Genomic DNA, 57671 nt, shown 5'->3' with positions numbered 1-57671 from the left:
AAATATTTTCGCCCTGCCCCGCCTGCAGGATATCCGGAAACCGCTTTTTATCCTCTTTGGCAAATCGATAGGTCGTCCCTTCGGCCGGTGTGGCTTCCAGGTTGTATAGGTTTCCGGTGCTTTCCTGGAATTCCCGCATGCGCATGCGGATGTGCTCGAGGATGTCGATGGCGAAAGCCATCCCGCTTTGTGAAACGATATCATCGCGGTCTCCCGTAAAATTCCGTATCATCTCATTCATGCCGTTGACGCCGATGGTAGAAAAATGGTTGCGGAAATGCGGCAGGTAGCGCTTGGTATAGGGATATAATCCGCGGTCATACAGCTCCTGGATGAATTTCCGCTTTTTTTCCAAGGTAGATTTGGCGAGGTAAAGCCAGTGGTCAAGCCGCTGGTACAACCCCGCCTTGTCGCCCCGGTACAGGTAGCCCAGGCGTGCCATGTTGACGGTGACCACCCCGATGCTGCCGGTCATCTCAGCGCTGCCGAACAGGCCGTTCCCGCGTTTGAGCAATTCCCGCAGGTCGAGCTGCAACCGGCAGCACATGCTCCGCACGGCATTGGGTTTATATGCTTCCGGGTTTTCCACGCGGTTGCCCGATTCGTCCAGCATATACTGGCTCCCTACAAAGTTTTGGAAGTAGGATGAGCCGATCTTGGCAGTATTCTCAAAGAGCAGGGTGGCATTTTCACTTGCCCAGTCGAAGTCCTCCGTGATATTGACCGTAGGAATGGGAAACGTGAAAGGCTGCCCGTTGGCATCACCTTCTGTCATCACCGTATAATACGCTTTGTTGATCAGGTCCATTTCTGATTGGAAATGCCGATAGCACAGGTCTTCCAGCGAGGAGGCACCGCGTTGCCGTGCCTCTTGCAGCAGTTCTTCGTCTTGCAATCCTGCAAAGAGGTGTATGTCCTTTTTGGTCGGTATCTGATCCTTCAGATCGTCCGGCACATTCCAGTCCAACGTAATATTAGTAAACGGCGATTGCCCCCAGCGCGCCGGCACGTTTACGTTGTAAACAAAACTGCGGATGGCTTTTAACACTTCGGTATAGGGCAGCCGGTCCTTGAACACATAGGGAGCCAAATAGGTGTCGAACGAACTGAACGCCTGTGCGCCCGCCCATTCACTCTGCAGGATACCCAGGAAATTGGCCATCTGTCCGAGGGCTTCGCGGAAGTGGGATGGCGGCCGGCTTTCCACCCGCCCACGTACGCCATTGAACCCCTCGTTGAGCAATACGCGCAGGCTCCATCCGGCGCAGTAGCCGGTGAGGCAGTCGAGGTCGTGGATATGGATATCTCCGTTGCGGTGCGCGTATCCCTCTTCCTTGCTGTATACCTTATCCAGCCAATAGTTAGCAATCACCTTACCTGCCGTATTGTTGATCAGCCCGGCACTGGAATAGGAAACGTTCGCGTTGGCGTTGATGCGCCAGTCTGTTTGGCTGATGTATTCTTCGATGGTTTGCGTACTGTCTACGTAAGTGGTGTCTTCGTTGAAGCCATGGATATGCTCACGCTGGAGTTTACGGGTGTGCCGGTACAGCATGAAGGAGCGCATTGCTTCAAAGTGGCGCCGTTCATAAAGTACCTTTTCGATGCAGTCCTGGATTTCCTCCACCGCCCAGGTATCCTTGGTGTCCAACGACGCCATTACGGCGTCGAACGCCGTCTTATCCGGCTGCTGGGATACACTTTCGAATCCTTTCTCGATGGCATCGTTGATCTTATAAGGCATAAAGGGTTCGTAAGCCCCGCTTCGTTTGATGACGTATTTTTCCATATCACACAAAATTACCCCACTTCCCCGGTCGCCTTTATGACTACGCGCACAATCGGGGAGAAAAGATATTCACAACAGGATGGCGTTGTGGATAACCCGTTCGGTATCCGATCAATAATCCTACTGTCAAAATAGATGCGGTTGCCAACCAGATGACACAAATTAGCGTTACTTTCGCGGGCGTAGCAGCGGCAGGCTCTACTTTCGTCGATAGATCATGGAGAAAACGTCAGAGATAACACGGTTTGGGAAAATCATACTGCTTATCGGTATTGTCTTAATAGCTTCCAACCTACGTGCCCCCATTACCAGTGTAGGGCCAGTGGTTCCACAAATCCAGGCGGCGCTGCACCTTTCCAATACGTTGACGGGACTCATCACCACGATACCGCTGCTGGCGTTTGCACTCCTCTCCCCCATTGCACCAAAATTAGCCGAAAAGTGGAGCATAGAAACGATCCTCTGGGCAGCTATCTGGGCTATTGGTTTGGGGCTATTCATCCGAACTTCATCCAACGCGGTGCTGTTATTTTCCGGAACGGCACTCATAGGTTGTGGCATCGCGTTTGGCAACGTACTCGTACCTCCGTTTATCAAACGATGGTTTCCCGGAAAAATCGGTTTGGTCACAGGTATTTACAGCGTCGCGATGAATATCACCGCATCCCTGGCCTCGGGATTCAGCATTGCCATTGGCAACTGGACCGGCAGGGGTTGGAAAGGTTCAATCGGTGTATGGTTGGTTTTTGCGGTCATCTCCATCCTCTTTTGGATTCCACAGCTATTGCGCAACGGGGGGAAAACGCCGCATGGTAATTCCGTAACCCACCCGCAAAAGGATAGGTCCATGCTCAAATCCCGACTTGCCTGGTGTATCACGATTTTTATGGGTCTCCAGTCACTGCTTTTCTATTGTTCCGTAGCGTGGCTGCCGGTCGTGCTGCAAGAATGGGGCATGGCATCTGAAAGATCGGGATGGGTGCTCTCGTTCATTCAGTTCACCCAGCTTCCCATTATGTTCGTGGGCCCCATCCTTATCGGCCGTTTAAAGGATCACACACCCCTGCTTTGGTTTATTGGTGGCACATTGGTTCTGAGCGTTATATTAATCATCGGGTGGAGGACACAGTTCATCATCCCTGCTGTGATTCTTTTTGGCCTGGGCACCGGACTTGCATTCAGTTTGGTCATGATGTGGTTCGTCCTCCGAACGGAAACCACCCGGGATGCTGCCCGGATTTCGGGGATGGCGCAATCCCTTGGATACGCCCTTTCTGCGATGGGACCGCCATTATTCGGCGCGTTGCACGACTTGACTGGAAACTGGGAAATACCTTTCTGTTTATTATTTGCTGCCAGCATCGTGCTGTACATCACCGGCATGAAAGTCGCCAAACCGGGGTTAATCAACGGCTAGTTTCTTAAGTCGACACTGCACGAAGCAAAAACTTCAACACTTAAAATTCCACCGCTACCTGCATCACTACATTCCTGCCCGGCCGGGCGATTTTCATGATATCCAAGTGGCGGTGATAATAGCGATCAAATACATTCTCAACCCGTAGCGCGGTATTCAAGCCCATTTTCCCAATGGCAAAGACTTTCCGGACACCAACGTTGAACACCGTGGAAGAAGGCGTCTCCGTCTCACCGTACCGCTCGAAAGAAACATGCCGTTGCGCCGCTGCGGTTTCCATTTCGGCATGGAAATGATACCCCCTTACGTGTGTGAATACGGTATTGATGGATTGAAAGGGGCTGACCAAGGGCAAGGCATAGCCATCAGCATCCTGGCCCCGGGTGTAGGTATTGACACTGCTGAACCTGACCTGCTCACTGAGCTGCATCCCCACCGCCAGTTCACCGCCGTAAAGCGTCGCCTTGCCGATGTTCTGGTATTGCTTCACGCCGTTGGCCCCAATGGTCATCACGTTGTAATCGGGCAAAATACGCCCGGCAATGTAATCCGAGAAGAAGTAGCCGAAACCCGTTGCCTCCACCCGGAATATTCCCCGCTGGAAGGTGAGTCCAAGGTTGGTATTGACGGCCCGTTCATCTGCCAGTTGCGCATTGCCGATGTAATCAAAACCATCCAACCTGTTGAAAATATAGAACGCATAATATTCCTGCAACGACGCCACACGCATGGTCTTGCCCACATTCACCGAAAGTTGCCAAGCCGGAGAAAATCGATAGTAGGTTTTCAGGTTGGCACTCCACAGGAAATCTTCCCGATCCGGATTGCCGGGTACGACGCCCGATAACTGGGCCTTGCCAGCCTCGCTGTAGATGATCGAACTGTTGTAGCTCAAGGTGCCGTTGACGGCCAAATCCAAGCGATCGGTGATACAGATATGGTCTGACACATCAAGCCCCAGGAAGCTTCGCTGTGCATCCGGTATGGTGTACATATACATGGGCGCACCGCTGTGGGGATACATGGTCATATCAGCCGTTAAGCGGTTGCGGTAGCCGCTGATGCGGGCGTTGAGTACATGTTTTGCGTGCAGGTGGTAGGAAGTCTCGCTATAAAAACCTCCGGTCCAAGACTTACCGGGCATGTCCATATGCATCGGTACCTGCTCAGCGGGCCGCTTGGTGTCGTCCATCGCGTGGTCGATGAAATTATAATACAGTTTGGTCTCCACATGGGCTAATCTTCCCTCGTGGCCGTGGTAGTGGTGGGATAGAGAACCGATCTTGGCGTTCGCGAAAGCGACATCCATACTCAGTGCCGGGTAGCCGATGTCCCTGCCCTCATCTTGGATATAGCTGGCTTCCAGCGAGTGGCGACGATCGAGCTGGTAGCGGCCTGATAGTGCGACATTCCATTTCCGGTACTGCGAAAATAGGACTTCCTCTCCCCCGGCCGCCTGGTAATTAGCCGCCCTGCGAAAAATGCCATTGGCATTGAGCGCAAACCGTTCACCGCTGTATGCCATTGAGGCGAGCGTCTGCACCCCTTGGGCATTGCTCTCGTATCCGGTGCCGACCATTCCGCTTACCCGGCTTAAGGAACGGAGCTGGGGGGTATTTAATTTAAAGTTGATCCCACCGCCGACAGTCCCGCCGTGGTTGCCATAGTCGGGGCCGAGGCTGACCGCAATGCTTTTCAGGTTGTTGGGTTCAATGTAGGAGCTCACGGGATCCATGCGATCCGTACAGGCACCAAAGATATGCATCCCATCGATGGTGACGTTGATCTGGCCGGCATTCAGACTGCGAATGGTAGGCTCCCAGGCATAATTTCCCCGGCGTACAAGCTGCACGCCGGGAATATCTGCCAATAAATTGTCCGTCTGTGCCTGCAGGCCCGCCCGGTGTTCTTGCTGGTCCGCCTCCGAAACACCCTGCTGGCGCAGCACGACAACCTCATGCAGCAAGACGTTCTTCAAGTTGCTATCGGCCGGCATCGGTACATGCTGCGCAGATACAGCGAATGGAAACAGGAAGATTCCCCAAAAAAAGTTTGTCAACCGAATCATGATGTGACAGGTATGGATTTATTTTTATTAAAATACAATGTCAAGGTATACATCCTCGGCGATGGTTTCCCCATTCCGCTTCAGTGTGAAATGCAGCCGCCAGTCGCCCGTCATCGTAAAATTGGCCTTACCGCGATAGCGGCCATTGCCGTTGCCCGTTGGGTCGATGTTGTTGGGCGAACCATGCCCCATCGAGGGCATCTCCGGCTCGAAGGTCACTTCCAAACCGTTGACCGGCGGGAAATGGTGCATATCCGTTCGGCTGCTGATCAGCACTTCCAAGTCGTTCATCCCCGTTTTTGGCACCTGGGGTTGTACCAACGCGATGGTATAGCTCGTCCCGTCCGTCCCGACAAATGTGCTTACAGGCCTGTTGCCTGCAGCCGCTTCGGCTACGGTCACGTCCAAATCTACGGGGTGGCCATCCACCTCCACGGCGAGTTTCCAGGTGCCCATTTCACCGGATGACATGGTAAAGACCACAGCTCCGGCGTACACGTCCTGTGACGCAACATAGACCGGTTGTTCGACGGGACTGCTGTGCTGCATGGTGTGCATATCCATCATCGGAGTTACTTTTACGTCTGCCTGTTTATCGGTCTTGCCCGACGCATCTTCGATACGAAGGTAAATGGCTTGGTATCCCACCCTCAACTGCTCCTTATCGGCCAACAGGATGACTTTACGGCCATCCGGGATGGAAGCCTCCGCCAGTTGGTTAAGACCGGATTCAATAGGCTCCGTATGTTCTTTCTTGCAGGATAGCGCACTGCATCCGACAAGAATCAGTACTGTTAAAATCTTATTCATGATAATAATTTGTCTTTCAATTGTTTCATAGAACCTGAATGTTCACCGCCACGTTTGCTTTTTGCAATGGCGAAGCTTGCTTTCGCCGGTCGCTGCAACGCAAGCTACCGGCACACAGGTATCCCTTTATTTAAAAAAAATGTGTGAATGCTCCCCTATCGAAGGGGAATAAATAGCAAGCACTAACAGCCGATGGGCGGCCGAAAAATATCGTTTGGTATACGCAATGGCGAAAGCAAATAGTCCGTCGGGTATTGGTACGCCGTATACGAACCAAAACATGCCGCCAAAAGAGTTTCAGGCCAGCGTTCGCAGATTTGTACCTCAACCTTGATCAGGGAAGAAGTCGCCTCTTTTTCCTTTTCTGCTGCCTTTTGGAGCGCTTTTTTCAGTTGGCAGATCCCATTGCAGTGCATTTCCGGCCGGCCGATGTTCTCGCAAAGATTTTCCGCGATATACCGCTGGTTGAGATAAAACGCCGCTGCCACCAAATCCTTGTTCAGTGCCTGCATCAATACAGCAGCCACCATCAGGAAGGGTACCACGCGTTTCAAAACCAACGTTAACTTTTGCATTATCTTTGTTTTACCATCGTCACCGCACAACGTTGCGGCCGTTTCAAACGGGCTGCAATATCGGCTTTTTAACATCAAAAACAGTCAATCCAAGCAGTATTTTTTCCGCATCTGCCATAGCGGTTTTCATATCATCTATGTTGGTTTGGGCATAGCGCTGCATCGACGGGATCAAGGATCGGTAGTATTCGATTCCAAGCAGTAGGTTGTCCCGGAATGTCCGGTAGTGGACACCTTGCTTCTCCGTAAAATCATGTTGGTGTTTTTCGATTTCCTTTTTTAGGTAATCGATATAAAGCCGCAGTTCATTGACAAACAGGTTTGAACGGAACCGCTCGTTCAGCAGGCTGATCTTCCCATAGATGTGATTGACCATCTCTTTCAGCGAAGCGATTTTGGAAAAATAGACCATATTCGGGCCCGGGCATATCGTCACTGCCTTGAGGTTGTGCTTGGGCGGTATGCCATTGGTCAGCACTGCCGGTGCCGCGAGCCCCTCACACAGGCAATCTTTTTCGACAATGGCTGCCGCAGCCTGTTGATACGCCTGTTCGTCGGGATACTTCTCCCTTGCTTCCTTGAGTTTCAGGTTTTGGTATTGCCGGGAAGCCGTGCAAATCGGCTTTTCGGTAAATTCGGTATTGAATGACAGGAATTTCTTGTGACATGGACTACCCGGACGGTTTTTGGCTACCCGCGATTTCCGCTGTTCTTCGGAGCTACTCGGCCGGAAATTATGGAACGGCACACCCAACGGCGAGGCTTCGCTCAGGTAAAAATCGTCCGGTTGCGCATTTACCAATTTCCCGAGGGTATCGTCGTCTACATTGGTCGCCTCGGGCACCAATAAGAATGGGCTACCCCAACCGGTGCCGTCCAACTGGTAGTAGTCCCGCAGGAAACGGTCTTCGCCGACCGTACCGATACCGCCCTGCACCGTGATGCGCTGTACAGGGTCCTTGCTGAACCCCTGCCTCCCCTTACCCGCAAGTGCCGCATCACATAGGCTTTTCAATTCGGCATAAAGCACTTCCCGCTGGGTCTTGAATGCCTCCATAATAGGTCCCAGGAGCACCCCGTCGCTAACGAATGCATGCCCTCCGCAGTTCAGGCCGGATTCTATCCGGAACTCGGATACCCACAACCCTTTCTTAGCCAGCAGCTTACCCTGGATCAATGCAGACCGATAGTCGCTTACCTTTAGGATAATCCGTTTGGTAAGCCGTCCGTCCCCATCGGGGAAGAAATTGTCGAATTTTTCGAAGTAACCGTACAACCGGGGATTCAGCCCGGCCGACAAAATAACGGATGAACGGAGGTTGCTTAGGGCAAATCCTCGAAGAGCAGCCGATGCATCCGAATATTCCGGTGGCAGTGGGGTGCCATCCGGTGCATAGTTGGTCTTGTCCACCTTGGTCATGATATTCACATCAATCGCGCCCGCGGTTACTGCCTGTCGAAGGTCAGCGGCCAACGATTCCTGTTTTTCGTCATTGCTCGCGCACATCGCCAGGTAGCTGCGTTTAACGGGTGATCCTTCCGGCAACAGTTCAAAATAGCGGGTCAGCTCGCTATCCGCCTCAAATGTGTCACTACGCAATTGCTCGACCTGCTGATTGACGATATCATGCACCAGATTGAGGTATGCCGTGATCCGCTTGGCGCGATAGTCGTCGGATTTCGGTGAAATGGGACTGAATGGGCGGCCGTATTCCCCCGCGTAAAATTCACGCATCTGCTCCATGAGGTGATCGTCGGCGAGGGATAGTGCCGATGATATACCAAACCGCGCCACTTTCAACGGCGTGTCAATGGTAAACCCTAACCCCATCACCGGGATGTGAAAAGTATGTGGATTGGTTTCGTTCATTGTGTATGTTCACTTGTTGGCTTCGTCACGTTGATGACGGATTAACCCTTACAAAATTAGCGCTTTGCCGACGACGCCACGTGACGCCGGTCACCCGTGGAAGTGATGGGAATCATAAATTTTAATGGAAGCCTATTCCAGTCCCATCTGGGCTTTACCCTCATCCGTAATCATGTGGTAGTTCCATCGTGGTTCCCACACAATATTGACCTCGATTTCCCGACCGGGAAAAACGGTTTCCAATGCGTTCTTCACGCCTCCGGTAATCGCGTCTCCCATGGGGCAGCCGGGTGTAGAAAGGGTCATCGTCACTTTCACCTTGGCCTCATTTGTAAAGTCAACCCCATAAACCAAACCCAGGTCGACGATATTAACGTACAGTTCGGGGTCAATCACCTGCATCAGGGCCGTCTGCGCTTTAACCAATTCTGCAGCAAACGGGCTATTGAGTTCTATTTCCATCTGTAATCATGGGTTTGTGAAAAATTATCTTCGCCACGTTGGCGGCGTATACCGCAGCCAGCATCATCCACAGCACCAGCGCGACACGGATCAACGGCATATAATCCGCGATCATACCTGCAACCAGTAGCACAAAGGCGGCCAGGTAGAGGTAAAACTGGTAGACGGTAAGCCGCTCGCTGTACAGTTGCTTGGGCAGCGGTACCTTTACTTTGCCGGTGAGGTGCCGGTAATGGCTGCTCCAGACGATAAACGGCAACGTCTTAAAGGTTTTGCCCAAGATAATGGCGGTAATCCATCCCAGAAACAGGAAGGTGCCATAGAGGGAGACCCAACGGGTATCGGTGAAGTAATACGCCATCGGGAGCAGAACGAATCCCACCGCCAGGCAGGCGAACGAGACGGCGGTATGCTTCATCAGCAGCTCTACTTTCCTGCGCAAGCGGTTGCGATAGGCATCGGCGAGGTAAACCAGCCACGCTGCCGTACCCAACGCAACGATACCCGCATAAATCAGCATCTTTGCCGTAATGGGATTGAAGTAGCCGTCGGCAAGGAACAGCACTAATCCGACGTTCTGTAATACCAGGGCGGCGTAGAGCAGCCACTCCCGCTTCGACTTTCCCAATAGGAACATCGGCACCAGCTTGGTACTCACACCGGTAATCAGTTGCAGGAACCATCCCACCAAGCCGGCATGGGCATGGAGCTTCAGCATATCGAGGTGGTTGCGCGGAATAAAGGTAACCCGTAGGTTGATAGCCAATAAAAGCCCAATGATGACGGTAATAAGCAGCCACAGTGCCGAGCTCACGATGAATGCCCGTTGGACCGAGCTGTTTTGATGCAGCGCGGCGGTAGCACACGTATTGACGGTATAGAGTAAGGCCGCAACTACCACCAACGAACCGCCCGTAATCATCAACGCGCCCACTTCAAACACCCAAAACGACCAAACCAACAGGATAGTCCCTATTGTGAGCAGCACATATGATACGACCGCCAGTGCCACGCTGTACAAGTCGCGCTCGCAGATCACCGGTAACAGCTGGTAAGCCGCCCCGAAAATAACCATCGTCCCCCAGCCCAATGCGGCTGTATGGACAATTGCCAGCACATGCGGATTAAAATGGTGTCCGGTCAGTTCACCGGCGGTCATGAAAAGCAATACGGCCAGTGCGGCAAAGAACCCCGCTCCCGTACCGTAAAAAGGCAATACCGCCAAAGGGTGGGGTGCTTTCCCGATGCTGATATCTGCCGCCATACCTACTTCGTACTAAATACTAATTACTCCCCACGATTAACAGCTTCACATCCCCTTCCACCACCTCATAAATATGCACCACATACGCCTGCTCGGCGAGTTCCTCCAGCAGGTGCAGGGGCACCCGCTTATGCTGTACGAACAGTGCCTGTCCGGGTGCCAGCGTTGGCAAGGTTTCCAAGATGGTTTCCATGGGTTGCGGCATCGGCAAGGGACGGACGTCGAGGTGGACCAGACGGGTCTCCGGATACGCCGCCAATACCCGATCGAATGAGGACGCATCGTGCATCGTCACCTGGTCTCCTTCCGGAGCCTCAGTCTGTCCAGCAGGCACATCACGCTTGAAAAACCAGGTATAATGCACGTTATCTGCTACCGTTTCCACAAAGCTATCTGCTCCTTTTTTCCCCAACAAATTGATCAACGGGTAAGGAATAAAGGAATTGACGATACACAGCAGGTTGCCGGCTGGCAACACTCGGTATCGTTGTATGATGGCTTTGAGCGGATCATCACCCGATTCGATCAGCTGGCGTACGTCGAATAGGTCGATTGCACCATCTTCCGCAGCGTCGAGCCAATCCGGACGCTGCCCCTTGTCCCGTCCATCCTCCTTGTCTGTCGCCTCATCGGCAAACTGGAAGCCCAAGGGTTCCAGTGCCGCACGGATATCTGCCAGCGAGCAGCCGCCAATGGCGGCTGCCTCGGCCAATGTCACCCGCGGGGCCATAACGCGCCGCAGCAACGGATTTTTCAATTTGCGCAAGGGCTTCGCAAGTTCCGCTATGGCTGCGATGCTATCCGCATTCGCTTTGATGACCTCCGATACGCGGGTGTGTTTGTTGATAACCATCGCTGTCCCTCCTTATAATGCACCAGCACTACTCAGGCGCTCCTTTTCCAGCTTCAAAGCTTTGGGGAATAAAATATTATTTTCCAAATGGATGTGTTGGAAAAGATCATTTTCAAATTCCTTTATTTTTTCGAAAAGGTAGGTATATGAATTGCAGGCGTCGGCCGGCAGTTCGTAATCACTCGTCAGCTTCCTCAATGCCTTGAGTTCATCACCCGCAGATCCATGTTCCGCTTCCATTACTTGCACCGGCCCTTTGATTCCGACCGGTATCTGAGTGTTCGCTCCATTACCTTCCAGGGCTTTGATAGCTGGAAACAATACCCGTTCTTCTTTCTGCACATGGCTGTACAGTTCATTTATCAGCCCTTTCAGTCCATTCGCCAATTCGAAAAGTTCGGGATGTACCTGCCCGTGACGCATAGCGACCTTTTCTGCTAACTGTTCGATGACCGGTCCACTTTCGCGGATATACTTGTGATGGACGTTATAAATATAATCTGCTAGAAAGCCCAGGTCCCATGAACCGAAATCGTGTGTGACCTGCCCTGCAACGACAGCTTCCGAACGGTCCAATGCTTCCTGTACCTGTTCCTCGGTCAGGCCCGCCTGATGGACGGCCTCTTTGAGCGTCTGCTTTCCGCCACAGCAGAAATCAATACCCAGTTTTTTGAAAACGGCTGCCTTCCGTATATCTTTGGCAGCAATTTCGCCTATGGTCTCTTCCGCCTCGGCAGCGGGTTTAGCTAGCTGCACCTGCCAATGTAAGGGTCCCGATTCCAGGTATTCCCACGTGAAGATATTGCCACGCTCGCCCAAGAGCTGGTAATAAAGCGGCCTGGGATCGTGGTCATTGTGGATGATGAAACTTTCACCCTGCTCCAATGCATCGAAATGCTCGAAAATCGTCGGATGCTTCAGCCGAGGTTCTATCTGCGTAACATCCAGTATTGCTGTTTTTATCATGACTTTATGAATTTGATTTTCAAATATATTAAAAAAAGACTTTTTTGTCCTTTATTAGTTCTGCTTTATACTTATTTTTACATGATGCTGATAATCAGCCATCCTTAACCATCCACCTACAAATCCTTCTGCTTAAAAAATCGTAAGGAAAACCATACCGGGACGGCCGTCCAAGCCATTAACACCAAGACGGTAATGGTCATTCCCCAACCCGTGCCAAAGAAATTCCGGAATATGGCACCCGTGTAGCCCATCATAGCCGATATATCGACCTGCAACAAAATGAGTATCCGGCTAATGTCGATCGGATTGAGCATCGCCACAGCAACCATTCCATTTTCAATCGGATAATCTGAGAATTGGAACAGGATAAAAAGCACCAGTGCGTCGAACAACAAGGCAAAATACAGCCACAACAAAATCGACAGGCCGATGCCTTTCGCTTTATCACGGATACGCACCGCCGCCCACATGGCTATCGACACAAAAATCAGGGATAACATCATACCGGATAGTAACAATATGATCCCCGACGGAGTGAAGGCGTACAACAAAATGGGAACCCCTACCCCTATCAGGAATGCCAGCGCCACAGCCCCAGCCAACCCGGTGAATATACTCATCCATATCGTCCGGCGCTTCAGCGGCTGGCTTACGAGCAGTTCGATGAATTCCGCGCTGTTATACAGGTATACCGTTGAGAAAATAATGCTCACCAGGGGGACCACAAACAAGATGATGTTCAGTAAGCTGACCACTCCTTTATCTGCGTTGTCCTCAATGCTGAATACACTGATTGATAATACCAGCAACACCAATGCGTACACCATAATCGCCCGGCTCCGAAGTAAATCGGCAATGACATATTTGACAATCTTGCTCATACCGTCGTCACTCCTTTCTTCATCCCCTGTTTTGCCATGATCCTTGCAATGGCCTTAGCCAACCGGTCCGTCCCGGTTTCTTCCTTGAGTACTTCCAACGGTTTATGAAACAGCGGCCGGCCCTCTTGCATATAGATTACTTCGGTCGCCAAATCATCCAGATCACTCAGCACATGTGAGGTGATGATAATCAATCGGTTATTATTCTTTTCGGCCAGGATCTTGTCTTTCAATAATTCGGTAGACACCGGATCCAAACCGGCCGTAGGCTCATCCAGGATGAGCACTTCCGGTTTAAACATAAATGCCAGGCAGGCACTGACTTTCTGCCTTGTCCCTCCGGACAGGGTACCCATGCGCTTGTCCAGCATTTTATCGAGTTCGAACACGTCGAACAGGTCCCGATCCAATGCGGCCTCCGGCACCTTGCGGATATCTTTCATCATATCCAGCACCTGCCCGATGGTCATGTTCTCCGGGTAACGGCCAATCTGTGGCATGTACCCGATGTCCCGCCGGTACTCCCACTGTTGCCCCACAGGGTTCCCCTTGAACAGCAAGGCGCCGGACTGCGGCATGACCATGCCCAGGATAGACTTAATCAACGTGGTCTTTCCGCTTCCGTTGGGCCCGATCAATGCCACGCATTGCCCTCCGTTCAACGTCAGCGAAACGTTGTCAAGCACCTGGAGCTTTCCAAACCGTTTGGATATGTTCTGGATTGTGATCATATATCAATAAGATTCATTCCGCGTAAGCCATTACGACAGGCCTCATCAGCGGGTAATCATCTTTCAAATCTTCCGGGATAAGGCTGGGCATCACGCGCTCCGTGCGGTCAAGCAAGGTAACCATAAAACTGCGGAATAACAGCATGGCCATCGGATACTTTTCCACGACCATTGAATACAAGCTCACGGGCCGGTAAGGCACATCGCCCTCGCGGTCTTTATCCAGGTCATAGCCCTCATACTTATCCCAATAATTACGCTCGAATTTGTTGAGCATCAATGAGCCGTTGGTAGCAACGTCGAAAGTATTGTGCACGAAATTGTTCTGCGTGAGTACATTATCCATGCAGCTGGTCTGTATCTTCAGTGCCCAACCGTTTCCTTCAAATTGATTGTGCTGGATCTGAACACGGTTACTGCCTTCCATTAATATCCCGGTCGTGTTGCGGACGAACACGTTGTGTTCGATATGGCTGTCGGTAATCTCTTTGAGCAGCAGTCCGTAGGCCGCATCACCCCAGTTCTCACTGAACACATTACGCTCCATACGCACATGCTTGGTGTACATGACCGCTACCCCCGAACCGTTTCCGGTAAAGGCGTTGTCATAGTATCCATTCTCATGCGAAAACATGAAATGCAGTCCATAACGACGGTTATTCAGCACTTGATTATCCCGCACATCGGTGTGTGTCACGAATTCCAGGTAAATCCCGTCTCGATGCCCCACCACCGTGTTTCCCGAAATAACAAGGCTGTCGCTTTTCCAACCGTGTATGCCGTTTCCCGTCACCTGTTCGGTCTTGCCATACGCCGTCAGCCGGTTATTGCGGATGGTACACTGCTTGGAACCTTGTAGGTAGATACCGAAGAAATTGTCATCCAAGACATTATCGGCAACGGTCACATGGTGCGTTTCGTAAAGCTTTACTGCCGCGATATCCCGTACCGACGATTGGCCGGATGCCTTAATGGTGAATCCACTGACCGTCACATGCGGAACAAAAATGGAGATAGGCTCGTATTGTTTTTCACCATCTATTACTGGATTGCCCACACCGATCAGCGCGACACGTTTCCGGATAACAATGTTACCTTCACGGTAGGTACCCGCATACACTTGGATGGTATCTCCATCTACAGCGATTTCCAGCGCACGTTTTATAGACGTAATCCGATGCGTAGCACTTACCTGAATGGTAGCGGCATGTCCCATGCCGCTTACCAACAGGCAAACACATAGCTCAAATACAACTATAAAATACCGTATCATTTTTATACCTTCACCTACTTCCACAAGTCTTCCCAGGTCAGGACATCTCCCCCATGGACTTCCCTCACCTTTTCGAGGTCCTCCCGACTGGCGAATGCGGCGATGTCGCCTCGCATGGGGCTCTTCAATGACTCACTTCTCAGGAACAGAAGCTTTTCTACCGGCTGCAGCTTGTTTTCATTGACATAGTCCGACAAATAATAAGCGGCCACGTCTTCCGATGCCACGGTGCCGGCCTTCACGAAAGCGATCAGGCATTGCACGTCATCAAACACGTAAGCCCGCCCCTTGGTTGTCACCAACTGACTGCCGAAACGTGCATCGCTCACCGTCATCCGGCAGTGGGCACACTGGTCTTGTCCAAAGTTAATGGGCTTGGGACCATCGCCTCCACAAGCTTGTGTACTACATGCGAGTACCAGCCCCGGAAAAAGTATACTTAACAACCGAATGTGTTTCATGATTTTGCCCATGTTTTAGCGATACGCCATTCTCCAAATACACAATATGCCAATAGTACCCCGCTGGCAATAAATATCCAGCCACCGATAGCCGGAATGGAAAACGCACCGAAATTGAGTAATTGCTTGAACCCGATCAGTGGTGGCTGATAAGCCATACCTGGTACCTTGATCGGTGCGGTCGGATCCAAGTCATGGCCGTATTCATACAGCCAACGCCAAAAGTCAACCATGGATACGACGCCAAAAAGAAGAAAGGCGGCAAACAAAATATAAAGCCCTTTCCGCTTACCCAAAAACCCCACCACGATAAAAGCAAGGCCATAAATACCAATGAGGTATGGCAACACCGTAAACTCGATGAAGTCATCGGCACGGAGTGTCTTCATCCCGATGTAATGATTCAACCCATTGATGATGTCGACATGCCCATCCAGCTTGTAGCTGTATATCAACAGTTCGAGGCCTTCGGGATATTGGGCTGCATCCAGCTCAATACGCCATATGGGCAATGCGATGACGGCAAGCAGGGCCACACCACTGATGATGAGTATGGCCCTGTGCAAGGATATAATGCGATGTCGATTGTTCACGTCAGTTTATTTATTGCCCGCATAGGACGTAAGCGCTACATTGCTTCCCTTGGGGGATACCCGGACATAGCCGGACATCTCCTGGTGTAATGCAGAACAGAAATCGGTACAATAGAAGGGAAAGATTCCCACGCGATCTGGCACCCACTTCAGGGTCTGAGTCTCTCCCGGCATGATCAGCAGTTCGGAATTACCCGCACCCTTGATTGCAAAGCCATGCGGCATGTCCCAATCCTGCTCGATGTTGGTTATGTGGAAGTATACCTCATCACCCTGCTGGATCCCTTCGATGACATCGGGAGTCAGGTGAGAACGGATAGTAGTCATGTATACACGCACAATGTTTCCATCGCGCTCCACCCGGGCGTCGCCTTCTCCATTTGCTTTGAAAGGGTGATTATTGGCATTGATGTCATATATTTTCAACGACCTATCTTTAATCACATCGGCAGGTATGGCCTGTGCATAGTGAGGCTCGCCGATGGTTGGAAAGTCGAGTAACAGTTCCATTTTATCGCCACTGATGTCAAACAGCTGTGCGGCATGGCAGAGCTCCGGCCCGGTCGGTAGGAAGCGGTCCTTGGTGATCTTGTTGTATGCCACCAAGTATTTGCCGTAGGGCTTTTTAGAGTTGCCTCCTGCTACCATGAGGTGACCCACAGAATAGTAAGTGGGCTGCCTATCCAGTACCTCCAATTTTTCAACATTCCATTTCACCACTTCCGAAGAGACAAAAAATGAGGTATATGCATTCCCCTTGTCATCAAACTCGGTATGTAAAGGTCCTAAGCCCGGTTTTTCCACTTCACCGTGCAGGGCAGATTCATATTTTATTACCGGGATGCCGTCGTAGCGCTCGCTTTCAAAATCACCGGCAGCGATTGCCTTCTGTATTTTATCGAAGCTGAACACCGGAATCAATGCGGCCAATTTTCCACTCCCCACGATGTATTCACCTGTGGGGTTCACATCCGTACCATGCGGTGATTTCGGGCACGGAATCAGGTAAGCCAGGTCCTCAAAGTCAGCGACGTCAAGCACGGTAACTTCAGTTTTGATTTCGTGAGTAGCCGAGTGGGTATGCTCATTGTATTTATTGTGCGCGTAGCGTACATTGGTTTGTTTTGTACCCTTTCCGGCCTTGAAATATTCTTCAGCTTTCTTCCAGTTAATGGCCAGAATGAAGTCTTTGTCATTTTGGGAAGCATTGACTTCCAACAAGGTGTGTGCTTGCTCCGAATTGTAGCAACTGAGGAAAAGCCAGCCATTGGACACACCCTTTCCAGCGCTGGACAGGTCGAAGTTTAATCCCGGCGTTTTCAACTGGAAAGCGATATTGAATTCACCGGTTTCTTTGTCTACACTGACAAAGCTGATGTGTCCCTTGAAATTTTGTTTATAAGAACTAATCGGCACATCGCCTTGCGGTCCATCCGGCGGTACACTGAAGCGTGTCGCGGCAATAACGTATTCCGAATTTTCGGTGGTGAAGGGTGAACAGTGGTTACCCCCCGTATTGGGAATTTCGATGATTTCCGCCGTCCGGTACGTGGTGAGGTCTATTCTCGCCAGGCGCGGTGTGTTGTTGGAGTTGGCAAACATCCATTTACCGTCGGGCATCCCGTCGGTAAAAGACGATTCGATGTGGTGGAGATCATCCCAGGGGACAAAACCATGCGATGTCATCAACATGGGCTTGGTCTCCTCACTGTATCCCCATGCCTTTTCGGGATCGACCGAGAAAACAGGGATTACGCGAAACAGGCGTCCGCTGGGCAATCCGTATACGCTCATCTGCCCGCTGAATCCGCCGGACACAAAGTTGTAAAACTCATCGTACTGCCCGGGAGGCACATACGTCCGCTGGGCAGCGTTACCCGATACGGCACTGCCCGCCCCTTTGGGTCTGCAGGCGCTGAAGGATATGGACACTGCCGCAGCGGCGGCCATCCATAGAAGATATTGTTTTGGTTTCATATCAAAAATTGTTTTTTATGGCTATATGGAACCTGCATTTTCATCTTCTTTTCCATAAGGCGATGACAGGACAGGTTTCATTATACGATATATTGATGATAAATAAAAAGAGTATCACTACTTAACTCCGTCATTTTCACGCATGAACTCCAGGATTTTGCGGGCATCCTCATCAGACAGGTTCTGGTTGGGCATGCGTACCAAACAGATTTCCAATTGGGCGAGCAATTTAGGATCCTTGTCGATCATCGGATCCGGATTGGTAATGAAGTTCATGATCCATTCCGGACGGTGCCTTTCGGTAACACCTGCCCATCCCGGACCCACCAACCGCTCGTCGGTGTACTTATGGCAGCTTGCACATTTCAAATCGGCCACGACTTTCCCATCCTTGGCAAGCTGTACATCCAATTTCTCTCCCACGTCTACGTGATCGAACTTACCCTCTCCGCGATTAGGATCATAGTCTGTCGGCTGTTGTTGAGTTTCTGTGTTTGTTGAACCATTCTCCGAGCTCTGCTTGCCTCCCGATGAGCAGGCATAAATCAATATGCCCAGCACCAAAATAATCGCTAATTGTTTCATTTTTCAGTTGTTTTGAGTTTGATAGTTATGTGGTATTTATTTTCGTGATCTTACAAGTTACGATGTAATTTCCTTTGCCAAGACAAAGATATCCATAGGACCAAGGCGATTTTATGCGTGGAATCATAAAGTAGGCATCGGTCATTTTTTTCAAAATAATATAGGTCTTTCCATAAATAAATGACTCTGAATTACAGTATGTTAACAAACAAAAACGCCAACCCTGATCTTCGTCACCTCTTGATGTGATATCTATCAATGCAGATAGGAATCACTTCCTGTATACTTGCAACAAGTATCTATTAGGGAATGTTTTTAAAAAACCGCCTATGATTCCAACAGATCTTCTTCTGCAACGGGGCGCTACTTATCGCAAAGCGGCACCAGGCGATATCATTTTCGATGAAGGGGCGCCTGCAACCTATTATTACCAATTGGTGTCGGGGCGTGTAAGGTGGTGCAATATTACGGAGGATGGCAGGGAAATACTCCACCGCATCGTGGAGGCCGGTGAAAGTTTTGGCGAGTTTCCCTTATTTGACGATGCACCGTACGCCGCCAGCGCCATTGCAGATGCACCCTGTATCATCCTAAAATTGTGCACCTCCTCTTTCCATCAGCTATTGCATGAAAACCCCGAAGTCCATTTTGACTTTACGAAAACATTGGTGCAACACCTCCGTTTTAAATTCTTTTTAACAGATTTGCTATCCCAAAACAATCCCGAAGCAGTGATCTCCAAACTGATCGGCTATTTCAACCAACACGGAAAATTCATTTGCAAGGATTGCAACCGGCTAATGCTCACCCGTCAGCAATTGGCCAATATGACGGGGTTGCGCGTGGAGACCATCATCAGGGTTATTAAACACATGGAAAAAGAAGACCGGCTAAGCATTGTAAAAGGTAAGGTATTTGTACCAGCGGATGGTTTGTGATATTTTAGTTTCGTGAAAGAATTGATCATCAAAATAACGATTCGCCGTTGGTTGATATTGGGAATATTCAATCTATTGCTAGTTGCAGCATTAGGCTTGCTTATGCGGATCAAGTTTTTAATTCCATTGCCGGCCATCAATCAAAAGTATGTATTGCATGCCCATTCACACTTCGCTTTTTCGGGATGGGTATCCCATACATTAATGGTGCTGATTGCGGCTGCCATATGCAATACGGGAAGTAGGCAGGCTCTACCGCGTAAATACCAAACATTAGTCGTAGCCAACCTGTTCGCTTCATACGCTATGCTCGTAAGCTTCTTCCTGCAGGGGTATGGATTGTATTCGATCTGTGCCGCTACGGCTACCGTCATCATTTCGTATCTATTCACGGCGATATGCTGGCGGGACACTACCCATCGGTGGTTTCGCGCCGCACTGATCTTTCTCGTGCTTTCCTCGGTCGGCACCTTCCACTTAGCGTATTTGATGTCATCTCATAACACGGATATGCGGCTGCAGTTGGCGTCGATTTATTTTTTCCTGCATTTTCAGTATAACGGGTGGTTTATGTTTGCCTGCTTCGGCTTAGCCTACCATTGGTTACGAAGCCGGGGTATATCGCTGAGACACATGCCTTTTGTATTTTGGGCCTTCACCCTGTCATGCATACCTACTTATTTTCTCTCGACCTTGTGGTGGAATATACCCGGTTGGCTTTACTGCCTGGTGGCCGTTGCACTGATGTTGCAGACGGTTGCTTGGATCGTCTGGCTACATTCGGTATTGACAGCACACCGGCAATATGCTCATCACCTTTCGGCAGTTTCAAAGTGGCTACTCATAGGCGTCATGCTCGCTGTCAGCATCAAAATACTCCTTCAGGATCTCTCTATTTTTCCTTCGTTAAGTCAGTTAACCTACGGCTTCCGGGCGATTGTTATCGGGTACCTTCATCTCGTATTGCTCGTGATCATCACACTTTTCCTGGTTGCCTATGGCTATATGCAAAAAATTCTGTCCAGCAACCGTACTGCGGTCATTGCGACCGGAATACTGGTTATCGGTATTATTTTAAATGAATTGCTCTTACTGCTACAAGGTATCGCAGGTTTTATTAATGCCTCCGTAGGATATACTCCCATGGCACTGGCTGTGGCCGCAGGCATTATCGCCATCGGTCTGATCTTCTTGCTATGGAGTCAAAAGGCACGAAATGAAAATTGTATATAAAGGTCAATTTATCTAAGTTTGTAACGTTATCAAAAAACAACACTTCCATGTCATATAGAATAGAGCACGATACCATGGGCGAGGTGCAAGTGCCTGCCGATAAGTATTGGGGAGCGCAGACCGAACGCTCACGCAACAACTTCAAGATCGGCCCTTCAGCTTCCATGCCCCGGGAAATCATCGAGGCTTTCGCATACCTTAAAAAAGCAGCAGCGTACACCAATGCGGACGCAGGTATACTCCCCCTTGAAAAACGGGATTTGATTGCACAGGTGTGCGACGAAATCCTTGCGGGGCAGTTGGCCGACCAATTCCCGTTGGTTATTTGGCAAACCGGATCAGGCACGCAATCCAACATGAATGTGAATGAGGTAGTATCCAACCGGGCTCATGTCATTCAAGGCAATCAATTGGGCGAAGGTAAACCCTTCATCCACCCAAATGACGATGTGAATAAATCACAGTCGTCCAATGATACCTATCCAACCGCCATGCACATCGCTGCCTATAAGAAGGTGGTGGAAGTAACCCTTCCCGGTGTTGAGAAACTCCGTAATACACTGAAAGCAAAATCGGATGCTTTCGCCAATGTGGTAAAAATCGGCCGCACCCACTTGATGGATGCTACACCGCTTACCTTAGGACAAGAGTTTTCGGGTTACGTGGCGCAGCTCGATTATGGGTTAAAGGCGCTTAACAATACGTTGGCACATTTGTCCGAATTGGCATTGGGTGGCACCGCGGTAGGTACTGGTATCAACACGCCGAAAGGCTATGCGGAAAATGTAGCTAAATACATCGCTGAATTTACTGCTCTTCCATTCCGTACCGCGCCCAATAAATTTGAAGCATTGGCATCACACGATGCCATCGTTGAAACTCACGGTGCCCTAAAACAATTGGCCGTTTCGTTGCATAAAATTGCCAATGATATCCGGATGTTAGCCTCCGGGCCACGCTCGGGTATCGGCGAAATCCTGATCCCCGAAAACGAACCGGGTTCGTCTATCATGCCGGGTAAAGTAAATCCAACCCAATGTGAAGCGCTCACCATGGTGGCTGCACAGGTCATTGGTAACGACGTGACCATTGCCTTCGGCGGTGCCAATGGTCACTACGAGCTTAACGTGTTTAAACCGGTTATGGCTGCTAATTTTCTTCAATCCGCCCAGCTCATCGGTGATGCATGTGTGTCCTTCAACGATCACTGTGCCATGGGTATCGAGCCCAACTACGACGGCATAAAAAAACACCTCGAAAATTCGTTGATGCTAGTCACCGCCCTCAACCCGCATATCGGCTATGAAAACGCAGCAAAAATCGCGAAAAAAGCCCACAAGGAAAATAAGTCGCTACGGGAGGCTGCATTGGAATTAGGCTTGCTCACAAATGAGCAATTTGATGAGTGGGTACGTCCTGAGGATATGATTGGCGGACTGAAGTGATTAATCGCTGTTTATTCATAGCAGGTATATTCGTTCTGTGCATTACCGGTTGCCGTTTTAACCCCGATATTCAGAGCGAAGGTGCTGACTACCTACAGGGAGTATGGATACAGGACAGTGTTCCCATGCAGGATGCACTGTTGCAGTACACATTGCATGAATTGAAATTTACATGTGATTCGATATACGCGGTTCTGCATACAACCGCTACGGTCAAGAACATTGCCGATTCCTGCTATAACAACGGACAATGGACCGAATATGCGAAGGGCATTTACGTGGTGCGCGGTGACAGCCTGATTGTGGATGGTTTATACACAAAGTCCGATTGGAAACAGAAAATTTCGGGCTGTTACCGTATCGGCCAATATCTTCCCCGTTTTAAAATCGTCAGGTATGCTACGGATTCACTTGTTTTGGAAAGCCGTTATGATCAGCGGCCGCTTTTATTGCGAAAAACTGCTGACATCACGTGCGTACCCAAAAAACGATGGGAATGACGGGGGGGGGGGAACAAAAAAAGGCGGTACACACGGCACCACCTCTCCTTTGATTTATTATCAACTAAAACTATATCATTCGATCAGAAGGGCAGATCATCGTCTTTTCCCTCGTCAGCAGAAATATCCACAGGAGAAGGCGCGTCAAACGCCTGCGGGCCCGGAGCGGACTGTCCTGGATCTACCGCCGTAGTCGTAACCTTCGCCACCCGCCAAGCAACGAGTGAATTAAAATAACTGGTTACTCCATCCCTATTCGTCCATGGCCGTCCGCGAAGATTGAAGGAAACTTCCACTTCATCCCCTACGTTCAAATTGTCAAATAAAGATGTCCGATCTTGAGTAGCTTCGAAGCGTATATATTCGACAAATTGGGGGTTTTCCGCATACTGCACGACCAAATCCCGTTTCTTGAATGTATCGGTAACCTGCTGAACAGCACCAATTTCATGCACTTTTCCTCGTATTTCCATTACTTACGTCTTTTTACCGGACTCGTGTTGATAACCGCAACAGCCGCCCGGCGTTCTATTAACAAATTATATATTCTGATGAAACTGTAAAATTACGTATTTTTTACTTACCATAATACCTACCTTTGCTAAATTTTTATGGAAGTTTTCAACACACCCAGCAAAATCATTGTTACCTGCAACAGGCGATTGTCTCCCTACCTGCAGGAGGAAATCCGGCGATTGGGATTTGACATCAAACGTGGCTTTGCCACCGGTGCGGAATTAGTGGCTACCGTCAATGACTGTATACGGCTTAACCTCAATCTGCATTGCGCCAGCCAGGTACTTTACTCGCTTGGCACCTCCGCCGCAAACGATCCAACTGAACTTTACGAATGGTTGATAACCCTTCCCTGGGAAGATCTGATTGCGTTTGACGGCTATGTTTCGGTCACTTCAAACGTGAACAATCCAACGATCTCTACGCCCCTGTTTGCCAACCTCAAAGTGAAGGATGCCATTGCCGACCGGATTAAAAGCAAGAAAGGGTTACGGCCGGATAGCGGACCTGATTTGCATAAAACCGTAATTCATCTCTACTGGCAGGACAATCAGGCGGAAATCTTTCTGGATACCTCCGGGGAGACACTGGCCAAACACGGCTACCGGAAGCATCCGGGCAAAGCACCCATGCTCGAAGCCCTTGCTGCAGGTGTGGTGTATGCCACTGCATGGGACGGGCAAACGATTTTTGCCAACCCCATGTGCGGATCGGGCACGCTGGCCATCGAAGCCGCACTCATAGCGACTAACCGAAAACCCGGCCTTTTCCGTATGAATTATGCATTCATGCACATCCTGGGATATGATGAACAAGTTTTTTTTGCCGAACGGCGAAGACTCAAGGAACAGGTGAATAAAGTTATCTCCGCAAAAATCATTGCTTCGGACCTGTCGAAGGAGGCCGTTCAGATTGCCCAAATGAACGCCAAGACGGCGGGAGTAGACCAGCTCATCGAATTCCATATAGCAGACTTTGCCGAAGCTCCGCTGCCAACCGGCGCAGGTGTCGTTGTTTTTAACCCCGAATACGGAGAAAGAATGGGTATACACACCAAGCTGGAAGCGACATACAGCCGGATCGGTGATTTCCTGAAACAGCACTGTGCCGGTAAACGTGGTTATGTATTTACAGGTAATCCCGATTTAGCCAAAAAAATTGGTCTCCACGCTTCCCGGAAAACAGAATTTTATAACGGCAAGCTGGATTGCCGCTTATTGGAATACGAAATTTACGAAGGAAGCCGCAGAACAAAAAGCGAAAAACCTACTGATGCAGGCTTACATTGATCAAACCGCTGATTTTGTTCGCCAACGGCTTGCGAACGCCGAAGCAGGCCACGATTGGTGGCATATACTTCGCGTTTGGAAGAATGTCAGAACCTTACTCAAGCAGGAAAAGGCCGATCGGATCACCTGTGAACTGGCAGCGTTGCTGCACGATATTGCCGATAGCAAATTCCACAATGGAGACGAAACCCTGGGACCAACCCTGGCAGGTGAGTTTTTAAACAGTATCGGTGTACCGGAGAACCTTGTAAGACATGTTCAAGACATCATCTTCCATATGTCTTACAAAGCGAGTCTGGGAGTGGTGAGCTTTCGTTCCAAAGAGCTGGAAATTGTACAGGATGCCGACCGATTGGATGCGATAGGTGCCATTGGCATTGCAAGGGCATTCCATTACGGTGGATTTAAAAACCGTCAGTTATATGACCCGGCCATCGTTCCCGACCTTCACCAGGACAGGGAAACGTATAAGAACAGTACGGCGCCCACAATCAATCATTTTTACGAGAAGCTCCTCTTATTGAAAGATAGGATGAATACAGATACGGCCAAGCGGATCGCTGCAGAAAGACATGCCTTTATGGAGCGGTATCTTGAACAGTTTTTCCGGGAATGGGAAGGTAACTAAAACCCGCCCATCACCATTTGCAAACATTCCCGCGTAATCCGTTGATTGTATTCATCGGTCATGCTTTTGTGATTGATAAGATCGACGATTGTTCCTATCCAACAGAACCCTACGGTCAGGAAATAGATGATTCCCATGGCTACCTGATTGAGCACAAAACGCTGGATGCCGGCGAACCCAAGGAACCCCAGCAGTGTAAATAACAGGATATCCTGTGTATTTTTACGTTTGCCAGTATATAAAAACACAAAGTTTTTCAACTGGTCTTCATTCAATGATGCCGTGGCATGCTGGAGATACATCAATTCTTCCGGCGAAATGCCGGGAATGCCCATTAAAATATTACGGTTGTTCATGGTAATATGCGATTGTCCAATGATTGTATGTGAGTTTTGATAGCGTATAAATCCGATGTATGATACTAAAAAATGCCGGAATCCCGAGCCAGTGCATCCGAAATGAGGCCTCGATTTCGCCGTGCATGAACAGCGCAATCGCACGACCTAACCCGCATCCCGGACACCATTCCAAGCCCATGTTTTCCAATGGGCACAATGTAAAATGATGGGTATGTGGATCGGAAAAATAAAGCAAAATCAGCGCCGTCATCCAGCACATCCATTCAATGGGAAGCTTTCGAAATAATTGCTTGCTTTGCATCGTTATGTATTAGGATGTTTTACCGAAGATAAAGTTACAATTGTTTTCCAATTTATCGGCTTCCTGATTTTATCAGCTTAACAAAATGATTACCTTTATCCCATCGTATGCTAACACAACTCTGTTTACTTGGCAAAAAATAGAGCTATAAACATTAATCACAAATGAACACTGCAACCCGTATTTTTCTGACATTAACTGTTTGCGCCATGTGGCATGTATCTGCTGCCCAATTTAATCAAAATCAAGCCATCGCACACCGCGGGGCCTGGAAGGTGGATAATCTCCCCCAAAACTCCATCGCCTCCTTACAGCGTGCGGTGGAGCTGGGCTGCGCCGGTTCGGAGTTTGATGTGCACCTTACCAAAGACAATGTATTGGTTGTTAATCATGACAATGACTTTTATGGAATCGATATTGCTACAGCCACGTATTCAGAACTGCTTGCAAAAAAGCACCCCAACGGAGAGTCGATTCCAACCGCAGAAGCATACTTGCTGGAAGGAATGAAACAGCAAAAGACCAAACTCATTTATGAGCTCAAAACCTCAAAACTGGGTAAGGAGCGCACCTTGTATTCGGCTGATTTGGCGGTACAACTTGTCCATAAATTAGGCGCTGAGGATTGGGTAGAATACATCGCTTTCGATTACGATGCCTGCAAACGCATCGTTGAGCTTGATCCCAATGCAAAGGTCTATTACCTCAATGGCGACAAAACGCCTGCGGAAGCCAAAAAAGACAAGTTATATGGCCTGGATTACCATTTCAGCATCTTTAAGAAGAATCCAACCTGGATACGCGAAGCGCATGATCTCGGACTAGTGGTCAATGCATGGACCGTAAATACCGACGATGAAATGGTGAATTTACTGGACCAAGATGTTGAATTCATCACTACGGACGAACCGGCATTATTGCTAAACGTGATCCATAACACCAAATAATAATCGGATGAAAGGTTTTCTGAGCACTCTCCTTTTGCTTTTTGTCTGCGTAGCATTCAGCTTTGCACAGCAGTTTATCGTGGCCACTTATAACATCCGGTACGATGCTTCAGGCGACGTAGGCAACCTTTGGAAAGACAGGTATCCGCACCTTGTGCAACTGATCCGGTTCCATGGCTTTGACATATTTGGCACCCAGGAAGGCCTTAAACACCAGCTGGAAGACATCCAAAAAAACCTTCCGGGCTATACGTACATCGGTGTAGGCCGGGATGATGGAAAAGATAAGGGTGAGCATGCAGCCATCTTTTATAACACCGATAAGTTTGAGGTGATTAAACAGGGTAATTTTTGGCTTGCCGAAAATACAGAAACCCCCAACAAGGGATGGGACGCCGCATTGCCCCGGATCTGCACATGGGGACTTTTCAAGGATAAACAAACCGGCTTTGAGTTTTTCTTTTTCAACACGCATTTCGATCACATAGGTGTGGAGGCACGTAAGGAAAGTGCCAAACTGATTGTCAGAAAAGCGCACGAGCTGGGCAACGGCATCCCCATGATCATCACCGGAGATTTCAATGTAGATCAACGGAATGAGAGCTATCGCGTGCTCAACGACGGTGGCGAGGTAACCGATGCTTACGAGTTATCGCCGTTGAAATATGCTCCGAACAGTACATACAATGGCTTTAAAGTCGGTACAACGGGCGATAGCCGTATTGATCACATCTTCTTGTCCAAACCGTTTACAGTGGTGAGATATGGCATTCTGACCGATAGCTATCAAGGTAAGACGCCTTCCGATCATTTTCCGGTGATGGCTGAGGTGCGCGCCTTTTGATTCTTGTATATAACCCGCAAGTTGCCTATGTTTGGCAAGATGCAATTTAGTCACATAATTTAGTTGTGCCCTTATGAACCGTTTATTTTTATTCCCGGTAGCTGTTTGCCTATTGCTGTTCAGCCAATGTGATACATTGAGCCAAATGACCACCACCAATGGAACAAGTGGCGGGCAGGCTCCATCCAGCGGGTCGGCTAACTCAATCAGTTCAAGCGAGGCAGCCTCTGGCATTAAACAGGCACTGAGTCAAGGCCTGGATCGCAGCATCAAATCACTGGCGGTTCAGGATGGCTTCCTAGGCAATGCTGCAGTCAAAATCCTGATGCCACCCGAGGCACAAAAGGTGGAAAGCACCCTTCGGAGTATTGGTTTGGGTTCACTCTGCGACAATCTGATCCAAAGCCTCAACCGTGCGGCCGAAAGTGCCGTGAGCGAGGCTACTCCGGTTTTTGTATCCGCTCTTTCCCAATTAACGATCCGCGATGCCACCAACATTCTTTTAAGTGGGCAGCCGGATGCCGCTACGGACTTTTTCAAACGGACTACAACCGGTGAACTGACGAAGCGGTTCAGCCCAATCGTGGAGAGCGCACTTGGCAAGCACAATGTTGCCCAATATTGGAACGCAGTAGTAAGCCGTTATAACCAGATTCCGTTGGTAAACGAAAAGATAGAAACGGATTTAAACAAATACGTAACCCAAAAAGCCATTGATGGGCTGTTTCACCAGGTTGCAGCAGAAGAGCTCAAAATCCGTGATAATTTAGGAGGTGCCCGCACGACACCGTTGCTACAAAAAGTATTTGGCTACGCCGACAAGCAGAAAAAATAGGAATCAGCCCATGAAGAATTTCCTAATTCCCGTGGATTTCTCGGATGTGTCGTATACGACTGCACAGTATGCGCTGGATATGGCTGCACATCTTCAAGCGGAGCAAGTGATTTTCTACCATTCCTATGCTCACCGGCCAGCGGACGGATACGACGAACATACGGGATACAAGCAAACAACGCTTAGGCATTTGGAAAAAATGGCCTCCAAGCTGCACATTCCCGCGCCTTTGTCTGTCAGACAGTTTATTTTTTTAGCCGATGACCAACCCGTGAGATTGGGTGTAGAGGCAATTGTCGCCCACTATTCGATATCGTTAATTGTGATGGGTATCGCCGGATTATCGGACATTGAAAACACACTGATCGGCCGCAATACAATGGCCGTAGCAGAATCCGGGGCTGCTCCCCTGCTAATTGTACCCCGAAATCATGCTTTCAGGCCCATAAAAAGAGTGGTTTACGCAACCGATCTGAAAAATGTGGAACATGTAACCCCGACGGCAAGCATCATCCGCTTGGCCAGCCAATTGGAAGCGGAAACACACGTCGTACATGTCGATCCAGCGACACAGGGACAAACACCTGAAAAAATCCTCGGCAAACGGGAAATACTCAAGATGTTGGCCATTCTTCACCCCCTGTTTGAGGTTGTTTACGAGCCGGGTGACAAGGCGGAGGGGATTCTGGAATATGTGAAAAAGCACCATATCGACCTAATTCTGATGGCATCACGCAACTATGGCTTTTTCCAACGGCTTTTCCACAGCAGCGTAAGCAAGAAACTGCTGAACATCGCCGATGTACCTGTCGTGTTGCTGAAAAATAGGCCGGTGGCCTAACCCCCATCCAACGTTTCAAAATGACGGTTGACTAATTGCGCTGCTTCGTTTGAAAACCTTACTAATCGATCACGTAAAATACATAAGTCAAATCCATTCACATTGAAATTTGAATTATACCTAAACTCACTCAGTGCTTTCGAAAGCTCCACAACCATTTCCCGTTCTTCCGGTATATCGAGGCAGAAGCATTTTCTGGCGAGTGGGGTAATGGACTCTGTCAACTGGATCAGGTACATTAAGTTAAGAATACTATCCGGCCTATAGCCCCAAATGACATGCAACAGTCCAAGACAAAGTTGTTCCATGGCTTGCGACATAACGACTGAACAGCATTCATCGTATCGGCTACCAATTTGATTTTCGACCATTTCCATCAACCCCTCCGCATTCCAAAAATACCGATTCCACTGCCAGCGCTGTTTCTCGGGGTCGACCGGCTCAGGCATATCCCCTGCACACAACAGCTTCTCTTCGCCACACCACCTCTCTGCTTCCTTGGCTAAAAAATGAAAAAAACCGTGCCCTTCCTCCAATTTCTTATTGAACGTACTCAATTTGAAATAGAGTGCCACAATTTCCAGCTCATCCCCCAATGCCTCGTTTATCTGGTGCTGCTTGTGTAACGCCTGATCCGGCAGCTCTTCCGTTAAAATCGCCAGGTAATACCGATGCTGCTGTATCTTTGTATTATTCAATGCCAGCAGATTCACCGAGTACTCTTCCCGCGATCGATGTGCATAACAAAACACATGGGTAGGCATGAAATATCGATTGACGACCGAAAGGATACGTTCACAATGGGAACTGGCATCGCTATATAGTTCGATGCCGCCTGCTTCTACACTGTCCTGTATTTCATCTTCCGGCGTTGGTTCTGAGCTGATAATTTCCGATGCCTTATCTTTATATTGCTGGATATCGTTTAACAGATCACGGTGATAAGCTATCACGTATGCGATTAATTCGTTCACTTTGTTTGCTGCTATAGCCAGGTCCTCCTTCGACATGGAGAAATCGTGGTCATACCGCGCCGAGCTATACGACTCGTCCAATTTGCCCATTATGCTCACTTCATGCTGCTTTTCGAAAAGCACGCCCAACTCCGGACAGAAGGGTGCAATGTATTCCTGATGGTTACGCAGGGAATGGCTGATTTTCTCTTTGCCCATCACCAGGTTTTCAGCCGCGCGATATCCCTGCTCGATTACCTGATGAAGCATAAACGCCGCCTGCCCACAATTCGCGTTGCTCATGTAAAATGTATAGCCCTCTTCAAATGCGTGAATTCGGGCAATCTCCTTTTCAAAATACGCCTCTGCTTGCTCATGCCATACCTGGAAGTCTACTTTCGGTAGTTGGATACATGTGTCCACATCGGGATGCTCAAAAACCAGTTTATCGGGTTGGCAGATCAGCGTAGCCCGCATGTTCCCTTGCCTGATTTTGCGGTTCAGGTCTTCCGGCGTTGCAACGTGGCAGCGGTATTGCGGCTTCTCAGCCACGGCTAAGTTACAGAGTGCACGTGCGGAGGTAATCCCCTGCCCGGCGGAATTACGCAATAAGACATACAGCTGATTGACTTGCTTACCCTGAATCCTATACGGATGCAGATAGATCTGGTCGATCAATAGATTTTCGGTGATGCGCTGGATAATGAGCTGAAGCGCATGGTCGGGTTGAGCGGTTGTTGGGTTCATGATTTAACTATATTAGTTATCCGGTCATTTCATTCGCTTATTTTTTTAACACTTATTCCGGTGCCTCTTCAGTCATCACTCCATCCTCACTATGGTCTTTCTGTTCATCGCCACGGTCATCCGGATTCGCTATGTCCTCAGGTTCTGTCCCACCGTACGCTTTCTCAAAAACAGATTCCAATTCAGCGGCTGCTTCCGCATGACGTTTATCGGCGATGCTATGTATCAGTTCACCTAATTTGGATAGTGGCATCTTCCCTTCGAAGGTATCCGAGGGTTGAGCGATGACATATGAGGGTACCTGTAATGGAAGCCCTCCATTCCGGTAAATCACATACATTGCCTGCGCAAGCCGGAGCAACAGTTCTTGGATGATAGCGATTTTATCACCGAATCGGTCATAATTGGTGGCCTTTGCCTGCGTAAGCGATAGCATAATATCATCCAACGTTCCGTACCATTTTTTTAAGGATTGAAATGAAAAAAATTTGCTTAGCGTATCCGCTGGGTTAATTTGACCGTCAAAGGCGTACTCGCCACGTGACCTGTAGGCGAAATAGTCATCCCTTGTTCTGAAAAAGGCCAATGGGTTTCGCTGCTTTTTCAGCCCACACTGTTTGTAAATGACATAAGCTACTTCTACCTGTTCGATGAGTTCCTTGCAATGGAATCCGTTTTCCAAAACATCAGGACATGCCATTTCCGGACACGCGCCCGCATTCAGGGTTAGGCTAATCGTTCGCATCCAGTTGTCAATCTGGGTCTGATAGCCAAAAAAATCAGTTAGATAAATCAATGGGTTTTTAATCACTCGTTTGATTACATACCGAAAATTTTCAGCTTTCAGTTTCTTTTGTTTAAATTTCATCCCTTTAAGGTTTAAGAAAGATAGTTTAGATTTAATTATTTCCGTCGAACCAAATTTAAGAACTATTTTTCTTCAATAAAAATATTTTGAAGAATATTTTTTCTGAATGGATTCTATATTGAAGAGAATTAAAGAAATCGCACAGCAGGAAGGCCTCAGTGTGACAGCGTTAGAAGCAGCAATAGGTGCCAGCAAGGGCGTTTTTTCGCGGGCTTTGGCCAACGGGACCGACATCCAAAGCAAATGGGTAGTAAAATTAGCTGAAAATTATCCGCACTATTCGGCGGAATGGTTATTGAAAGGCGAGGGTGAAATGAAAAAAGCCGACATCCTGACTGATCTCCCCGAAAATTATTCACCGCCGGAAACGTCAAAATTAACCGATGAACTGATCCACACACTGAAGCAGGTGATCTCCTCGCAAGAAACAACCATCCGTTCGCAGGAAATTACCATCGATGCGCTGAAACAACGGATTGCTGCATTGGAGCAAGCAAAATAGCCGGGTTTTCCATTGTCCCCTGCCATAGGGTTGTCAGTGCCCCTTGATACCTTTGGCCTAAGAAACCAAAATAGTACAGCAATGGATATTATCAAAGAATTACTGAGCGAATTGGAAAGCGAAATGGCCATCAGCCGCAAAATGTTGGCACTTGTACCTGAAGATCGGTTTGACTGGGCACCGCACCCCAAAAGCATGACGCTAAAACGGTTGGCTACGCATCTCGCCGAAATCCCCGCTTGGTTTACGCTTGCCGTAGATCAGGATGTGCTAGATTTCAATGAAGGCAGTTACCAACCCACGCCGATCAAGAGCAATGCTGACTTGTTGGCCTTGCTTGAAAAATCGTATCATACGGGCAAATCTGCGCTGGAACGTTTACCGGAAGCCCTATTGGACAAGCCTTGGATCATGCGGGGTGGTGAGGCAGTGTACCTGGATACGACGAAATACGGCATGATCCGGCATGCATTTAGCCAAACGATACACCATCGCGCCCAGCTGGGCGTTTTCCTGCGCCTATTGGACATCCCGATACCGGGGAGCTACGGGCCGAGTGCAGATGAGATGGGATGACACAATTCTATTGCATATAGAAGAAAATTAGCTAAGTTTGGCGCTACCATGAACGATTCGATCATTAACAACGTAGCCCATACTTCTGCTGGCGAGCGGTTCTTGCGTTACGTGCAGGTGGATACGCAATCCGACCCGGGTTCTGCGACGTGCCCCTCTACGGAAAAACAGAGGGACCTTGGAAAGATGCTTGTCGATGAATTGCTGGCTATCGGTATTACCGATGCGCATCTCGACGATTACGGCTATGTATATGCGACGATTCCAGCCAACAGCGACAAGGCGGTACCGGTCATCTGCTTCTGCTCCCATATGGATACGTCTCCCGATTGTTCGGGAACACATGTTAAACCTGTCATACACCGCAATTACCGCGGCGACGACATCGTATTGCCCGATGACTCTACCGTGGTCATCCGACCAAGCGAACATCCCGATCTCCGGAATCAGCTGGGCAATGACATCATTACTGCATCCGGCGCTACACTGCTTGGCGCAGACGATAAAGCCGGCATTGCAGCAATCATGGCTGCCGCCGAAGTACTGATGAACCATCCTGAAATCAAGCATGGCACCTTAAAAATACTCTTCACACCCGATGAAGAAATTGGCCGGGGCGTAGACAAGGTGAACCTGGCTAAGCTGGGAGCTGATTTTGCCTATACCATTGACGGAGAAACGGCAGGATCCATTGAAGACGAAACCTTTTCTGCGGATGGCGTCACCGTCATTATAAACGGTGTCAGTGTACATCCGGGATTTGCCAAAGGGAAGCTTCAAAGTGCTCTAAAAATCGCCGCGGAAGTTATTAACGCATTGCCCAAAGATCGGCTTTCCCCAGAGACCACCAGTAACCGCGAGGGTTTCGTGCATCCCGTATCTATCAACGGCGGTGTAGAACAGGTAACCATTGATTTCATTGTGCGGGACTTTGTTGACAATCAGCTGGAAACGCATGAACAGGAATTGGAAGATATCGTGAAAGCCGTCATCGCCCGATATCCCAGCTGCAGTTATCAATTCCAGGTAAAAGAGCAGTACCGGAACATGAAGCAGGTACTTGATCAATATCCCCAAATCATGGAAGTCGGACTGGAAGCAATCCGTCGGGCCGGAATGCAACCCATCAGGCGAAGCATACGCGGAGGCACGGATGGCTCAAGGCTTTCTTTCATGGGCCTTCCCTGCCCCAATATCTTTGCGGGCGGACATGCTTTCCACGGCAAGCAGGAATGGGTATCTGTACAAGATATGGAACGCACGGTACGCACCATACTGCATATCGCCGCATTATGGGAGGAACGCACTTAACGATATTTTTATCATGCAAAACACCGTTTATCAAGTTATAAAACAGGCGATCAAGCAACGCCGGGCCATATTCCCGCCCAGTTATATCAAAAAAGAAATACCCAAAACGCTGTTGGTCGAATTACTGGAATGTGCCAATACGGCGCCTACCCATAAACTTACACAACCTTGGCGGTTTATCATCTTTAGGGAAAATGGCCGCGAGAAGCTGGCAGATCAGCTTGCCGAACAATACAAAACACATACCTCACCGGAACAATTCCTACAGAAGAAGTATGAAAATACGCGGGAGAAGGTGCTTCAATCCGGAGCTGTTATCGCTATCGTTGTTTCCTATAGCGGATCACTCCCTCAATGGGAGGAGCTTGCAGCTACCGCATGTGCCGTACAAAACCTTTGGCTTGCTGCCTCTGCAGCTGGCATAGGTGGCTATTGGAGCAGTCCTGGCACCGTTAAATACATGGGCGACTTCCTGTCGTTAGCGGCCAATGAAGAATGCCTGGGCTTCTTTTACATGGGATTTCACGATGAATCAGCGCGCGAGGCTACCCGAAAACCAGTCTTGGAAAAAATACAGTGGGAGGAATAACTTACCACTAAACTGATAAAAAGTACCATAGCCCTATCTGAAAATAATTGTACCTTCGCGCTATGGCAACAACCCAAGAAATCAGCGAATTCAAAGCTGCAACCCATGCAAGATGCCCAAGATGCCGCACCGGGGCTATGTTTACCGGAAAAGCATACGGATTTAAAGTACAGAAGATGAACGAATATTGCCCACACTGTCACCTGAAGTTTGAACAGCGGCCGGGGCATTTCTATGTATCCATGTTTGTCAGCTATGCGCTGAGTGTGGCAGAGATGGTTATTGCTTGTTTGGTGACCTATCTTATCACAAAAATTGACGACTCTTTCTGGCTGTACCTAACGGTTGCGATCGCAACAACACTCTTGTTCGCACCTCTAAATTATCGGTATTCACGCGTTATTCTCCTCTTTTGGTTGACACCAGGCTTTCACTATCAGCCTGAAACCGCAAGGAAGGATGACTACGGCGGTGTCCCAGCCGATCGGTAACAGAAGCCACCAACCGTTTCATGCTATTCAAATGAAATGACAATTTTCCCTTTGGTACCATTCCAACGTGGTCCTTCCTGCAACAATCGTTTCGCCTCTGCCACTAATACGAGGTCTTCCGCACTCACTTCTTCGATAGCGTACGGTTTTCCCTTGTGATCGACTTTAAAGGTCAATACAATCTGGCCAGTGATCGCATGGGTTTCCTTATTTTCGGAAAGATAGGCATTAAACCGCTGCCATCCCTGTTCCGGACTGGCATCGAATCCCATTTTGCGATCCATTGCGGCTGCATGAACCACCGCCTCCGGAGCCAGTTCTACTTTCACTTCCCGCTCTGTTATTTTTGGCTGTAGGTGTTGATTACGCATCCACAGTAAAACCAATACCAATACCATTAGTACACAGGCCGTAGCCGCCACGCCCAGGCGCTGCCACCCGAAGAAAAAGGCATCCCGCTCCTTGACCTGATCCGCAATGCGTGCGGCAAGCCGTTTTTGCAGTAAGCTCAACCGACGATGACTCACGTTCTGCTGCATCCGGTAACCATCGATGGCATCCTGCAGCAACGGATCGTCAAGCGCCTCGCGTTCAAGCTTATACATCTCATCGCTGCTTAATTCACCGCTGAGATATTGCTGTATACGAATGATATGGTAATTATTGTTCATCCTGCTTCTTCTCCATGCAAATTTTTAAATTACGCTTACCGTTCTGAATATGACTTTTTACCTTATTAAGGTCATATCCAGTTATTTCAGCTACATCTTTATAACATCGCTGTTCTAAGTAAAACAACGTAAGACAAACCCGCTGTTCCTCGTTGAGTGTTTCTAAACACGACTCCATCCATGCAAGTTGCTCCTCGGGAATTTGTTCCCCACTATTTTTTTGATGCAAAAAAATATCACTTTCCACAATATGTTCCTCGATATCTACCGTATTGATGCGATTGGCCGTACGTAATTCCATCAGGCAATGGTTACGGGCCAACGTATATAGCCAACTTTTGAAGTTACTCACTTCGTGAACGCGTAGCTTTGATATCAGTGATTCAAAGATTTGCATCACCGCATCTTCGCTTCTCGCTTCGTCTTTATAGTATTTAAAACACAATCCATAAATAAGCGGCATATAAGGTTCGTATAACCTACCCAATACCTGCAGATTTCCGGTTTTCCTGTATGCTGTCAGAAGGCGTTGTTCGTCAGACACGATGTGTTGTTTAAAAGATCCCTGTAACGGCTTATCCCAAAAATACAAAACTTCCTCCATTGTGCCGGCCTGTCTGAGATAAGATGCAGATTGACCCCGGTTTCCATAGAATAAACGTTCTCTAAAATGACGCCGATCACAAAAAATACTACATGAGGATCAAAATCTCCATCAAGTGCTTCAAAAGAGTATAAAATCGCTTTTTCGAGTTTCTTAAAAACTTAACGAAGATTACTTTTTCGATTGTCCTACACCATCGGTAGGACAGCCTATACCCCATAGTTTTGTGATGTAATCAGGAAGATTACAGGAAAGATCATCACGTTAAAACGACTGAACATGGAAACAACAATGAAACTGGCAACTTTGGGAATCATGATGTTGGTGCTTACCACCTCCCTTGGCCGTCTACAAGCGCAGATAACTTATCAATCAAACTCCACGCAAACTACCATAAAGGGAACGTCGACCTTGCACGATTGGGACATGACATCATCCAAGGGCCAGACCAAAGCGTCTTTTACCGTGGAAGGGAATCAGGTGAAAGCCATCAACACGCTCTCATTCACCGTATCCGCTGAATCGCTAAAAAGCGACAAAAGCGGATTGGACAAAAATGCGTATAAAGCGTTGGACACAGACAAACACAAAAACATCAGTTTTACGATGACATCAGGAACCGTAACCCCGACCGGCAACAACACCTTCCAGGTAAAGGCCACGGGCAAACTGACCGTCGCCGGCACGTCAAAGCAAACGACGATTACCGCCACCGGTCAATTCAATCCATCAGACAAGAGCATTGCGGTAAAGGGCAGTACCACATTCAACATGACTGCATATAACGTAAAACCACCGACGGTTATGATGGGTACCATCAAAACCGGTGATCAGATTACGGTAGACTACAACGGAAAACTAACCGCACAGTGATTAACTAACAGATCTCTCACCACTTAATTTGAAAAATAAATGAAAACTAAATTTACAACCCTCGCAATCCTGGCCGCTGTGGCAACCACGGCAATTCCTGCAGCCACCTATGCCCAGGATGAAAAAGAGATCGATAAAGGCCCGATTGTACGGTATGGGGAAGCAGATTTCTTCCGCCCGTATGACAAACGTGGCCTGCACGTTTTTGAAACCACGAAGGAAGATCTCAATAAACCCTATGAAGGCAGAAAGATCAGTATAGGTGCCGGTTTTGCACAGCAATTCCAAGCGTTGAAAAACGAAAATCCGGGTGCGCTGAACAACAGCGGAACTGAACCAAATGCGCTATATCCCTTAGCCGCCGGCTTCAGCCTCGCGCAAGCCAACCTGTATATCGATGCCCAACTGGCCGAAGGTATCCGCTTACACCTGGCCAATTACATGGCATCCAAACACCACAATGAGTTTTGGGTAAAAGGCGGCTACCTGCAAATCGATAAGTTTCCTTTCAAAGGTAAATTTTGGGATGACCTGAGTGAATTGGTAACAGTGAAAGCCGGGCACATGGAAATCAACTACGGTGACGCACACTTCCGCAGGCCAGACGGCGGACACACGTTGTACAGCCCCTTTATGGAAGGCAACGTCATGGATGCATTTGCTACCGAAATTGCCGGTGAGGTTTATGTACAGAAGAACGGAATCTTCGGTATGGTTGGTGTGAGCAACGGCATGATCCGTGGCCACGTCCAGGAAATTACAACCAGCCCCAATGACATCACCGCAAGAAACCCCTCAATTTACCTGAAAGGTGGTGTGGACAAACAGGTGAATGAAGCTATCAGGCTTCGCCTGAGCGGCAGTTGGTACCACAACACGGGTACCGCGGGAACGGGACTGACCCTGTATGCGGGCGACCGCACCGGTTCCAACTACACCAATGTCATGGAACAATGGTACACCGCTGACGGAGCAGCAAAAGCTCTTACCGCCATGTACGCTTCCGGACGCTTCAACCCGTTGTATAGCGGCAAGCTGGATGCGGTGATGGTCAACGGGTTTGCCAAAATTCAGGGCTTCGAATTCTTTGGCACCGCCGAATTTGCAAATGGCCATACCAGTGCACAAACCGAGCTCCGGAAAACGACACAATATGCTGCCGAAGGCATCTATCGGTTTGGTAACAATGAAAACCTGTTCGCCGGCATTCGCTACAACATCGTTAATTCGGAACAGGTGTTCGGTGGCAACATCGAACAGATCAAGGTAGACCGCTTTGCCGTAGGTGCAGGCTGGTTCATCACCAAAAACATTCTGATGAAAGGAGAATACGTGACACAAAGCTATACGGATTTCCCGGACACGGACTACCGCCACAACGGTAAATTCGACGGGATATCCCTCCAGGCGGTCATCGCGTTCTAATCAGAACCCGGCCGCAACAAAGAAGTCGTCCAAAAAGCTCCCAAAGTGCGGTTCGTGGGGTGGGGCTTTTTGGACGTTCCAACTAACGAATGACGACATGAAGGCAACGATTTACATACCCCCCCTTTCCATACTGCTATCCCTTGGAATGCTAGGTAGCTTGACTTCCTTCAGATCAATGGAATCAAGGGATGAGGGAAGTAGTTCTCTGCATTGGAACGTACTTCCTAGCAGCTCCATCGCCATCAAGGGCAGTTCCAACGTCAACACGTTCGGATGTGATGCATCCGGCACCTTCACCGCCCAGCCGTTGGTCGGTATCCTCGCAAAAAACGGCAAAAGCGTAGACATGAAGGGCTCCATCAGCATCGCCATCAACCAATTCGACTGCGGCAACCGGATGCTGACCAGCGACCTGCGGAAAACCCTCAAAGCCGACGAGTATCCGCAAATGACCATCCATTTCGTCTGGCTGGAACGCATGCCCCTCTGCGATGGCGGCGAAGACTTTATTTCCGGCAAGGTGATCATCGAACTTGCCGGCCAACGCAAGCCATTCTACCTCAGGTACGCGTTTTCCAAAACCAGTAGCGGTTATAAACTTCAGGGCAGCAGGGCGTTTACGTTTGCTGATTTTAACCTACGCCCACCCAAAAAGGTCGGCGGACTGGTCAAGGTAAAAGACGATTTTGACGTGGCGTTTACCTTGCTCCTCGATAACTGCAAATAACCGCCTTCAAAAAGAAACCGGGACGCTATCATCGCCCCGGCTCCCGTCTTCATGTGTGCCTGTGAATTTTTGGTAACGTGTACTACCATCAAAAACACCAGCCATTTGCTTCGATTAATTGTTTGACTACCCGTTGCCGGGCTTCCTTGATATTATAGGGTTCCGTTTTGGTGAAACGCCGCAGTCCCACCAGCATCATTTTCAGTTCGTCGCCTTCGGCAAATGAAAGCAATGCTTCCTTGCCCGCTAAGTATACCTTGTCAACCGCGGTATACAGGTAAATCCGTGCCATATCCAATGCTCCCTGTGCCGTATGTTCTTCTTTCATACCGGCGATCTTCTCCGCGCGTAGCAGGACAGATTCCGCGAGGTAGACATAACCGATGATATCCGCAATGTTCATCAAGATCTCCTGTTCCTTTTGCAGCGTCATCATCAATTTCTGAACCGCAGCTCCCGCAACCAGCAGGCCGACCTTCTTCAGGTTGGCGACCAGCTTCTTTTCATACACAAAAGGCGCATCGTCTACCTCCCCGAAGTCGGGAATGGCCATCAACTCGCCAGCTACAGCCTGTGCCGGGCCCATCAAGTCAAGTTCACCTTTCAGTGCGCGCTTGAGCAGCATGTCCACGATGAGCAACCGGTTCACTTCATTCGTTCCCTCGAATATCCGGTTGATACGCGAATCGCGGTAAGCCCGTTCCATCGGCGCATCTGCGGAATATCCCATTCCACCGTAAATCTGCACGCCTTCATCCACGACATAATCCAGCATCTCCGATCCCCACACTTTTAAGATGGCACATTCGACGGCAAACTGTTCCGTGGCTTTCAACTTCGCCTTAGTGGTATCCATCCCACCGGCCACAAGGGCTTCGTAGGCGTCGTCAATGTTCTGGCCGGCGCGATAAGCCGCACTTTCCACCGCAAAATTCCGTACCGCCATTTCCGCCAGCTTATGCCGTATCGCGCCGAATTTGGAAATCGTCAACCCAAATTGCACGCGTTCATTGGCGTAGTTGACCGCTTGGTTGATTACGCGGCGTGCGGAACCGATGGTAGCCGCACCCAATTTGATGCGCCCGACGTTGAGAATGTTCACGGCGATTTTAAACCCATTCTCCCGCTCAGAAAGCATGTTTTCGACCGGCACAGGGCAATCGTTGAAAAACACCTGGCGGGTAGAAGAACCTTTGATGCCGAGCTTGTGTTCTTCCGGATTCATGGTGATACCGCCGAAGTCCCGCTCTACGATGAACGCCGTCAGGTTCTTGTCGTCGTCTATTTTGGCAAATACGATGAACACGTCTGCAAAACCACCATTGGTAATCCACATCTTCTGCCCGTTGATGAGGTAGTGCGTGCCTTCTGCATTCAGCCTGGCACTCGTCCGTCCCGAATTGGCGTCGGATCCGGAGTTGGGCTCCGTCAGGCAATAGGCTGCCTTCCATTCACCCGTAGCCAGCTTGGGCACGTACTTGTCTTTCTGCGCATCGTTGCCGTAATACAGAATGGGTAACGTGCCGATGCCGGTATGCGCGGAAAGCGCCACTGCAAAGGAATGACCCGCTCCGATGACATCGGCTACCAACATGGACGTGTTGAAGTTCTTGCCAAAACCACCGTACTGCTCCGGCACGGATACTCCCAACAACCCCAATTCGCCCGCTTTATCGAGCAGGCGCTGCATCAACCCTTCTTCCTGTGCATCAATCCGGTCAAGGTTCGGGAAGATTTCCGCCTCTAAAAAATCTTCACAGGTCTGCCGGATCATTACCTGTTCCTCATCAAACTCCTCGGGGATAAACACCTCCTCAACGGATGTTTCTTTGATCACAAATTCCCCACCTTTTATTGCCGATTTGTTAGTCGTTTCCATTATATTAGGTTATAAAATTTCAAAAATCCCCGCGGCTCCCTGTCCGGTGCCTACACACATCGTCACCATACCGTATTGCTGGTTCCTGCGCTTCAGTTCGTGGAATAGCTGTACGGATAATTTAGCGCCGGTACACCCCAGGGGATGGCCCAATGCAATGGCACCGCCATTTACGTTGAGTATATCCGGGTTGATGTCCAATTCGCGTACCACGGCCAGCGATTGGGAAGCAAATGCCTCGTTCAACTCGATGAGGCTGATGTCTTCCAGTTTCATGCCTGCCATCTTCAGGGCTTTGGGAATGGCCTCGATCGGTCCGATCCCCATGATGCGCGGCGGTACGCCGGCAACACCATAACTGACCAAACGGGCGATGGGCTGCACTCCCAGTTCCTTTAGTTTCCGCTCGGAAACAACCAATACAAATGCGGCTCCGTCCGATGTCTGCGACGAGTTGCCCGCAGTGACGGTACCACCCGCTGCGAAGACAGGCTTTAGTTTGGCCAATGCCTCTAAGTTGGTATCTGCACGTGGCCCTTCGTCGGTATCCACTACATATTCGCGCGTCTTAATTTTCTTTCCATCAGCCAGATAGTTCTCTTTCACCGTAATAGGCACCACACCCGCGGTGAGGTGGCCGTTTTTGATCGCCGCCACGGCTTTTTGGTGGGATTTCAGTGAAAAAGCATCCTGGTCTTCCCGACTGACGTTGTATTCTTTGGCCACTGCTTCTGCGGTAAGTCCCATTCCCCAATACCAATCGGGGTGCCGCTGGGCCACTTCGGAATTAGGCACCAGTTTCCATCCACCGAATGGCATGCCCGACATCACCTCCACGCCACCGGCAATGATAGCATCCGCCATTCCCGACCGGATTTTGGCCACGGCGGTAGCGATGGTTTCAAGGCCCGAGGCACAGTAACGGTTGACCGTCACTCCCGGCACTTTCTCTGTATCCAGCCCCATCAGTGAAATCATCCGGCCGATATTAAGGCCCTGCTCCGCCTCGGGGGTTGCATTTCCGACGATCACATCATCGATTTGTTCCTTGTCCAGGTTCGGCACCGAAGCCACCAGGTGCCTGATTACTTTTGCCGCAAGGTCATCAGCCCTTGTAAAACGAAATACACCACGCGGCGCTTTACCCACCGCCGTTCGATATCCTGCTATGATGTATGCTTCCATCCTCTTAATTTCTTAGTGGTTTACCTGTAGTTAACATATGCTGTATCCGCTCCAACGTCTTGCGCTCGCCACATAACGATAAAAACGCTTCCCGTTCCAGATCCAACAGGTACTGCTCGGATACTTCGGTAGGCGAAGACAAATCACCGCCGCACATCACCCAGCCGAGCTTTTCCGAAATCTTTTGATCGTGCTCAGAAATGTAATTTCCCGAACGCATGGAGTTGGCGCCTACATAGACGATGCCGAGTCCCTGCTTGCCGAGCACCTTGATGTCTTTGCGGGGTACAGGCTGGGTATAACCCGCTTCGGCCAACTCAATGGCTTTTGCCTTCGCATCCGCCAGTAGGCGGCTTCGGTTCATGCTGACCGCATATTTGCCGGCCTGTAGATACCCCAGTTCGAAGGCTTCCACCGCCGAGGTCGACACCTTGGCCTGACCGATGGTGAGGAAACGGTCGCGCAGCACCTGCTGCTCGATCTGCCCTTCTTTCATTTCGTCCGATGCACGCAGGGCAAACTCCTTGGACCCCCCTCCGCCGGGGATGACTCCCACCCCAAACTCTACCAACCCCATGTAGGTTTCCGCGTGGAGCTGCACAAAGTCGGCATGCATGGAAAACTCGCATCCCCCACCCAGTGTCAACGCGAACGGTGCCGCCACCACCGGTATCGACGAATAGCGCAACCGCATGGACGTCTGCTGGAAGGTTTTTACTGCCATGTTCAGCTCGTCGTAATCCTGCTCCACGGCCATCATGAAGATCATGCCGATGTTGGCCCCCGCCGAGAAATTGGCCCCATCGTTGCCGATGACCAAACCACGGAAATCCTTTTCCGCTAGGTCAATGGCCTTATGCAGCCCTTGGATGACATCGCTCCCGAGGGTATTCATCTTCGTGTGGAACTCTGCATTAAGGATACCATCGCCCAGATCAGTCACCGTGAGACCGCTGTTTTTCCAGACGGTCTTCTGTGCGCGGATATTGTCCAGGATGATGAAACCCTCCGTGCCTGGAATCGGCTTATAGGATTTGCTGCGGATATCGTAATAATGCCGGATGCCGTTCTCCACCCGGTAGAACGAATCGTTGCCCGCAGCAAGCATCTCGCGAACCCAATCGGCCACCTCGCCGCTGTGGCCCGGTATCCGCTTCTCCTCGGCACGTATTTTGTCCAGCGTCTCTTTCACACCCAACGCATCCCATACCTCGAAAGGTCCCAGGTCCCAGCCGAAGCCGGCACGCATGGCGTCATCGATACGGAAAAACTCGTCCGTAATCTCCGGTACACGCCGTGATACGTATTCAAATAACGGGTAATGCATGGCCCGGAAAAAAGCCCCGGCCTTATCTGTTCCCTGCTCGTACACTTTCATGCGCTTGCGGATGCCGTCAACCGGTTTGGTAGCCTCCAACGTTGCTGATTTCACCTTTTCCTGCTTCCGGTATTCCAGTGTTTTCAGGTCGAGCACCAGGATTTCGCTGCTCCCTTTATCGTCTTTTATTTTTTTGTAAAACCCTTGGCCGCTCTTTTCACCCAGCCATTTCTTATCGACCATCTGCCGGATATAGGTAGGCAATTGGAAGATACCCGACGCTTCATCGTCCCTGGCATTTTCAGCCAGCCCGTTGGCCACATTCACCAAGGTGTCCAGCCCCACGACGTCCGCCGTGCGGAACGTGGCCGATTTGGGATGCCCCATCGCGGGGCCGGTGAATTTGTCGACTTCTTCGACCGTAAGCCCCAGTTGGTCTACCAGATGCGTAAGCGCCAGCATGGAATACACCCCTATCCGATTGCCAATAAATGCGGGGGTATCCTTGCACAACACCGTGGTCTTACCAAGGAACTTTTCGCCGTAATGCATCAGGAAATCCACCACTTCTCGTTTGGTATCCGGAGTAGGAATAATCTCCAGTAACCGCAGGTAACGGGGTGGATTGAAGAAGTGTGTGCCGCAGAAATGCGCTTTGAAGTCGTCGCTCCGCCCTTCCGCCATCAGATGGATGGGAATACCCGACGTATTGGAAGTAACCAGCGTTCCCGCCTTGCGGTGTTGCTCCACCCGGTCGAATACCTGTTTTTTGACATCTAACCGTTCGACAACCACTTCGATCACCCAATCTGCCGACGCAATTGCGGCCATGTCATCGTCGAAATTACCCGTCGTGATCAACTTAACCGTACGTTTGCTGAACACAGGTGAAGGATTTGTCTTAATGGCGGTATCGAGCGACTGGTTGACGATGCGGTTGCGGACTGCCTTACTTTCGAGCGTCAGGCCCTTAGCCTCTTCCTGTGGCGTCAGTTCCCTTGGAACGATATCAAGCAACAATACCTCCACACCGATATTAGCAAAATGGCAGGCGATGCGTGAACCCATCACCCCCGAGCCCAATACCGCTACCTTTTTGATGCGCCTCTTGTCTATTGTCTCATGTCTCATATCTGATGTCTCATATCTCAAATCTGATGTCTCATGTCTGATGTCCCCTACCTTATTCCGGTTTATATTGTATAGCCAGTTGGTTAATGCGTTTCAATGTATCAACCAGTACCTGGCGTTCGTCGCTCCCAATGTGTTCATCCAAATAGGCATTGAACTTGCGAACGACGTCTTTCGCCAATTCACGCTTCTCCATACCAAGTGCCGTGAGATAAACCTTTACCGAGCGCTTATCGGCATGGTTTGTCTCTCTGTAAATCAACCCTAACCCTTCCAAATTGTTCAGGATACGTGATAAGCTCGTAGTCTTTACACCCAACAGGTTGGCAATTTGCGAAACCGGCGTGCCTTCCTTATGGATATTGATCAACACGTAACCCGTTGCCTGCGTAATCCCGAATTGAGAGGCAATCTGATTATATTTATTGGCAGCGGATTGCCATGCAGCCTTCAAATAATAGTCAATGGTATTGTCGTCGCTCATAACCGGTTGCCAGCCTATTTTTCTCTGTAATTTATTATGCATGCATAGCAAATTTAGAAGAAATATTCTGGGAAAGCAAATTTCGATCGTATTTTTTAAATTTTCTGAGCGGAGGCTGTTGTAAGGCGATCTATTTATCTGTTTATTTGTGTCGTTAAGACTTCTCATGTGAAACCACCCAGGCAATGTGATCTAAAAACCTGTTTCATGTGCCGGCATGCATTGCCGGAATGGGTTCCTTTTTTAGGCACAAAAAAGAAGAATATACCATTGAATAAAGGTAACCGATTCATCCGGGAGGGCGATCCGGTTACCGGTATTTATTTTGTCTGCTCGGGAAAAGTAAAAGTGCACAAGCAATGGGGGGATAAAGAACTTATTGTGCGTTTTGCGCATAACGGCGCCATTGTTGGACATCGTGGCTTCACTGCAAAGGGTAGTGTGTTTCCCATATCGGCAACCGCATTGGAACCTACCCTCGTATGCTTTGTTGAACTGGATTTCTTTTTGTCCACCCTAAAAGTAAACCCGGAGTTAACCTATCAGTTGATGCTATTCTATGCCAATGAGCTGAGAGAATCCGAGCAAAAGATGTATAACCTGGTTCATATGACCGTAAAGCACCGGTTGGCTTTAGCGATTATCCGATTACACGAGGAATTTGGAACAACCGCTTCGGGATTTATCGACATCCAATTGAGCCGACAGGATCTTGCTTCGTATGTAGGCACAACCTACGAATCGCTTTTCCGGATGATGAATGAATTGACCCGCGAGGGTCTGATTACGATAGACGGTAGGCAAATCCACATTGAAAATCTAACTGGACTGTCTGCAATGGCGAACAGCTACCTGGGTTAAAAGCCAAAGCGGTCCGTACATCCCCGATGTGCGGACCTTGCTTTGCATTTGCCCTCCTCATTCAAAATCGGTATCCCACGCCGATACCGGGCTTCCACTTACCATTGTCGACGCCGGTTTTCGGCGAATAAAATGCAGGTAGCTGTATAGCAAAATGCCGGAAAATAGCGGTAAGCCCAAAACCCAATGTAGGTGTCATTACCGAGTTTTTCGGAGCATCGCCTACCGTTCGCTCCTTTTTAAACTTCAATGTCGGCAGTAACCCAAGCATCACACTAAACGACTTGGCCTGATACTTGATGGCAGGCCCCGTACAGTTGAGGTATGCACCATGATCTGTATACCCGCCTACTAAAACACCTTCAAAAATCGCGGCTTTTAGTTTTGCTTCCTGGCCAAGGACGGTTCCTTGAAGCATAAAGATGACCATGCCACCCCAAAGGACAGCTTTTCCCATTTGTTTCATTGTTCTGATTTGTTTAGTTAACGGAAGGTAGAGGATCTTCTTTTTTGCTGTGTGTATAATAAATAGCCATGCCGGTAAATAACAGGCCGCCAACAATATTGCCCGCCGTCACAATCAACTGATTGTACAGCCACCAATCGGCAAACGACACCTGCGCACCGAACATCATCCCCGCTGGAATCACAAACATATTGACAACGGCATGCTCATACCCCAGTGCAAAAAAGATAAAAATGGGAATGCCTGCTGCTAATATTTTCCCCAACGTCGATTTGGAAGTCATCGACATCACTACCCCCATACAAACCATCCAGTTACACAAAATAGCCTTTATAAAAGCCGAAAAGAGTCCTGCACTCCCGTGCTGTACATAACCGATGGTTTTTTTCTCGCTTGCGCTGACCAACAATTGTTCGATTGCACCCAACTGGGCCGACTGCCCGGTATCACTGGATGCTGCCCAAAACATGACCGCGAACAATACGCTGCCAATCAAGTTACCCGCAAAAACCCAAAACAGGTTTTTCAACATCGCGAGGCCGGTAATTTTCTTTTCAAACCACGCAAGCGGTACAAGTGCAAAGCTGCCCGTCACAAGTTCAAGGCCAAGGATGACAATAATGACGAAACCCACCGGAAAAACGAACGCACCGATCAGGCTCAAGGAGGTCTGCGAGGTGGCCAGGTTTGCGAGGGTGACCGAAATGGCCAGCAATGCGCCCGATAATGCTCCGCGGATCAATAAATCCTTGACGGATAGCATGGATTTGTTAACGGCAGCAGTCATCATGGCTCCTGCCACTTCTTTGGGATTGATGTAGTCCATACAGTTTTATTTAAATTATGCAAAAGAAAGTATTCAACTCAGTCATCCAACCCGATATACACCAATCCATTTTCGACTTTTACGGGATAGGTCTTAATCGCGCATTCACCGCCCGAAAGACATTCACCGGAAGACAAGGAAAAGGTCTTCTTGTGAAATGGACAAGCGATTTTAGGCTCTTCACCGACCGAACCGAGCATACCCCGGCTCAACGCCATTTGTCGCCGGTGCGGGCATTCGTTTTGGGTAGCATACCATTCGTTGCGCCGGGTGAAATAGAATAAGGCGATCTGCTCGTTCCCGTGTCTTACACAAACCCCACCGTTTTTCACCGCATCTTCCACGCGGCATGCTGCCAACCATTCTGTTGTTGCTATTGTTTCCATATGTTTTAATTATTGTAAGTGTCGTTGATGCATCTATATCAGTGTCCAGTCTGCAGCTCGTTTCTGCCCGCGCATTTCTTCAAACTTTACCGTCGGATCTTTTTCTCCGGGGGCGTTGACAAAATGACTGAACCGCTTCCTGATCTCCGGATCTTCTACGGCCGCCTTCCATTCGCATCGATAGTCACGGGCTCTGTCCTCCATTTCGGCTTCCCATTGAGCAGCCATCCCCAAACTGTCGTTTACCACCACATTACGCAGGTATTCGATACCGCCCTCCATCTTATTGAGCCACGTAGCGGTCCGTGTCAGTGGATCGGCGGTCCGGATATAAAACATCAGGAAACGGTCGATGTAACGGATACAGGTTTCGCTATCCACATCAGCCGCGAGAAGCAGCGCGTGCTGGGGTTTGCTGCCGCCGTTGCCACAGACATAGAGATTCCATCCTTTTTCCGTGGCAATGATTCCAAAATCCTTGCTTTGGGCCTCTGCACATTCCCGGATGCAACCGCTCACGGCTGATTTAATCTTATGTGGCGCCCGTAGCCCGCGGTACCGTTCTTCGATCTGGATGGCGAATGATACGCTATCATGCAACCCAAAGCGGCACCACGTACTTCCTACACAGCTCTTCACTGTACGCAAGGCCTTCCCATACGCATGCCCGCTCTCAAATCCGGCGGCAATCAATTCTTCCCAGATCAGGGGCAGGTCATCCAAGTAAGCCCCAAACATATCGATGCGCTGCGCACCCGTTATTTTCGTATACAACCCATATTTTTTCGCCACCTCGCCGATGACAACCAATCTGTCCGGTGTGATTTCACCGCCCGGAATACGCGGCACAACGGAATAAGTCCCTCCTTTTTGGATATTGGCCAGAAATCGGTCGTTGCTGTCCTGCGCGGTATCATTACCCTTACGAAGGATCATATCATTCCATATACTGGCCAGCAATGATGATATCAACGGCTTACAGACCTCGCACCCATCGCCCTGACCAAGCGCATCCAGCACCTCATTGTAACTCTCCAGGCGATGTATTTTAATCAGGTCGTAGAGCTCCTGGCGGCTGAGCGAAAAGTGCTCGCAAACCACATTGCGGATGTATTTACCCTGCTGCTTCATGGCAGCGACCACCAGATCCTTCACCATAGGTATACAACCGCCACAGCCCGAACCGGCTTTGGTGCATTGCCTCACCGAATCTGCGTTTTCGCATCCCGCTTCCATCACCGCCCGGCAAATCTCCCCTTTCGTCACCCCTTCACAACTGCATATCAATGCATTGTCTGGTAGGGCTGACAGGCCCGCACCGTCAGCAGTGCCGATCGGTTCCTTGGTATGCATAATCAGATCGCCGGGTGAATCAGGAAGTTCAAGCCGGTTGTTGACCGTTTGCAACAGCAGGTTGTAATCCCGGGCATCGCCTACGAGGATACCTCCCAACAGGTATTTGCCGTCGTTACTGACGTTCAACCGCTTATAAATCCCATCGTTTTTGTCTTCAAAGACAATGGTACGTGCATAAGGTGCTTCCATAAAGGGATCGCCGAAACTAGCCACCTCAACACCAACCAGCTTCAACCGGGTACTCATATCAAAGCGTCGGAATATTTTGCCTTCTTCACAGATCCGCGCGGCTGCAACATCCGCCATCTCGTATCCCGGAGCCACCAAACCGTAGATCGTATCCTCAAACAAGGCGCATTCACCGATAGCAAATACCGATGGGTCACTCGTTTGCATGTATTCATCCACAACAATCCCACCGCGTTCCCCCACGTCAATACCACATTCCCGCGCCAGTTCATCCCGCGGGCAGATACCCGCAGAGATGATCAGCATATCAGCCTTTATCACGGAGCCATCGTCAAAACGCAATTCCCGGATACTTCCGTCCCCTTCGATACGATAAGCCCGCCTATCCGCATATACCGACAACCCAAATTGCTCAAGGCGACGACGCAATATTTCACTTCCTCCCCGGTCGATCTGCCGGGGCATTAACCGTGGCGCTGCCTCAATAACCGCTACCGAAGGTATCCCGAGATCCATCATTGCTTTTGCAGCCTCCAAACCCAGTAATCCACCACCGAGTACCACTCCCTGATGCACCGATACCGAATACGATTTGATCAGATCCAGATCCTCGATGGTCCGATATACAAAAACGCCTTCTTTTTCTACGCCCGGGATATTTGGCACAAATGCTTTAGAACCTGTGGCCAACACCAAAAAGTCATATTCAATTACTACCCCATTTGACGATTGAATAGTTTTAGTCGTTCTGTTGATACTTTTAACCGGGTCATTTAGGTATAATTTTATGTTTTGCCGGACGTACCAATCGCTTTTACACAAATAAAGATCATCTACATCCTTTTTTTTGACGTAATCACTCAAATGAACCCGATCATATGCCCGTCTAGGCTCATCCCCAAATACCATTATATTAAATTTATCAGTTTTTCCCACTATTTTTTCACAAAACCGATGACCGACCATCCCATTTCCTATAACTACAATTGTCTTTTTATCCATAATATCAAATATTTTATATGCGAATCACAAAAACATGATTTATTCCCGCTAAAATACATTATAAATTTTGTAAATTTCAAATAATACATGATTTATATCATATATTTTCAATATTTTTGATATATTTTAATTGTATTTATATGTAAAAACATGAAATTTTAATAAAATAATAAATGAAATTTTAAAATCAATTGAAATATAAATATATAATGAATTATTTTTTTGAATTTTTTTAAAAAATAACACTAACACAAAAAAAAAAATATGCTATATATTGTCGGATCAGGACCTGGAGACCCAGAATTGTTAACAATAAAAGCACATAAAACGCTAAAATCAGCAGATGTCGTGCTTTACGACCACTTAACCAACGAAAATCTATTGAATTTAACCCCCAAACGTTGCATCAAGGTATATGTCGGCAAAAAACCTTACCAAAACCACATTCAGCAGGAAGAGATACATGCGCTTATTAGTTGGTATTGCCACCGATTTTCCCGGGTTGTGCGGTTGAAGGGTGGCGATCCCTATATTTTCGGAAGGGGGTTTGAGGAATTGTGTTATGCCGAAGAGCACGGTATAATAGCAGAGTATATCCCGGGCATCAGCAGCATGCAGGGTTGCGGGTACCATCATATTCCACTGACGCATCGCGGGACCAGTGAGGGCATTTGGGTGCTTACCGGTACGAAAGAAAATGGCAGTTTTTCTTCCGATCTGCAATTGGCCATACAAAGCCGGGCAACCGTGGTCATTTACATGGGAATGAACAAGCTTACTGAAATAGCCCGCATTTACCTCAGGGGCGGGAAAGGACAGACACCCGCAGCCATCATCCAACATGCCACACTACCCCATCAGAAACAAGTGCGATGTCAGGTGTCGGATTTGCCGGCAATAGCGAGCAGTCAAAACCTGTCGCATCCAGCTATTATTGTTATCGGCGATGTAGTGAGTCTTCACCCGCATGTGTCTTGAAAATCGTCAAAAACCCTTATCTTTACCTAAAAAAACCATAGTATGTCCATCATAAATATTCCCAGGCTCGACCTAAACGATTACACCCAAGGTACCGCCCAGCAGCGCCATCAATTTTCGCAGGCCATCGGCAAGGCGTTCAATGAGACCGGCTTCGTCATCATTGCCAATCACGGTATGGACAAAACGTTGATTGATTTGCTATACGAAACGGTAAAAGCCTTTTTTGCATTGCCGGAGTCGACCAAGCTGAAATACGAAATCCCAGGCCTCGCCGGCCAGCGCGGATACACCTCAAAAGGCAAGGAAAAGGCGAAGGATGCCAAGGTGCCTGACCTGAAGGAATTTTGGCAGCGTGGACAGGACGAAAATCCGGTGGTAGACGAATTACCAAGCTTCGATGAGGTGACGGGTGAAGTATACCGACGACTGGAAACAGCGGGGCGCGAATTACTCAAAGCCATTGCGGCGTACCTCTGCTTGGAGGAAACGTATTTCGAAGAAAAAGTCATACAGGGCAATTCCATTCTGCGGGCCATCCACTACTTTCCGATTGATGATCCCGACAGCCTGCCCGAAGACGCCGTTCGTGCAGGGGCGCATGAAGACATCAACCTCATCACGTTGCTCATCGGCGCCAGTGCGGATGGGTTGGAAGTCCTCACCCGCGACGGCACCTGGTACCCGGTGAAGGCCCACGGCGAAGACATCGTGGTCAATGTGGGGGATATGCTGCAACGCCTTACCAACAACAAGCTGAAATCCACCACCCACCGGGTGGTCAATCCGCCAAGGGAGATGATGAAAATCTCGCGTTTTTCCGTACCCTTTTTCCTGCATCCCAAAGCCGACATGAGCCTGGCGGCGTTGGATTTCTGCATCGATGCCGGACATCCAAAAGCGTATGCGGACGTCACCGCCGGCGAATACCTCGACGAGCGACTGCGCGAGATCGGTTTAAAGATGTAGATCGGATTTCTCCGTCAGGTAGCGCCAATACCGTTTGGGAATGTGGCGGATATGGAGCTTGGTATTCTTGCGAGCGGCAATGTTGGTATGGTTAAAATATCCCTTCCAAAGGCGCTGATACAATCCCTCATCTTCTGCCAACACATTTTCCGGCAATGAGGAGGTGCGCATCTTACCTGTCGGCCCGGAAAACTCGATCTCCACTTCGGCGGTGCTGTCTCCGTCGTAATAAAGTCCGTATTTACGCTTGCTGTCGTAAATGAGCCAGCGCTGGTCGGCATACCGGTCGGTAAAATGCCTCCGGATCAGTGGCAATACGTTGTAATCGGGGGCTACGAATGACGTAAACAGGCCGTCCGCTGTCTTCTGGAAACGAACAAACGCTTCCATCCGGTGTTTTTCGCGGTGTACCTTGCGGGCCAATTGCGAAACGAAGAGCAACTGCACATTGCCAAAGTCTTCCATGATGTCACCGCCACGGTCAAAAACAGCCCTTGATAAGTCAAACAGGGATTGGTAGCCCTGCGCATCCTCACCAAGGAAAGCAGCGTAGAACGTGTTCAACCCCGCCGCCCCCACACGTTTGGCCAATCCCTTCCAGACCCGGTCAGCCTGCCGGGAATCTGCATCTATCTTTATCCCACCCCCAAGCAGATCCGGCTGGTACCGATCTTGACTCACCACCTTCACGGCATCCGATCTCCGCTCGTAGGCGATGAAGACCGCCGAAAGTAACCCGGTTAACGAACCATCAAATACATACGTTTCCATATGCTAAAACAAGCTCAGTTGCGTGGGGGAAAACCGGTACGCCTGCGAGGCGAGGATACGTTGCCTGATCTCCATCGGTGAGGGTTCACGTAAGGACAGAACGCTGTCGGCACACCAGATAAAATGGCGGGCCCGGTTGAGCGCCACCCCGATTTTCCGCAACTGATCGAAACGCAGTTTACCGAATTTCCGTGCCTGTACGATTTTCTGCGCGGATCCGACACCGATTCCGGGAACCCTCAAAATCATCCGGTATTCCGCGGTATTGACGTCTATGGGAAACACCTGCGGATGACGGAGCGCCCAGCTCAGTTTGGGATCGATGGCCGTATCCAGAAAGGGATGGTCGTCATTGAGCAGTTCCGACACCTCGAAACCATAAAACCGCATCAGCCAGTCCGTTTGGTATAAGCGATTTTCCCGCAGCAACGGCGGATGGCTACCGATCGTTGGCAACCGGTGGTCTTCACTGACCGGAATATAGCCGGAATAGTACACACGCTTTAACCCATAGTCCCGGTAAAAACGATCGGCAGTGTACAGAATGTCTTTATCACTTTCTGCCGTGGCTCCCACCACCAGTTGCGTGCTCTGCCCGGCGGGCACGAATGTCGGCACGCGCCGCATCAGTTGGCGTTCCTCATTCAGCTGGATCATCGATTTATTCACCCAGTCGAGCGGCTTTTTCACCTCCTCGTGCGACTTTTCCGGCGCCAGCTGTTTCAGCCCCGCTTCCGTGGGCAGCTCCAGGTTGATGCTCATCCGGTCGGCATACAGGCCAGCTTCCCTGACCAATTGCTCGCTCGCACCGGGAATGGTCTTTAAATGAATGTAACCGTGAAACCGTTCTTCCGTGCGGAGTTTCTTGACGATCTGCAAGAGGCGCTCCATGGTGTAATCGGCATTCTTGAAAATGCCCGAACTCAGGAAAAGCCCTTCAATGTAATTCCGCCGGTAAAAATTAATGGTTAGATCGACTACCTCCTGTACCTTGAAGGCCGCCCGGCGGATGTCGTTACTGCGGCGTGACACACAGAATGCACAGTCGTAAATGCAGTGATTGGTCAGTAAAATCTTCAACAACGACACACAGCGGCCGTCTTCCGTGTAGCTGTGGCAAATCCCGGATTGATGGCTATTGCCCAATCCTTTTCCGCTATTTTTGCGGGTTCCCCCACTAGACGCACATGAAACGTCGTATTTGGCCGCATCGGCCAGTATATTCAGCTTTTCTTCTATTTGCATTTATTTACTATTTTACTAACAAAATTAGTAAAATAGCTTCACTACGACAAATAAAAAGAATAAAATCCCATGGATAAAAATCAATGGGAGACGACCTCAGCAATCAGCTCGCAAAGTTCCTGTTGCAGCGACTGACCTTTATCTGCGTTATACCAATTTTGTAGCGCCACTTTTTGCGTTTCAAAATCTGCACCTTCTACCTTCAGCTGATCATAGAGTTGCTGGCAAGCTGCGGGCCGTGGTCCCCAAGTTGCCAGATCATTCCCCTTTCCATCACGTATGATCAATTTGGGGATCGACTTGCTGCCATTGGTCAGGTACTTCTCGATGCGGAAAGGTGGAGAATCGCGCAACTCGTATTCCACTGAAATATGCGTGTTTTGCTGGGCGATCAATTGAATAAACGGCAAGGTATGTGCAGCGTCACCACACCACGGCTCGGTGATCACCAGCCAGTGTTGAGGTGCGTTGATACGACGAACCGTTTCCACCACCACTTCGCTCAACACCCCTTTTTTCAACCATCGGCTCATCCTCGACCAATTAAGTTTAGCATAGTCAAGATACGCAGCGTTGTCGTAGGGAGCAGAAGGAGGCGAAGCGTGTAATATATCTTCAAATACCAGTAAATACCGATGAAAATCCATATGATGCATTTTTAGTCGGATGCAAAGATAGTGTCCCCGCCCACATAACAGTCGGCTGAGTGTCAAATAAGGTTGTTTAAGAGGCGCTCACGCAACAATTTTGGCAGGCCCATCACGACTAATTCGTAGCTATGGTCAATCAGCCTGATTAACAGCTGATCATCCAGTTCCCCATTGCAAACCACCTCATTCCAATGCCGTTTATTCATGTGATAAGCTCCCCGCACCGCATGTGGATAACGCTCACGCAATTCGATGGCATACTCCGGGTCGCATTTTGCGCTAAACACCAGCGGTTGTCCATCTAAACCGGTTAAGAGAAACATTTTATCCGCGACCTTAAATACCAGCGTATCCGGCCCGAAAGGGCAACTCTCGGTTACACCGCGTTTGCTAAGGCAGTAATCGCGCAATTGTTCAATATGCATGGTGTAAAAGTAAAAAATTGAAAAGTCAAAAATAAAAAAATGAAAACGGAATGTCTCATATCTCACGTCTCATATCTGATGTCTCACCAAATGACACATTGTCATGATCAGGTCACCGGTAATGACGTTTTTTTAGCCCTCAGGCGATAATTGGCACCGAAGAAGTGATTGGCACAAGGCTTGTTACATGGATTAAAGCAATTGATTTTAATCATCAACGTAGAAAAGGAAATATAGATATGGCAAAAATTATTGGAATTGACTTAGGAACTACCAACTCTTGCGTAGCTGTGATGGAGGGGAATGAGCCGGTAGTCATCACCAACAACGAAGGAAAACGCACGACACCTTCGATTGTGGCATTCGTAGAGAATGGCGAGCGCAAAGTGGGGGACCCAGCGAAGCGCCAAGCCATTACCAATCCGAAAAAAACTGTTTACTCGATCAAGCGGTTTATGGGTACCAACTATGACGAAGCACTCAAAGAGGCAAAACGGGTACCTTATGCGATCGTGAAAGGCGATAACAACACGCCGCGCGTGGAGATCGACGACCGTAAATACACCCCTCAGGAAATTTCCGCAATGATTTTACAGAAAATGAAAAAAACTGCAGAAGATTTCCTTGGCCATGAAGTAACCGAAGCGGTTATTACCGTACCCGCTTACTTTAACGATGCCCAACGTCAGGCCACCAAAGAGGCTGGCGAGATTGCAGGGCTGAATGTAAAACGGATCATCAACGAACCTACTGCGGCTGCCTTGGCCTATGGATTGGATAAATCCAATAAGGACATGAAAATCGCGGTATTTGACTGCGGTGGTGGTACGCACGACGTCTCCATATTGGAATTGGGTGACGGAGTATTTGAAGTAAAATCAACCGATGGCGACACTCACCTGGGTGGTGACGACTTCGACCAAGTTATCATCGATTGGTTAAACAACGAGTTCAAGAACGATAACAACGGTTTTGACCTGAGTAAGGATCCGATGGCGTTGCAACGGTTGAAAGAAGCGGCAGAGAAAGCCAAAATAGAACTTTCCAGTTCGTCATCCACTGAAATTAACCTGCCGTACATTACAGCAGATCAGACCGGCCCCAAGCACTTGGTCCGTACGTTGAGCCGTGCGAAGTTTGAACAACTGGCAGACAACCTGATCAAGCGGACAATCGACCCCTGTAGATCAGCGTTGAAAAATGCGGGTTATTCACCTTCCGACATCGATGAAATCATCCTGGTGGGTGGTTCTACGCGTATCCCGGCCATTCAGGAAGCCGTGAAGAAATTCTTCGGAAAAGAGCCTTCTAAAGGTGTGAATCCGGACGAAGTGGTTGCTTTGGGTGCTGCTATCCAAGGCGGCGTTCTCACGGGCGAAGTGAAAGACGTACTGCTGCTTGACGTAACCCCGCTTTCATTGGGTATCGAAACGATGGGGGGCGTAATGACCAAACTGATCGAAGCAAATACGACCATTCCGACCAAGAAATCGGAAGTGTTCTCCACGGCATCGGACAACCAGCCTTCTGTGGAAATACACATCCTGCAGGGTGAACGGCCTATGGCTTCCCAGAACCGTACCATTGGACGATTCCACCTGGACGGCATTCCGCCTGCTCCGCGCGGCGTACCGCAAATCGAGGTCACGTTCGACATCGACGCAAACGGTATCCTGCATGTTTCCGCGAAGGACAAAGCAACCGGCAAGGAACAAAAAATCCGTATTGAAGCATCTTCTGGGCTGACCGACGATGAAATCAAGAAAATGAAGCAGGAAGCAGAAGCCAATGCAGAAGCTGACAAGAAAGCAAAAGAAGAAATCGACAAGCTGAATGCAGCCGACGCGTTGATCTTCTCTACCGAGAAGCAGCTGAAAGAATACGGCGATAAGATCGGTGCTGACAAAAAGGCTCCTATCGAAGATGGCTTGAAGAAACTGAAAGATGCGTATGCAG

58 protein-coding genes (2 of these 58 running past the window's edge) are annotated in these 57671 nt (G+C 49.3%); 23 read left to right on the top strand and 35 right to left on the bottom strand.

Features of this window, described 5'->3' with window-relative positions:
• A protein-coding gene (locus IEX60_RS10085; protein ID WP_188750126.1) for a ribonucleoside triphosphate reductase crosses the window boundary here: on the bottom strand, positions 1 to 1789 show its 5' portion. 335 nt of this gene lie to the left of the window's left edge; only the first 1789 of its 2124 coding nucleotides appear in the window; its start codon is at positions 1787 to 1789; its stop codon lies off the left edge, out of view.
• Between the two features lie 217 nt (positions 1790 to 2006).
• Between IEX60_RS10085 and IEX60_RS10080 the strand changes: the two genes are divergently transcribed.
• On the top strand, positions 2007 to 3206 hold the full coding sequence (locus IEX60_RS10080; protein WP_188750124.1) for a CynX/NimT family MFS transporter: 1200 nt from the start codon (positions 2007 to 2009) through the stop codon (positions 3204 to 3206).
• Between the two features lie 40 nt (positions 3207 to 3246).
• On the opposite strand, the gene IEX60_RS10075 is transcribed toward IEX60_RS10080, so the two are convergent.
• From IEX60_RS10075 to IEX60_RS10005, 15 genes are all read right to left on the bottom strand, one after another.
• The gene (locus tag IEX60_RS10075) at positions 3247 to 5274 is read right to left on the bottom strand and encodes a TonB-dependent receptor plug domain-containing protein (RefSeq protein WP_188750123.1); all 2028 of its coding nucleotides are present in this window, start codon (positions 5272 to 5274) and stop codon (positions 3247 to 3249) included.
• Positions 5275 to 5301: 27 nt separating this feature from the next.
• Positions 5302 to 6084: a FixH family protein gene (locus IEX60_RS10070; protein ID WP_188750121.1), complete on the bottom strand. Its 783-nt coding sequence runs from the start codon at positions 6082 to 6084 to the stop codon at positions 5302 to 5304.
• A gap of 182 nt (positions 6085 to 6266) precedes the next feature.
• The gene (locus tag IEX60_RS10065; protein ID WP_188750119.1) at positions 6267 to 6659 is read right to left on the bottom strand and encodes a hypothetical protein; all 393 of its coding nucleotides are present in this window, start codon (positions 6657 to 6659) and stop codon (positions 6267 to 6269) included.
• 43 nt (positions 6660 to 6702) lie between these two features.
• A complete protein-coding gene (locus IEX60_RS10060) occupies positions 6703 to 8529 on the bottom strand; it encodes a hypothetical protein (RefSeq protein ID WP_188750117.1) in 1827 nt (608 codons plus the stop codon).
• A gap of 132 nt (positions 8530 to 8661) precedes the next feature.
• On the bottom strand, positions 8662 to 8991 hold the full coding sequence (locus tag IEX60_RS10055; RefSeq protein ID WP_188750115.1) for a metal-sulfur cluster assembly factor: 330 nt from the start codon (positions 8989 to 8991) through the stop codon (positions 8662 to 8664).
• The gene (locus tag IEX60_RS10050; RefSeq protein WP_188750114.1) at positions 8972 to 10255 is read right to left on the bottom strand and encodes a hypothetical protein; all 1284 of its coding nucleotides are present in this window, start codon (positions 10253 to 10255) and stop codon (positions 8972 to 8974) included. Before IEX60_RS10050 ends, IEX60_RS10055 begins: the two co-directional genes overlap by 20 nt.
• A gap of 19 nt (positions 10256 to 10274) precedes the next feature.
• Complete coding sequence (locus tag IEX60_RS10045) at positions 10275 to 11108, bottom strand: DUF2249 domain-containing protein (protein WP_188750112.1); 834 nt, start codon at positions 11106 to 11108, stop codon at positions 10275 to 10277.
• 12 nt (positions 11109 to 11120) lie between these two features.
• Positions 11121 to 12074 carry an iron-sulfur cluster repair di-iron protein gene (gene ric, locus IEX60_RS10040; protein WP_188750110.1) on the bottom strand — a complete coding sequence of 318 codons (954 nt, stop codon included), beginning with the start codon at positions 12072 to 12074 and terminating at the stop codon, positions 11121 to 11123.
• Positions 12075 to 12190: 116 nt separating this feature from the next.
• Entirely contained in the window at positions 12191 to 12958 is a 768-nt protein-coding gene (locus tag IEX60_RS10035; protein ID WP_188750108.1) for an ABC transporter permease, read from the bottom strand.
• Positions 12955 to 13689 carry an ABC transporter ATP-binding protein gene (locus IEX60_RS10030; RefSeq protein WP_188750106.1) on the bottom strand — a complete coding sequence of 245 codons (735 nt, stop codon included), beginning with the start codon at positions 13687 to 13689 and terminating at the stop codon, positions 12955 to 12957. The genes IEX60_RS10035 and IEX60_RS10030 overlap by 4 nt, the downstream gene beginning before the upstream one ends.
• 13 nt (positions 13690 to 13702) lie before the next feature.
• Complete coding sequence (locus IEX60_RS10025) at positions 13703 to 14962, bottom strand: nitrous oxide reductase family maturation protein NosD (protein ID WP_188750104.1); 1260 nt, start codon at positions 14960 to 14962, stop codon at positions 13703 to 13705.
• Between the two features lie 14 nt (positions 14963 to 14976).
• Entirely contained in the window at positions 14977 to 15423 is a 447-nt protein-coding gene (locus IEX60_RS10020; RefSeq protein ID WP_188750102.1) for a nitrous oxide reductase accessory protein NosL, read from the bottom strand.
• Positions 15420 to 16016 (bottom strand): hypothetical protein, encoded by a 597-nt coding sequence (locus IEX60_RS10015; RefSeq protein WP_229717507.1) that lies wholly within the window; start codon positions 16014 to 16016, stop codon positions 15420 to 15422. The genes IEX60_RS10020 and IEX60_RS10015 overlap by 4 nt, the downstream gene beginning before the upstream one ends.
• A gap of 6 nt (positions 16017 to 16022) precedes the next feature.
• Entirely contained in the window at positions 16023 to 17993 is a 1971-nt protein-coding gene (gene nosZ, locus IEX60_RS10010) for a Sec-dependent nitrous-oxide reductase (protein ID WP_188750099.1), read from the bottom strand.
• Between the two features lie 117 nt (positions 17994 to 18110).
• Positions 18111 to 18578: a c-type cytochrome gene (locus IEX60_RS10005; protein WP_188750097.1), complete on the bottom strand. Its 468-nt coding sequence runs from the start codon at positions 18576 to 18578 to the stop codon at positions 18111 to 18113.
• A 329-nt stretch (positions 18579 to 18907) separates the two neighbouring features.
• Between IEX60_RS10005 and IEX60_RS10000 the strand changes: the two genes are divergently transcribed.
• From IEX60_RS10000 to IEX60_RS09985, 4 genes are read left to right on the top strand one after another with little or no spacing between them, the layout of a single operon-like run.
• Positions 18908 to 19516 (top strand): Crp/Fnr family transcriptional regulator, encoded by a 609-nt coding sequence (locus tag IEX60_RS10000; RefSeq protein WP_188750095.1) that lies wholly within the window; start codon positions 18908 to 18910, stop codon positions 19514 to 19516.
• Positions 19517 to 19528: 12 nt separating this feature from the next.
• A complete protein-coding gene (locus IEX60_RS09995; protein ID WP_188750093.1) occupies positions 19529 to 20749 on the top strand; it encodes a hypothetical protein in 1221 nt (406 codons plus the stop codon).
• A gap of 47 nt (positions 20750 to 20796) precedes the next feature.
• On the top strand, positions 20797 to 22194 hold the full coding sequence (gene fumC / locus IEX60_RS09990; RefSeq protein ID WP_188750091.1) for a class II fumarate hydratase: 1398 nt from the start codon (positions 20797 to 20799) through the stop codon (positions 22192 to 22194).
• A complete protein-coding gene (locus IEX60_RS09985) occupies positions 22191 to 22694 on the top strand; it encodes a fumarate hydratase (RefSeq protein ID WP_229717506.1) in 504 nt (167 codons plus the stop codon). Before fumC ends, IEX60_RS09985 begins: the two co-directional genes overlap by 4 nt.
• A gap of 83 nt (positions 22695 to 22777) precedes the next feature.
• On the opposite strand, the gene IEX60_RS09980 is transcribed toward IEX60_RS09985, so the two are convergent.
• Entirely contained in the window at positions 22778 to 23167 is a 390-nt protein-coding gene (locus tag IEX60_RS09980; protein WP_188750090.1) for a DUF3127 domain-containing protein, read from the bottom strand.
• 138 nt (positions 23168 to 23305) lie between these two features.
• On the opposite strand from IEX60_RS09980, the gene IEX60_RS09975 reads away from it, so the two are divergent.
• Together IEX60_RS09975 and IEX60_RS09970 are read left to right on the top strand one after the other, a co-directional pair.
• The gene (locus IEX60_RS09975; RefSeq protein ID WP_188750087.1) at positions 23306 to 24499 is read left to right on the top strand and encodes a THUMP domain-containing class I SAM-dependent RNA methyltransferase; all 1194 of its coding nucleotides are present in this window, start codon (positions 23306 to 23308) and stop codon (positions 24497 to 24499) included.
• Positions 24483 to 25127 (top strand): HD domain-containing protein, encoded by a 645-nt coding sequence (locus IEX60_RS09970; protein WP_188750086.1) that lies wholly within the window; start codon positions 24483 to 24485, stop codon positions 25125 to 25127. Before IEX60_RS09975 ends, IEX60_RS09970 begins: the two co-directional genes overlap by 17 nt.
• Here the strand turns inward: IEX60_RS09970 and IEX60_RS09965 are convergent.
• Both IEX60_RS09965 and IEX60_RS09960 read right to left on the bottom strand, forming a co-directional pair.
• Positions 25124 to 25483, bottom strand: coding sequence for a TM2 domain-containing protein (locus IEX60_RS09965; protein ID WP_188750084.1), 360 nt, complete (start codon positions 25481 to 25483; stop codon positions 25124 to 25126). The two genes, IEX60_RS09970 and IEX60_RS09965, sit on opposite strands and share 4 nt — an antisense overlap.
• Positions 25470 to 25787 carry a DUF2752 domain-containing protein gene (locus tag IEX60_RS09960; RefSeq protein WP_188750082.1) on the bottom strand — a complete coding sequence of 106 codons (318 nt, stop codon included), beginning with the start codon at positions 25785 to 25787 and terminating at the stop codon, positions 25470 to 25472. The genes IEX60_RS09965 and IEX60_RS09960 overlap by 14 nt, the downstream gene beginning before the upstream one ends.
• A 164-nt stretch (positions 25788 to 25951) precedes the next feature.
• Between IEX60_RS09960 and IEX60_RS09955 the strand changes: the two genes are divergently transcribed.
• From IEX60_RS09955 to IEX60_RS09940, 4 genes are all read left to right on the top strand, one after another.
• Positions 25952 to 26734: a glycerophosphodiester phosphodiesterase gene (locus IEX60_RS09955; RefSeq protein WP_229717505.1), complete on the top strand. Its 783-nt coding sequence runs from the start codon at positions 25952 to 25954 to the stop codon at positions 26732 to 26734.
• A 7-nt stretch (positions 26735 to 26741) separates the two neighbouring features.
• Entirely contained in the window at positions 26742 to 27578 is an 837-nt protein-coding gene (locus IEX60_RS09950) for an endonuclease/exonuclease/phosphatase family protein (protein WP_188750080.1), read from the top strand.
• A 73-nt stretch (positions 27579 to 27651) separates the two neighbouring features.
• A complete protein-coding gene (locus tag IEX60_RS09945) occupies positions 27652 to 28413 on the top strand; it encodes a DUF4197 domain-containing protein (protein WP_188750077.1) in 762 nt (253 codons plus the stop codon).
• 10 nt (positions 28414 to 28423) lie between these two features.
• Positions 28424 to 29254 (top strand): universal stress protein, encoded by an 831-nt coding sequence (locus IEX60_RS09940; protein ID WP_188750075.1) that lies wholly within the window; start codon positions 28424 to 28426, stop codon positions 29252 to 29254.
• Here IEX60_RS09940 and IEX60_RS09935 read toward each other — a convergent pair.
• Both IEX60_RS09935 and IEX60_RS09930 read right to left on the bottom strand, forming a co-directional pair.
• Positions 29251 to 30954 carry a HEPN domain-containing protein gene (locus tag IEX60_RS09935; RefSeq protein WP_188750073.1) on the bottom strand — a complete coding sequence of 568 codons (1704 nt, stop codon included), beginning with the start codon at positions 30952 to 30954 and terminating at the stop codon, positions 29251 to 29253. The two genes, IEX60_RS09940 and IEX60_RS09935, sit on opposite strands and share 4 nt — an antisense overlap.
• A gap of 52 nt (positions 30955 to 31006) precedes the next feature.
• Positions 31007 to 31822 (bottom strand): hypothetical protein, encoded by an 816-nt coding sequence (locus tag IEX60_RS09930; protein ID WP_188750071.1) that lies wholly within the window; start codon positions 31820 to 31822, stop codon positions 31007 to 31009.
• 118 nt (positions 31823 to 31940) lie between these two features.
• On the opposite strand from IEX60_RS09930, the gene IEX60_RS09925 reads away from it, so the two are divergent.
• The 5 genes from IEX60_RS09925 (at position 31941) to IEX60_RS09905 (ending at position 35291) form a co-directional block, all read left to right on the top strand.
• The gene (locus IEX60_RS09925) at positions 31941 to 32324 is read left to right on the top strand and encodes a helix-turn-helix domain-containing protein (protein WP_188750069.1); all 384 of its coding nucleotides are present in this window, start codon (positions 31941 to 31943) and stop codon (positions 32322 to 32324) included.
• Positions 32325 to 32405: 81 nt separating this feature from the next.
• Positions 32406 to 32900, top strand: a complete 495-nt coding sequence (locus IEX60_RS09920) for a DinB family protein (protein ID WP_188750068.1) — start codon at positions 32406 to 32408, stop codon at positions 32898 to 32900.
• A 48-nt stretch (positions 32901 to 32948) separates the two neighbouring features.
• Entirely contained in the window at positions 32949 to 34211 is a 1263-nt protein-coding gene (pepT, locus tag IEX60_RS09915; protein ID WP_188750066.1) for a peptidase T, read from the top strand.
• 13 nt (positions 34212 to 34224) lie between these two features.
• The gene (locus IEX60_RS09910; protein ID WP_188750064.1) at positions 34225 to 34800 is read left to right on the top strand and encodes a nitroreductase family protein; all 576 of its coding nucleotides are present in this window, start codon (positions 34225 to 34227) and stop codon (positions 34798 to 34800) included.
• A 62-nt stretch (positions 34801 to 34862) separates the two neighbouring features.
• Positions 34863 to 35291 (top strand): DUF983 domain-containing protein, encoded by a 429-nt coding sequence (locus tag IEX60_RS09905; RefSeq protein ID WP_188750061.1) that lies wholly within the window; start codon positions 34863 to 34865, stop codon positions 35289 to 35291.
• Between the two features lie 23 nt (positions 35292 to 35314).
• On the opposite strand, the gene IEX60_RS09900 is transcribed toward IEX60_RS09905, so the two are convergent.
• Together IEX60_RS09900 and IEX60_RS09895 are read right to left on the bottom strand one after the other, a co-directional pair.
• Entirely contained in the window at positions 35315 to 35962 is a 648-nt protein-coding gene (locus tag IEX60_RS09900) for a hypothetical protein (RefSeq protein WP_188750059.1), read from the bottom strand.
• Positions 35952 to 36566: an RNA polymerase sigma factor gene (locus IEX60_RS09895; RefSeq protein WP_188750057.1), complete on the bottom strand. Its 615-nt coding sequence runs from the start codon at positions 36564 to 36566 to the stop codon at positions 35952 to 35954. The genes IEX60_RS09900 and IEX60_RS09895 overlap by 11 nt, the downstream gene beginning before the upstream one ends.
• A 279-nt stretch (positions 36567 to 36845) precedes the next feature.
• Between IEX60_RS09895 and IEX60_RS09890 the strand changes: the two genes are divergently transcribed.
• The 3 genes from IEX60_RS09890 (at position 36846) to IEX60_RS09880 (ending at position 39594) form a co-directional block, all read left to right on the top strand.
• Positions 36846 to 37439, top strand: coding sequence for a YceI family protein (locus IEX60_RS09890; protein ID WP_188750054.1), 594 nt, complete (start codon positions 36846 to 36848; stop codon positions 37437 to 37439).
• Positions 37440 to 37478: 39 nt separating this feature from the next.
• Positions 37479 to 38864: a hypothetical protein gene (locus IEX60_RS09885; protein ID WP_188750053.1), complete on the top strand. Its 1386-nt coding sequence runs from the start codon at positions 37479 to 37481 to the stop codon at positions 38862 to 38864.
• A 97-nt stretch (positions 38865 to 38961) separates the two neighbouring features.
• Positions 38962 to 39594, top strand: a complete 633-nt coding sequence (locus IEX60_RS09880; protein ID WP_188750050.1) for a YceI family protein — start codon at positions 38962 to 38964, stop codon at positions 39592 to 39594.
• Positions 39595 to 39682: 88 nt separating this feature from the next.
• On the opposite strand, the gene IEX60_RS09875 is transcribed toward IEX60_RS09880, so the two are convergent.
• Genes IEX60_RS09875 through IEX60_RS09860 form a run of 4 tightly spaced genes read right to left on the bottom strand, consistent with a single transcriptional unit; the run spans position 39683 to position 45591 of the window.
• Entirely contained in the window at positions 39683 to 41473 is a 1791-nt protein-coding gene (locus tag IEX60_RS09875) for an acyl-CoA dehydrogenase FadE (RefSeq protein ID WP_188750049.1), read from the bottom strand.
• 9 nt (positions 41474 to 41482) lie between these two features.
• Positions 41483 to 42658, bottom strand: coding sequence for an acetyl-CoA C-acyltransferase (locus IEX60_RS09870; RefSeq protein WP_188750047.1), 1176 nt, complete (start codon positions 42656 to 42658; stop codon positions 41483 to 41485).
• Positions 42659 to 42662: 4 nt separating this feature from the next.
• A complete protein-coding gene (locus IEX60_RS09865; protein WP_188750045.1) occupies positions 42663 to 45107 on the bottom strand; it encodes a 3-hydroxyacyl-CoA dehydrogenase/enoyl-CoA hydratase family protein in 2445 nt (814 codons plus the stop codon).
• A gap of 52 nt (positions 45108 to 45159) precedes the next feature.
• On the bottom strand, positions 45160 to 45591 hold the full coding sequence (locus IEX60_RS09860) for a MarR family winged helix-turn-helix transcriptional regulator (protein ID WP_188750316.1): 432 nt from the start codon (positions 45589 to 45591) through the stop codon (positions 45160 to 45162).
• Positions 45592 to 45798: 207 nt separating this feature from the next.
• On the opposite strand from IEX60_RS09860, the gene IEX60_RS09855 reads away from it, so the two are divergent.
• Positions 45799 to 46452: a Crp/Fnr family transcriptional regulator gene (locus IEX60_RS09855; protein WP_188750043.1), complete on the top strand. Its 654-nt coding sequence runs from the start codon at positions 45799 to 45801 to the stop codon at positions 46450 to 46452.
• Between the two features lie 61 nt (positions 46453 to 46513).
• Here the strand turns inward: IEX60_RS09855 and IEX60_RS09850 are convergent, their stop codons facing one another.
• The 4 genes from IEX60_RS09850 to nirB are packed head-to-tail and all read right to left on the bottom strand — an operon-like array spanning position 46514 to position 50677.
• Positions 46514 to 46918, bottom strand: coding sequence for a hypothetical protein (locus IEX60_RS09850; protein WP_229717504.1), 405 nt, complete (start codon positions 46916 to 46918; stop codon positions 46514 to 46516).
• A 13-nt stretch (positions 46919 to 46931) separates the two neighbouring features.
• Positions 46932 to 47744 carry a formate/nitrite transporter family protein gene (locus IEX60_RS09845; protein ID WP_188750041.1) on the bottom strand — a complete coding sequence of 271 codons (813 nt, stop codon included), beginning with the start codon at positions 47742 to 47744 and terminating at the stop codon, positions 46932 to 46934.
• Between the two features lie 38 nt (positions 47745 to 47782).
• Positions 47783 to 48130 carry a nitrite reductase small subunit NirD gene (nirD, locus tag IEX60_RS09840; RefSeq protein ID WP_188750039.1) on the bottom strand — a complete coding sequence of 116 codons (348 nt, stop codon included), beginning with the start codon at positions 48128 to 48130 and terminating at the stop codon, positions 47783 to 47785.
• A 33-nt stretch (positions 48131 to 48163) separates the two neighbouring features.
• Positions 48164 to 50677, bottom strand: a complete 2514-nt coding sequence (nirB, locus tag IEX60_RS09835; RefSeq protein ID WP_188750037.1) for a nitrite reductase large subunit NirB — start codon at positions 50675 to 50677, stop codon at positions 48164 to 48166.
• Positions 50678 to 50941: 264 nt separating this feature from the next.
• On the opposite strand from nirB, the gene cobA reads away from it, so the two are divergent.
• Together cobA and IEX60_RS09825 are read left to right on the top strand one after the other, a co-directional pair.
• Positions 50942 to 51655, top strand: coding sequence for a uroporphyrinogen-III C-methyltransferase (gene cobA, locus IEX60_RS09830; protein WP_188750035.1), 714 nt, complete (start codon positions 50942 to 50944; stop codon positions 51653 to 51655).
• 42 nt (positions 51656 to 51697) lie between these two features.
• Positions 51698 to 52624 carry an isopenicillin N synthase family dioxygenase gene (locus IEX60_RS09825; RefSeq protein ID WP_188750033.1) on the top strand — a complete coding sequence of 309 codons (927 nt, stop codon included), beginning with the start codon at positions 51698 to 51700 and terminating at the stop codon, positions 52622 to 52624.
• On the opposite strand, the gene IEX60_RS09820 is transcribed toward IEX60_RS09825, so the two are convergent.
• The 4 genes from IEX60_RS09820 to IEX60_RS09805 form a co-directional block, all read right to left on the bottom strand.
• A complete protein-coding gene (locus IEX60_RS09820) occupies positions 52613 to 53395 on the bottom strand; it encodes a TIGR03915 family putative DNA repair protein (RefSeq protein ID WP_188750031.1) in 783 nt (260 codons plus the stop codon). The two genes, IEX60_RS09825 and IEX60_RS09820, sit on opposite strands and share 12 nt — an antisense overlap.
• Before the next feature lie 3 nt (positions 53396 to 53398).
• A complete protein-coding gene (locus IEX60_RS09815) occupies positions 53399 to 54640 on the bottom strand; it encodes a putative DNA modification/repair radical SAM protein (RefSeq protein WP_188750029.1) in 1242 nt (413 codons plus the stop codon).
• Between the two features lie 80 nt (positions 54641 to 54720).
• Positions 54721 to 55287, bottom strand: a complete 567-nt coding sequence (locus IEX60_RS09810; protein ID WP_188750027.1) for a thioredoxin family protein — start codon at positions 55285 to 55287, stop codon at positions 54721 to 54723.
• 62 nt (positions 55288 to 55349) lie between these two features.
• Complete coding sequence (locus IEX60_RS09805; RefSeq protein WP_188750025.1) at positions 55350 to 55715, bottom strand: MmcQ/YjbR family DNA-binding protein; 366 nt, start codon at positions 55713 to 55715, stop codon at positions 55350 to 55352.
• 239 nt (positions 55716 to 55954) lie between these two features.
• Here IEX60_RS09805 and dnaK point away from each other — a divergent pair, with 239 nt between their 5' ends.
• A protein-coding gene (gene dnaK, locus IEX60_RS09800) for a molecular chaperone DnaK (protein WP_188750023.1) crosses the window boundary here: on the top strand, positions 55955 to 57671 show its 5' portion. It continues 203 nt past the right edge of the window; only the first 1717 of its 1920 coding nucleotides appear in the window; it begins with the start codon at positions 55955 to 55957; its stop codon lies off the right edge, out of view.

This window comes from Parapedobacter defluvii, from assembly GCF_014642075.1.
In the GTDB taxonomy this organism is placed as follows: domain Bacteria; phylum Bacteroidota; class Bacteroidia; order Sphingobacteriales; family Sphingobacteriaceae; genus Parapedobacter; species Parapedobacter defluvii.
Note: the sequence above shows the minus strand (reverse complement) of the source record. Positions and strands in the feature narration are given on the sequence as shown.

Bases quoted from the DNA above. Each gene is read 5' to 3' on its own strand.
- IEX60_RS10080 (WP_188750124.1), top strand. From the start codon at position 2,007: ATGGAGAAAACGTCAGAGATAACACGGTTTGGGAAAATCATACTGCTT.
- IEX60_RS10075 (WP_188750123.1), bottom strand. From the start codon at position 5,274: ATGATTCGGTTGACAAACTTTTTTTGGGGAATCTTCCTGTTTCCATTC.
- IEX60_RS10070 (WP_188750121.1), bottom strand. From the start codon at position 6,084: ATGAATAAGATTTTAACAGTACTGATTCTTGTCGGATGCAGTGCGCTA.
- IEX60_RS10065 (WP_188750119.1), bottom strand. From the start codon at position 6,659: ATGCAAAAGTTAACGTTGGTTTTGAAACGCGTGGTACCCTTCCTGATG.
- IEX60_RS10060 (WP_188750117.1), bottom strand. From the start codon at position 8,529: ATGAACGAAACCAATCCACATACTTTTCACATCCCGGTGATGGGGTTA.
- IEX60_RS10055 (WP_188750115.1), bottom strand. From the start codon at position 8,991: ATGGAAATAGAACTCAATAGCCCGTTTGCTGCAGAATTGGTTAAAGCG.
- IEX60_RS10050 (WP_188750114.1), bottom strand. From the start codon at position 10,255: ATGGCGGCAGATATCAGCATCGGGAAAGCACCCCACCCTTTGGCGGTA.
- IEX60_RS10045 (WP_188750112.1), bottom strand. From the start codon at position 11,108: ATGGTTATCAACAAACACACCCGCGTATCGGAGGTCATCAAAGCGAAT.
- ric (WP_188750110.1), bottom strand. From the start codon at position 12,074: ATGATAAAAACAGCAATACTGGATGTTACGCAGATAGAACCTCGGCTG.
- IEX60_RS10035 (WP_188750108.1), bottom strand. From the start codon at position 12,958: ATGAGCAAGATTGTCAAATATGTCATTGCCGATTTACTTCGGAGCCGG.
- IEX60_RS10030 (WP_188750106.1), bottom strand. From the start codon at position 13,689: ATGATCACAATCCAGAACATATCCAAACGGTTTGGAAAGCTCCAGGTG.
- IEX60_RS10025 (WP_188750104.1), bottom strand. From the start codon at position 14,962: ATGATACGGTATTTTATAGTTGTATTTGAGCTATGTGTTTGCCTGTTG.
- IEX60_RS10020 (WP_188750102.1), bottom strand. From the start codon at position 15,423: ATGAAACACATTCGGTTGTTAAGTATACTTTTTCCGGGGCTGGTACTC.
- nosZ (WP_188750099.1), bottom strand. From the start codon at position 17,993: ATGAAACCAAAACAATATCTTCTATGGATGGCCGCCGCTGCGGCAGTG.
- IEX60_RS10005 (WP_188750097.1), bottom strand. From the start codon at position 18,578: ATGAAACAATTAGCGATTATTTTGGTGCTGGGCATATTGATTTATGCC.
- IEX60_RS10000 (WP_188750095.1), top strand. From the start codon at position 18,908: ATGATTCCAACAGATCTTCTTCTGCAACGGGGCGCTACTTATCGCAAA.
- fumC (WP_188750091.1), top strand. From the start codon at position 20,797: ATGTCATATAGAATAGAGCACGATACCATGGGCGAGGTGCAAGTGCCT.
- IEX60_RS09980 (WP_188750090.1), bottom strand. From the start codon at position 23,167: ATGGAAATACGAGGAAAAGTGCATGAAATTGGTGCTGTTCAGCAGGTT.
- IEX60_RS09975 (WP_188750087.1), top strand. From the start codon at position 23,306: ATGGAAGTTTTCAACACACCCAGCAAAATCATTGTTACCTGCAACAGG.
- IEX60_RS09970 (WP_188750086.1), top strand. From the start codon at position 24,483: ATGCAGGCTTACATTGATCAAACCGCTGATTTTGTTCGCCAACGGCTT.
- IEX60_RS09965 (WP_188750084.1), bottom strand. From the start codon at position 25,483: ATGAACAACCGTAATATTTTAATGGGCATTCCCGGCATTTCGCCGGAA.
- IEX60_RS09960 (WP_188750082.1), bottom strand. From the start codon at position 25,787: ATGCAAAGCAAGCAATTATTTCGAAAGCTTCCCATTGAATGGATGTGC.
- IEX60_RS09955 (WP_229717505.1), top strand. From the start codon at position 25,952: ATGAACACTGCAACCCGTATTTTTCTGACATTAACTGTTTGCGCCATG.
- IEX60_RS09950 (WP_188750080.1), top strand. From the start codon at position 26,742: ATGAAAGGTTTTCTGAGCACTCTCCTTTTGCTTTTTGTCTGCGTAGCA.
- IEX60_RS09945 (WP_188750077.1), top strand. From the start codon at position 27,652: ATGAACCGTTTATTTTTATTCCCGGTAGCTGTTTGCCTATTGCTGTTC.
- IEX60_RS09940 (WP_188750075.1), top strand. From the start codon at position 28,424: ATGAAGAATTTCCTAATTCCCGTGGATTTCTCGGATGTGTCGTATACG.
- IEX60_RS09935 (WP_188750073.1), bottom strand. From the start codon at position 30,954: ATGAACCCAACAACCGCTCAACCCGACCATGCGCTTCAGCTCATTATC.
- IEX60_RS09930 (WP_188750071.1), bottom strand. From the start codon at position 31,822: ATGAAATTTAAACAAAAGAAACTGAAAGCTGAAAATTTTCGGTATGTA.
- IEX60_RS09920 (WP_188750068.1), top strand. From the start codon at position 32,406: ATGGATATTATCAAAGAATTACTGAGCGAATTGGAAAGCGAAATGGCC.
- pepT (WP_188750066.1), top strand. From the start codon at position 32,949: ATGAACGATTCGATCATTAACAACGTAGCCCATACTTCTGCTGGCGAG.
- IEX60_RS09910 (WP_188750064.1), top strand. From the start codon at position 34,225: ATGCAAAACACCGTTTATCAAGTTATAAAACAGGCGATCAAGCAACGC.
- IEX60_RS09905 (WP_188750061.1), top strand. From the start codon at position 34,863: ATGGCAACAACCCAAGAAATCAGCGAATTCAAAGCTGCAACCCATGCA.
- IEX60_RS09900 (WP_188750059.1), bottom strand. From the start codon at position 35,962: ATGAACAATAATTACCATATCATTCGTATACAGCAATATCTCAGCGGT.
- IEX60_RS09895 (WP_188750057.1), bottom strand. From the start codon at position 36,566: ATGGAGGAAGTTTTGTATTTTTGGGATAAGCCGTTACAGGGATCTTTT.
- IEX60_RS09890 (WP_188750054.1), top strand. From the start codon at position 36,846: ATGGAAACAACAATGAAACTGGCAACTTTGGGAATCATGATGTTGGTG.
- IEX60_RS09885 (WP_188750053.1), top strand. From the start codon at position 37,479: ATGAAAACTAAATTTACAACCCTCGCAATCCTGGCCGCTGTGGCAACC.
- IEX60_RS09880 (WP_188750050.1), top strand. From the start codon at position 38,962: ATGAAGGCAACGATTTACATACCCCCCCTTTCCATACTGCTATCCCTT.
- IEX60_RS09875 (WP_188750049.1), bottom strand. From the start codon at position 41,473: ATGGAAACGACTAACAAATCGGCAATAAAAGGTGGGGAATTTGTGATC.
- IEX60_RS09870 (WP_188750047.1), bottom strand. From the start codon at position 42,658: ATGGAAGCATACATCATAGCAGGATATCGAACGGCGGTGGGTAAAGCG.
- IEX60_RS09865 (WP_188750045.1), bottom strand. From the start codon at position 45,107: ATGAGACATGAGACAATAGACAAGAGGCGCATCAAAAAGGTAGCGGTA.
- IEX60_RS09860 (WP_188750316.1), bottom strand. From the start codon at position 45,591: ATGAGCGACGACAATACCATTGACTATTATTTGAAGGCTGCATGGCAA.
- IEX60_RS09855 (WP_188750043.1), top strand. From the start codon at position 45,799: ATGTGCCGGCATGCATTGCCGGAATGGGTTCCTTTTTTAGGCACAAAA.
- IEX60_RS09850 (WP_229717504.1), bottom strand. From the start codon at position 46,918: ATGAAACAAATGGGAAAAGCTGTCCTTTGGGGTGGCATGGTCATCTTT.
- IEX60_RS09845 (WP_188750041.1), bottom strand. From the start codon at position 47,744: ATGGACTACATCAATCCCAAAGAAGTGGCAGGAGCCATGATGACTGCT.
- nirD (WP_188750039.1), bottom strand. From the start codon at position 48,130: ATGGAAACAATAGCAACAACAGAATGGTTGGCAGCATGCCGCGTGGAA.
- nirB (WP_188750037.1), bottom strand. From the start codon at position 50,677: ATGGATAAAAAGACAATTGTAGTTATAGGAAATGGGATGGTCGGTCAT.
- cobA (WP_188750035.1), top strand. From the start codon at position 50,942: ATGCTATATATTGTCGGATCAGGACCTGGAGACCCAGAATTGTTAACA.
- IEX60_RS09825 (WP_188750033.1), top strand. From the start codon at position 51,698: ATGTCCATCATAAATATTCCCAGGCTCGACCTAAACGATTACACCCAA.
- IEX60_RS09820 (WP_188750031.1), bottom strand. From the start codon at position 53,395: ATGGAAACGTATGTATTTGATGGTTCGTTAACCGGGTTACTTTCGGCG.
- IEX60_RS09815 (WP_188750029.1), bottom strand. From the start codon at position 54,640: ATGCAAATAGAAGAAAAGCTGAATATACTGGCCGATGCGGCCAAATAC.
- IEX60_RS09810 (WP_188750027.1), bottom strand. From the start codon at position 55,287: ATGGATTTTCATCGGTATTTACTGGTATTTGAAGATATATTACACGCT.
- IEX60_RS09805 (WP_188750025.1), bottom strand. From the start codon at position 55,715: ATGCATATTGAACAATTGCGCGATTACTGCCTTAGCAAACGCGGTGTA.